This is a genomic window from Cellulophaga sp. BC115SP, assembly GCF_009905545.1.
GTDB classification, from domain to species: domain Bacteria; phylum Bacteroidota; class Bacteroidia; order Cytophagales; family Spirosomataceae; genus Flectobacillus; species Flectobacillus rivi.
The window spans coordinates 1-50,675 of record NZ_JAAALB010000045.1 but is presented as its reverse complement, the minus strand read 5'-3'; the positions used below and the strand labels follow the sequence as shown (position 1 = coordinate 50,675).

Annotated in this window: 36 protein-coding genes; 11 read left to right on the top strand and 25 right to left on the bottom strand. The window is 38.0% G+C overall.

Annotated elements, in window-relative coordinates:
• Positions 1-306: 306 nt before the first annotated feature.
• Complete coding sequence (locus GVN22_RS22510; protein ID WP_166553264.1) at positions 307-1,752, bottom strand: amino acid permease; 1,446 nt, start codon at positions 1,750-1,752, stop codon at positions 307-309.
• A gap of 358 nt (positions 1,753-2,110) precedes the next feature.
• On the opposite strand from GVN22_RS22510, the gene GVN22_RS22505 reads away from it, so the two are divergent.
• The 4 genes from GVN22_RS22505 (at position 2,111) to GVN22_RS22490 (ending at position 12,495) form a co-directional block, all read left to right on the top strand.
• A complete protein-coding gene (locus GVN22_RS22505; protein WP_166553263.1) occupies positions 2,111-5,254 on the top strand; it encodes a glycoside hydrolase family 3 N-terminal domain-containing protein in 3,144 nt (1,047 codons plus the stop codon).
• Between the two features lie 685 nt (positions 5,255-5,939).
• Complete coding sequence (glyA, locus tag GVN22_RS22500; protein WP_166553262.1) at positions 5,940-7,232, top strand: serine hydroxymethyltransferase; 1,293 nt, start codon at positions 5,940-5,942, stop codon at positions 7,230-7,232.
• A gap of 266 nt (positions 7,233-7,498) precedes the next feature.
• Positions 7,499-8,347 (top strand): twin-arginine translocase subunit TatC, encoded by an 849-nt coding sequence (gene tatC / locus GVN22_RS22495; protein WP_166553261.1) that lies wholly within the window; start codon positions 7,499-7,501, stop codon positions 8,345-8,347.
• A 218-nt stretch (positions 8,348-8,565) separates the two neighbouring features.
• Positions 8,566-12,495, top strand: a complete 3,930-nt coding sequence (locus GVN22_RS22490; RefSeq protein ID WP_166553260.1) for a S8 family serine peptidase — start codon at positions 8,566-8,568, stop codon at positions 12,493-12,495.
• 86 nt (positions 12,496-12,581) lie between these two features.
• Here GVN22_RS22490 and GVN22_RS22485 read toward each other — a convergent pair whose 3' ends face one another.
• From GVN22_RS22485 to GVN22_RS22425, 13 genes are all read right to left on the bottom strand, one after another.
• Positions 12,582-14,336: a family 43 glycosylhydrolase gene (locus tag GVN22_RS22485; RefSeq protein ID WP_166553259.1), complete on the bottom strand. Its 1,755-nt coding sequence runs from the start codon at positions 14,334-14,336 to the stop codon at positions 12,582-12,584.
• A 382-nt stretch (positions 14,337-14,718) separates the two neighbouring features.
• Positions 14,719-15,045 (bottom strand): RNA-binding protein, encoded by a 327-nt coding sequence (locus GVN22_RS22480; protein ID WP_166553258.1) that lies wholly within the window; start codon positions 15,043-15,045, stop codon positions 14,719-14,721.
• A 147-nt stretch (positions 15,046-15,192) separates the two neighbouring features.
• Positions 15,193-16,104 (bottom strand): RluA family pseudouridine synthase, encoded by a 912-nt coding sequence (locus GVN22_RS22475; protein ID WP_166553257.1) that lies wholly within the window; start codon positions 16,102-16,104, stop codon positions 15,193-15,195.
• On the bottom strand, positions 16,091-16,342 hold the full coding sequence (locus GVN22_RS22470; RefSeq protein WP_095166280.1) for a VF530 family DNA-binding protein: 252 nt from the start codon (positions 16,340-16,342) through the stop codon (positions 16,091-16,093). The genes GVN22_RS22475 and GVN22_RS22470 overlap by 14 nt, the downstream gene beginning before the upstream one ends.
• A gap of 34 nt (positions 16,343-16,376) precedes the next feature.
• The gene (locus GVN22_RS22465; RefSeq protein WP_166553256.1) at positions 16,377-17,618 is read right to left on the bottom strand and encodes an NRAMP family divalent metal transporter; all 1,242 of its coding nucleotides are present in this window, start codon (positions 17,616-17,618) and stop codon (positions 16,377-16,379) included.
• Positions 17,619-17,778: 160 nt separating this feature from the next.
• Entirely contained in the window at positions 17,779-18,807 is a 1,029-nt protein-coding gene (locus GVN22_RS22460) for a hypothetical protein (protein ID WP_166553255.1), read from the bottom strand.
• A 165-nt stretch (positions 18,808-18,972) separates the two neighbouring features.
• A complete protein-coding gene (gene glpK, locus GVN22_RS22455) occupies positions 18,973-20,466 on the bottom strand; it encodes a glycerol kinase GlpK (RefSeq protein WP_166553254.1) in 1,494 nt (497 codons plus the stop codon).
• A gap of 267 nt (positions 20,467-20,733) precedes the next feature.
• Positions 20,734-21,468, bottom strand: coding sequence for a hypothetical protein (locus GVN22_RS22450; protein ID WP_166553253.1), 735 nt, complete (start codon positions 21,466-21,468; stop codon positions 20,734-20,736).
• Between the two features lie 172 nt (positions 21,469-21,640).
• On the bottom strand, positions 21,641-23,020 hold the full coding sequence (locus tag GVN22_RS22445; RefSeq protein ID WP_166553252.1) for a DEAD/DEAH box helicase: 1,380 nt from the start codon (positions 23,018-23,020) through the stop codon (positions 21,641-21,643).
• A gap of 131 nt (positions 23,021-23,151) precedes the next feature.
• Positions 23,152-24,402 carry a hypothetical protein gene (locus GVN22_RS22440; RefSeq protein ID WP_166553251.1) on the bottom strand — a complete coding sequence of 417 codons (1,251 nt, stop codon included), beginning with the start codon at positions 24,400-24,402 and terminating at the stop codon, positions 23,152-23,154.
• Between the two features lie 22 nt (positions 24,403-24,424).
• Entirely contained in the window at positions 24,425-25,612 is a 1,188-nt protein-coding gene (locus GVN22_RS22435; RefSeq protein ID WP_166553250.1) for an acyltransferase, read from the bottom strand.
• Between the two features lie 176 nt (positions 25,613-25,788).
• Positions 25,789-26,799, bottom strand: coding sequence for a hypothetical protein (locus GVN22_RS22430; RefSeq protein WP_095166266.1), 1,011 nt, complete (start codon positions 26,797-26,799; stop codon positions 25,789-25,791).
• A gap of 77 nt (positions 26,800-26,876) precedes the next feature.
• Complete coding sequence (locus GVN22_RS22425) at positions 26,877-27,560, bottom strand: hypothetical protein (protein ID WP_166553249.1); 684 nt, start codon at positions 27,558-27,560, stop codon at positions 26,877-26,879.
• 609 nt (positions 27,561-28,169) lie between these two features.
• On the opposite strand from GVN22_RS22425, the gene GVN22_RS22420 reads away from it, so the two are divergent.
• Together GVN22_RS22420 and GVN22_RS22415 are read left to right on the top strand one after the other, a co-directional pair.
• A complete protein-coding gene (locus tag GVN22_RS22420) occupies positions 28,170-28,565 on the top strand; it encodes a hypothetical protein (RefSeq protein ID WP_166553248.1) in 396 nt (131 codons plus the stop codon).
• 234 nt (positions 28,566-28,799) lie between these two features.
• Positions 28,800-29,204 carry a hypothetical protein gene (locus tag GVN22_RS22415; protein ID WP_166553247.1) on the top strand — a complete coding sequence of 135 codons (405 nt, stop codon included), beginning with the start codon at positions 28,800-28,802 and terminating at the stop codon, positions 29,202-29,204.
• Between the two features lie 345 nt (positions 29,205-29,549).
• On the opposite strand, the gene GVN22_RS22410 is transcribed toward GVN22_RS22415, so the two are convergent.
• A complete protein-coding gene (locus GVN22_RS22410) occupies positions 29,550-30,239 on the bottom strand; it encodes a TerC family protein (RefSeq protein ID WP_166553246.1) in 690 nt (229 codons plus the stop codon).
• A 213-nt stretch (positions 30,240-30,452) separates the two neighbouring features.
• Between GVN22_RS22410 and GVN22_RS22405 the strand changes: the two genes are divergently transcribed.
• The gene (locus tag GVN22_RS22405) at positions 30,453-30,950 is read left to right on the top strand and encodes a hypothetical protein (protein ID WP_166553245.1); all 498 of its coding nucleotides are present in this window, start codon (positions 30,453-30,455) and stop codon (positions 30,948-30,950) included.
• A gap of 92 nt (positions 30,951-31,042) precedes the next feature.
• Here the strand turns inward: GVN22_RS22405 and GVN22_RS22400 are convergent, their stop codons facing one another.
• Positions 31,043-33,448 carry a penicillin acylase family protein gene (locus GVN22_RS22400; protein WP_166553244.1) on the bottom strand — a complete coding sequence of 802 codons (2,406 nt, stop codon included), beginning with the start codon at positions 33,446-33,448 and terminating at the stop codon, positions 31,043-31,045.
• Positions 33,449-33,771: 323 nt separating this feature from the next.
• Between GVN22_RS22400 and GVN22_RS22395 the strand changes: the two genes are divergently transcribed.
• The gene (locus GVN22_RS22395; RefSeq protein ID WP_166553243.1) at positions 33,772-37,143 is read left to right on the top strand and encodes a ThuA domain-containing protein; all 3,372 of its coding nucleotides are present in this window, start codon (positions 33,772-33,774) and stop codon (positions 37,141-37,143) included.
• Positions 37,144-37,543: 400 nt separating this feature from the next.
• The gene (locus GVN22_RS22390) at positions 37,544-38,398 is read left to right on the top strand and encodes a LytTR family DNA-binding domain-containing protein (protein WP_166553242.1); all 855 of its coding nucleotides are present in this window, start codon (positions 37,544-37,546) and stop codon (positions 38,396-38,398) included.
• A gap of 149 nt (positions 38,399-38,547) precedes the next feature.
• On the opposite strand, the gene GVN22_RS22385 is transcribed toward GVN22_RS22390, so the two are convergent.
• The 8 genes from GVN22_RS22385 to GVN22_RS22350 all read right to left on the bottom strand — a co-directional run bounded on the left by GVN22_RS22385 (position 38,548) and on the right by GVN22_RS22350 (position 46,045).
• Positions 38,548-39,225, bottom strand: a complete 678-nt coding sequence (locus GVN22_RS22385; RefSeq protein ID WP_166553241.1) for a hypothetical protein — start codon at positions 39,223-39,225, stop codon at positions 38,548-38,550.
• A gap of 120 nt (positions 39,226-39,345) precedes the next feature.
• Entirely contained in the window at positions 39,346-40,161 is an 816-nt protein-coding gene (locus tag GVN22_RS22380; protein WP_166553240.1) for an NAD(P)-binding domain-containing protein, read from the bottom strand.
• An 11-nt stretch (positions 40,162-40,172) separates the two neighbouring features.
• Positions 40,173-40,745: a nicotinate (nicotinamide) nucleotide adenylyltransferase gene (nadD, locus tag GVN22_RS22375; RefSeq protein WP_166553239.1), complete on the bottom strand. Its 573-nt coding sequence runs from the start codon at positions 40,743-40,745 to the stop codon at positions 40,173-40,175.
• A 78-nt stretch (positions 40,746-40,823) separates the two neighbouring features.
• Positions 40,824-41,393: a guanylate kinase gene (gene gmk, locus GVN22_RS22370; RefSeq protein WP_166553238.1), complete on the bottom strand. Its 570-nt coding sequence runs from the start codon at positions 41,391-41,393 to the stop codon at positions 40,824-40,826.
• A gap of 895 nt (positions 41,394-42,288) precedes the next feature.
• Complete coding sequence (locus tag GVN22_RS22365) at positions 42,289-42,909, bottom strand: sigma-70 family RNA polymerase sigma factor (protein WP_095166239.1); 621 nt, start codon at positions 42,907-42,909, stop codon at positions 42,289-42,291.
• 294 nt (positions 42,910-43,203) lie between these two features.
• Complete coding sequence (locus GVN22_RS22360; protein WP_205691006.1) at positions 43,204-43,641, bottom strand: hypothetical protein; 438 nt, start codon at positions 43,639-43,641, stop codon at positions 43,204-43,206.
• Positions 43,642-43,757: 116 nt separating this feature from the next.
• Complete coding sequence (gene mreC, locus GVN22_RS22355) at positions 43,758-44,633, bottom strand: rod shape-determining protein MreC (protein ID WP_166553236.1); 876 nt, start codon at positions 44,631-44,633, stop codon at positions 43,758-43,760.
• Between the two features lie 386 nt (positions 44,634-45,019).
• The gene (locus tag GVN22_RS22350; protein ID WP_095166233.1) at positions 45,020-46,045 is read right to left on the bottom strand and encodes a rod shape-determining protein; all 1,026 of its coding nucleotides are present in this window, start codon (positions 46,043-46,045) and stop codon (positions 45,020-45,022) included.
• A 611-nt stretch (positions 46,046-46,656) separates the two neighbouring features.
• Here GVN22_RS22350 and GVN22_RS22345 point away from each other — a divergent pair.
• Positions 46,657-47,817 carry an acyl-CoA dehydrogenase gene (locus GVN22_RS22345; RefSeq protein ID WP_166553235.1) on the top strand — a complete coding sequence of 387 codons (1,161 nt, stop codon included), beginning with the start codon at positions 46,657-46,659 and terminating at the stop codon, positions 47,815-47,817.
• A gap of 437 nt (positions 47,818-48,254) precedes the next feature.
• A complete protein-coding gene (locus tag GVN22_RS22340) occupies positions 48,255-49,181 on the top strand; it encodes an AraC family transcriptional regulator (protein ID WP_095166228.1) in 927 nt (308 codons plus the stop codon).
• 180 nt (positions 49,182-49,361) lie between these two features.
• Here GVN22_RS22340 and GVN22_RS27930 read toward each other — a convergent pair.
• Positions 49,362-50,675: pseudouridine synthase (locus tag GVN22_RS27930; protein ID WP_166553234.1), on the bottom strand; the 1,314-nt coding region annotated here is incomplete at its 5' end.

Below are 50,675 nucleotides of genomic sequence, written 5' to 3'. Positions count from 1 at the left end.
AGCGAAGTTCATTATCATAGCACTCGCAGAGGTAGTAATACAAGCGGATTAAATCTAATTCTCTCATAATCAGTATTATATATGTTTGGCAACACAAATTTACTGACCTATGATTTTACTATCTCTGTTTTTTTAACCCAATATTCGCATTATTATCTAAAATAAGCGTTTTTAGATAAAAGAGGCAAGTGTTTTAAAGAGAAGAGCCAAAGTGTTTTAGTTCTAGAATAGGAAATGAGGTAATGTAAATAAAGAACTCATTTATTTACTTACCTCATTTCCTACTCTAGAACCTATTTACAAATATTAAGATTGTTTATTTCTAATAATACTATTCTTGCGCCCGTAGGTATAATAAATCACCATACCAATAGCCATCCACACAATCAGTCGAATCCACGTATCTAATGGTAAAAATGCCATCATTCCTACACAAGTCAATATCCCCATAATTGGCACAAACGGCACCCAAGGTGTTTTGAATGAGCGTGGAATATCTGGATTCGTTTTTCTTAAAACCAAAATACCGCCACAAACCACTACAAAGGCCAATAAAGTACCAATACTGGTCATTTCACCAACAATATCGATTGGAACAAAAGCTGCAAACAAACCTACAAATACACAGAATAAAATATTCGACTTCCAAGGCGTACGGAATTTGGGATGTACTTCAGAGAAGATTTTAGGCAGAAGTCCGTCTTTGGACATACTAAAAAATACCCGTGACTGTCCCATCAAATCTACCAGAATTACAGAGGTATAACCCACCAAAATAGCTAAAATTACCAATTGGGATAACCAAGCATAAGGCGTTTGTTGAATAGCCACCGCTACAGGTGCAGCATTGTTTTTGAAAGTAGTATAATGTGAAAGACCTGTCATGACATGTGCAAATAGCACAAACAAAACGGTACAAACTAACAAAGAGCCAATAATACCAATAGGCATATTACGCTGTGGATTTTTAGTTTCCTGTGCGGCTGTCGAAATAATATCAAATCCTAAGAATACAAAAAATACTACGCCCGCTCCACGCAAAATCCCTGACCAACCATATTCTCCAAATACACCTGTATTAGCAGGAATATAAGGTTGATAGTTTTGTGGTTGCACATAATTCCATCCCAAAGCAATAAATACCAGTACCACTGCCACTTTGAGCGACACCACAATAGCATTCCATATAGCAGAACCTTTGGTGCCACGCATCAAAATAAAGGACATTAATACCACCACTAAGGTCGCAGGCAAGTTGAACAAACCATGAATCTGCTGTCCATCGGCCAGCGTAACCGTTTCAAATGGCGAGTGAACCAATTGAGGAGGAATATAAAGTTGATAATAAGCCAAAAACTTCACCAAATAGTTTGACCAACTAATCGCTACTGTTGCAGCACCCACAGAGAATTCCAACACTAAATCCCAACCGATAATCCATGCTACTAACTCGCCGAGTGTCGCATACGAATACGTGTAAGCACTACCTGCCACAGGAATCATTGCTGCAAACTCTGCATAACATAAGCCTGCAAAAGCACAGCCAACTGCCGCAACCACAAAAGAAAGCGTCACTGCTGGTCCAGCATTATTGGCTGCCGCCAAACCTGTAAGTGAAAATAAGCCTGCTCCAATAATTACCCCTAAACCGAGCATAATTAATTGAAATGCATTAAGAGAGCGTTTGAGTGTTTTCTCGCCTGACTCCTCCGATTCTTGGATGAGCTGTTCGATGGGTTTGATGTATTTCACTGTTTTTTAGTTTGTTGAATAATATTTTACAAAGTTAGGACAGGATGCTCTTATTTACTAGAGTAATATTATAGATTTTGTATAATTAAGTAAAAGAAGTTAAATAGTTGGGATTTTATCCGCAATAGGCTTACAACCTAATGCGAAAAATTGAAAAGTATCTTTTATAAAATCCGAAATACATTTTTGCCTAATAACTAACACCTATAACCTAAAGTATAAGAATGTAAACTGATTCTACTAATAGATATCAAAATCATGTCGCGATACACTACCCACCTCATTCCCACACAACTCCGTAAGCGTATCCCTCAAAAAATTCTTATCTTGCATATTCAATCAACCTTTGAAACGCTTAATGAAAATAACGCATTACTTCATCAAAACCTTAGCTATCCTAGGTTTGGCAAGTTCGGGGGCTTTGGCTCAATCAGAGCTTTTTCCCAATGCCGATCAAAAATGGGTAGACTCTGTATTTAAAACGCTGACAGTTGACCAAAAGATTGGTCAATTAATGATGCCTCGTGCTAATTACAATGCAACCTACGATACCACACGCCTCAACCAAATCGTAAGAGATTATCATGTAGGTGGATTGGTATTTTTTGCTGGAAATCCTAGTAAGCAAGCGGTATTAGTCAATAAGCTACAAGCCATGGCCAAAGTGCCCATGTTGATAGGAATGGACTTGGAATGGGGCTTAAGCATGCGTCTCGATAGTACAACGCGTTTCCCTTATCAAATGGCGCTTGGTGCAATGCAAGGCAATACCCCGCTACTCGAAGAAATGGGTTATCAAATAGCCCTTCAGTGTAAGCGTATAGGCGTGCATGTGAATTATGCGCCTGTGGTAGATATCAACAATAATCCCAACAACCCTGTTATCAACTTCCGCTCGTTTGGCGAAAACAAATACCAAGTAACGCAAAAGGCCATTGCTTACATGAAAGGCTTGCAACGTGGTGGCGTTATTACTTCTGCGAAGCACTTTCCTGGGCATGGCGATACAGGTACCGATTCTCATTACGATTTGCCTTTGATTAGTCATAATCGTACTCGATTAGATTCTTTGGAGTTGTATCCTTATCGCGAACTTATCAAAAATGGTTTGCAAGGCGTGATGGTAGCTCACTTGAATATCCCATCGTTGGATACTACCAAAAACTTAGCTTCTACGCTGTCAAGAAAAGTCATTACTGATTTGTTACGTAAAGAATTAAATTTCAAAGGTTTGGTATTTACAGATGCCATGGATATGCAAGGTGCAGTGAAATTTTTCCCAGAAGGAACTGCCAACGTAAAAGCCATTCTTGCAGGAAATGATATTCTTGAAACATTTGTAGATGTTCCTGCGGCATTTAATGCCATCAAAAAAGCACTTTTGAGTGGAGAAATTTCTCAATCTGATATAGACGAACGTGTAAAAAGAATTCTTTTGGCTAAATCATGGGCTGGGCTAGATAAGTACAAACCGATTGATACCAAAAACTTGATTGATGATTTGAATCCTCGTTTTTCAGATTTACTCAATCGTCAGTTGGCAGTCAATACAGTTACTTTACTTCGTAACAAAAAAGATATTATTCCTTTACAAAACCTAGATACGTTAAAAATTGCCTCTTTGGTTATTGGAACACCAGCTTTTGGCTCGAAACCTGTAACAGATTTCCAGAAAATGTTGGGCAATTACACGGCTGTAGAACATTTTAACCTAGATGAAAACTCGGCTGATAGTACAATTGCTAAAGTTGAGGAGGCTCTCAAATCGTACAATTTGGTAATTATGGGTGTGAACGGGCAAAATATCCGTCCTGCTAAAAATTATAATATCCTCCCTAAAACTCAGGAGTTGGTTAAGAGATTTAGCAATGCCAAAACCATCATTACGCTTTTCTCAAACCCTTATACATTAGGTAAATTCGAAAACTTAGAAAGTGCCGCTGCCTTGGTTCAAACTTTCCAAGAAACTCCTTATACACAAGAAGCCGCTGCACAAGCCATATTTGGAGCTACTCCTATTACAGGCAAGCTCCCTGTGACGGTAAATACTGCTTTCAAATACAATGATGGTATTTCGACCAAAGCCATTCAACGTTTTGAATATACAGTTCCAGAAGCAGTAGGGATAGATTCAAAATATTTAGGCGCTCGCATTGACTCAATTGTAACCACAGCCATCGACCGTAAAGCAACACCTGGTGCGGTGGTTTTAGTCGCTAAAAATGGTAAAGTGATTTTCCATAAAGCTTATGGAAAACATACGTATGAAGGTAATCAAAAGGTAGCTTTAACTGATTTGTATGACTTGGCTTCGGTTACCAAAATTAGTACTTCGGTAGCAGCGATGATGCGTATGAGCGATGAAGGAAAGTTCTCATTGAGCAGTACCATGGGCGATATGATTCCTGACTGGAAAAACTCCAATAAAGCGGGATTGATTTATAAAGACATTTTGACGCACCAAGCACGCCTAAGAGCATGGATTCCATTCTGGCAAGATTGTATCGACTCTACCAAAATGCTACTGGCAAGCAAAGTGTATCAAGATAAAATTGCTGCGCACGGGTATCCAGAAGGATATAAAATTACGTTTTGGGAAAAATTATTCGGTCGTAAAAAAGCTTATGCTCGTATTGAAAAAGCAATACAGTCTGACAAAAAACTTTGGGCTGAATGTGTGAATATCTCCACACAACCAACCATTTGGAAGCACCATACTTTTGCAACTGAAAAATCTAATGATTATTCTATCCAAGTAGCAGAAAACCTTTGGATTCATAAAGATTACCACAATGTGCTTTACAAGGCAATTGAGGATTCGCCTTTGCGTGAGAAAAAAGAATATGTCTACTCAGATTTGTCATACTATATGTATCCACAAATCATTCCTCGTCTGACTGGTAAAGATTGGGAATCTTTCTTGAAAGATACTTTCTACCAACCATTGGGTGCTACTACGTTGACTTACAATGCTCGTTTGCATTATGATTTAAACAGAATTGTACCAACAGAATATGACTCTCTTTTCCGTAAAACACTCATCCACGGACGAGTACATGATGAAGGTGCTGCTATGCTCAATGGTATCTCAGGACACGCAGGCTTGTTTGGTAATGCCAACGATTTAGCAAAATTGATGCAGATGTATTTGCAAAAAGGATATTATGGAGGTAAGCGTTTTATCAAAGAAAGTACTTTGAACGAATGGACGAGCTATCCGTTTAGTGTTGCAGAAAATAGTCGTCGTGGCATTGGCTTCGATAAGCCCGACCGCAAAAAGCCAGGCATCAGTGCTGCTCCAAGTGCCCCAGCATCGAGCTTTGGACACTCAGGTTTTACAGGAACTTATACTTGGGTTGACCCCGACAATCAACTAGTGTATGTATTCTTAGCCAACCGAGTATATCCTACACGCAACAATTCCAAATTGTCAGACCTCAATGTTAGAACCAATATCAATGAGGTAATCTACGATGCCATCAAAAGAGGTATTAAGAAATAAGATTTGAAAATGAGAGGATTTAAAAATTTGAGGATTTGAAGATTTGAAAATGTCATAAATCTCCATTTTGTTATAGCTGTAAAACATGAGTCATCCCTAATTTAGCGATTGAGTGATTGAGGGGATGAGTGATTATGTTAAAATTTATATTCTCACAGTAGAGACGCAATGATTGCGTCTTATACTGAGTGAAAATCTAGCATGGTAGCATCAAAAAAGCGGTCAGAAAATATTTTCCGACCGCTTTTTTGATGAAAACTTGGAGGATAATCCCAATCTTAAAATTTAGGATGACTCATATTTGATATTATTACCTTTTTAGACACAAAGCACTACGTCTCTATCCCTAAAACTCATTTTTAAAATAATCACTCATCCACTCAATCATGAGCCACTAAATTTAGCAAGTTAGTCTAGTAAAAACACTTAAACTCTTCTTTGCCAGTACTTAATCTTTTTACTTTTTCTAGAAATTAAAACTTTCTACTAATAACCTGAAAAATAAAGGGTTGCGAGACTAAGGCTAATTGAAAAATTGCCTGATAAGCGTAAAAAAATGTTTTCACAATCCATTTTTTAAGAGTATTTTTACTGTGTTAATACAAGAAACGCTTGGTTTTTATCATTATTTAATGATTTGTTAATACAAAACCAACCTCACAATTATTCAATCACAATTTGCGAAATGGCAACAGCAACTTTCACGCTCGAAAGAGATACTGAAATTTTTAACTTGATTAACCAAGAAGCACACCGCCAAGAATTTGGTATCGAATTGATTGCTTCTGAAAACTTCACATCTAAGCAAGTAATGGAAGCACAAGGCTCTGTGCTTACCAACAAATATGCAGAAGGTCTTCCAGGCAAACGTTACTATGGTGGTTGCGAAGTAGTTGACCAAATCGAAAATATCGCTATCGAACGTGCCAAAGCTCTTTTTGGTGCTACTTGGGCTAACGTGCAACCTCACTCTGGTGCACAAGCTAATGCAGCAGTATTTTTGTCTTTCTTGAACCCTGGCGACAAAATCCTAGGTTTCAACCTTGCACACGGAGGTCACCTTTCTCATGGTTCTCCAGTAAACTTTTCAGGTAAATACTTCCAACCATTCTTTTATGGTGTAGAAGAAGAAACAGGTTTGATCGACTGGGACAAAGTAGAAGCTACAGCCTTGAAAGAGCGTCCAAGATTGATTATCTGTGGTGCATCTGCGTATTCTCGTGACTGGGATTATGCTCGTTTGCGTAACATCGCTGACCAAGTAGGTGCTTTGTTGTTGGCAGATATTTCTCACCCTTCTGCTTTGATTGCAAAAGGTTTGTTGAATAACCCAATGCAACATTGCCATATCGTTTCTACAACAACACACAAAACGTTGCGTGGTCCTCGTGGTGGTTTGATTATGATGGGTCAGGATTTTGAAAACCCATTCGGTTTCAAAACATTGAAAGGTGATTTGAAAACAATGTCTGCTTGTTTAGACGGCGCGGTATTCCCAGGAACTCAAGGTGGTCCTTTGGAGCACGTAATCGCTGCTAAAGCTGTTGCTTTTGGCGAGGCTTTGTCTGACGATTTCCAAGTATATGCTGAACAAGTTCAGAAAAATGCTAAAGTTATGGCTCAGGCATTCTTAGACAAAGGTTACAAAATCATTTCGGGTGGTACAGACAACCACTTGATGTTGATTGACCTTCGTCCAAAAGGATTGACTGGTAAATTGGCTGAAAACACTTTGGTAAAAGCTGATATTACGATCAACAAAAACATGGTGCCATTCGATGACAAATCTCCATTTGTAACATCGGGTATGCGTGTAGGTACTGCTGCCATGACAACAAGAGGTATGAAAGAAGCTGAAATGTTGCACATTGTTGACCTTATCGATAGCGTATTGATGAACCATGACAACGAAACTTACATTGCTTCAGTAAAATCAGAAGTAAACAAATGGGTTGAGAACTTCCCACTTTACAGATAATTCTCTGATTTTGTCGATATGAAAAAACCCTGACACCTACAAAGGTTGTCAGGGTTTTTTGCTTTTTTCGTGTAACTTTGCGAATAAGCACTTGATATATTTCGTTGTCAAAAACGAACTTATCTGGCAAGGAGCTTTCAAGATTTAGTTTTGTATAAAAAATACTTTACTCAATTTTTGACTCCATCTTGTTTGTTTTCCTGTAAGTAAAAGACTTTCAGGCATTTGCTCGATACAACATCTCATTTTAATTTTTAAACTGACTAATGGCACTAGACCAAGAATTTGACGAAGAACTAGAAGAAGGTATCGAAGGAAAGGAAATGACCTTCGTAGAGCATTTAGAAGAACTTCGCTGGCATTTATTACGCTCGATTGCGTCTATTTTGATATTTACAATTGTTGCTTGGATTTACAGAGAAGAAATTTTTGGAGGAATCATCATGGGACCTGCCAAATCTGACTTCTGGACCAACCGAATGTTGTGTAAAGTAGCCGATGCTACAGGTATGGAAGGGCTTTGCTTTAAGCAAGCTAGCTTTATTTTGCAAAGTCGTGAGGTGTCAGGTCAATTTATGATGGCACTTACCCAGTCGATTATCGTAGGTTTGATGTTTGCATTCCCTTATTTCTTCTGGGAAATATGGAAATTTATTCGTCCAGGCTTGAAAGACACCGAAAAATCTGCTGCTCGTGGTGCGGTATTTTGGGTATCGCTTTTGTTTTTCATGGGTGTGAGTTTTGGTTACTTTGTGGTTTCGCCAATGGCGATTAACTTCTTGGCTAACTTCAAACTTGATGATAGTATTCAAAACCAGTTTGACATCAACGATTATATTTCGTTGTTGTCGATGATGACATTGGCTTGTGGTCTTACCTTCCAACTCCCAATGATTGCTTATGTACTTTCACGAGTGGGTATTTTGACGCCAACTTTTATGAGAGAGTACCGCCGTCATGCGTTGATTGTAATTTTGATTGTGGCAGCCATTATCACACCATCGCCAGATGTTATTTCTCAGTTGTTGGTAGCAACCCCATTGTTTGGTTTGTATGAAATCAGTATTTGGGTTTCGGCAAGTGTAAATAAGAAAAGAGAAGCTGAAATACTCTAAGTGTAAATGCTGAGTTGTGAATGTAAAAATTACACTTAAAACTCAGTACTCATCCTTAATACTATTAACAAATAAGCCTTAGTACGAGTTGTACTAAGGCTTATTTGTTTTAGTTGGAAAGTGAACGCAACGCTTCCTTCAAAAAAACTGTCATGTTTGTATCGTAAGTATTCAGTAAAATACGTAGTTTTCCCTTTCATTTGTAACCAACCGATTGTATGAAAAAAATACTTTTATTGTATTTACTCTTTCTCACGCATCTCACCTTTAGTCAAGAGAAGAGTCTTTACTCTACTTCACAACAAAGCAAACAACAAACTGTATCTCTAGAAATTAGTAAGCAGGAGGAAAATGAATACCAAAAAGCGTTAGAAACTGCAAAGTCTAAAAGCTGGCCCATTAATGGTGTTTATAAAGATGGAAGGGTTTACTCTCTGAAAGGATTGGACGCTACAGGGCAACCTCTTTACTTAATCACACATAGTAATGCCAAAGCCGCTGCTGCGACAAGAACTACCTCTATGTACACAGGCGGGAGCCTTGGGCTGAGCCTCAGTGGTAGTAGTAGTTATATGAGTGGCAAGCTGGGTATCTGGGATGGAGGACGTGTGTATTCGAGTCACGTTGAACTTACAGGTCGTGTTACCCAACAAGATAATGCTACGACTTTAGACCAACATGCTACCCATACTTCGGGAACGATGATTGCTACAGGTATCTCGGCACAAGCGAAAGGTATGTCGTTTGGTGCCAATCTTCGAGCATGGGATTACAACAGCGATAATACTGAAATAAGTGCAGCTGCTAGTGGCTTGCTTATCTCTAATCACTCTTATGGTTACTTGGCAGGGTGGAATTACGATTCAGACGTAAGCAAATGGCGTTGGATGGGTAACGTTAATATCAACGCTTTTGAAGACTATAAATTTGGATTCTACGATAGCAATACACAAACTTTAGATAAAATTGCCTACAATGCTCCTTATTACCTTATTGTAAAATCAGCAGGAAATAACCGTGGCGAAACAGGACCAGACCCGGGTACGGTTTATTACTTGGGTAGCGGAACGGATACTAGTTCGGTAGCAAGAAGTAAAAATGATAGCTATGATATTTTGCCAACGACGAGTACTGCCAAAAATATTTTGACTGTTGGCGCTGTAAACGCACTTGATGCAGCACCTACAAAATCTTCCGACATTAAAATCTCAGATTTTAGTAGCTGGGGACCCACAGATGATGGTCGTATCAAACCAGATATTGTTGGTGTGGGTGTAAACGTATTCTCTACTTCTACAGGCTCAACTACGAGTTATGCTACCTTGAGTGGGACATCCATGTCGAGTCCGCAGGTGGCGGGTAGTTTATTTTTGCTCCAAGAATTATATGCCAAGCAGAATGACGGGCAATTCATGCGCTCTGCAACCCTGAGGGGGCTCGCCATTCATACCGCCGAAGATGCTGGAAATGTGGGTCCTGACTATATTTATGGTTGGGGTTTACTCAATATGGAAAAAGCAGGAAAAGTAATTTTGAATACTTCAAAATCAAATTTACTTCAAGAAAAAAGCTTAGCTCAAGGTGCGACTTCAACTCAGACAGTTGTTGCTTCTGGTCAAGAACCTTTACGAGTAAGTATTGTTTGGACTGACCCTGAAGGTACCATTACTTCGACATCAGCATCAAACTTAAATAATCGCACGCCTAAATTGGTAAACGATTTAGATGTAAGAGTTTCGGACGGTACTTCTAACTACTTGCCTTTTACCCTAAATCCTGAAAAACCTTCAGATTTGGCTACAACTGGTGACAATATTAGAGATAATATTGAGCAAATTTTAATCAGTAATCCATTGCCTGGGGCTACTTATACCATTACAGTAAGCCATAAAGGAACTTTGACTAATAGTAAACAAGATTTTTCATTGATTGTAAGTGGTGTCGGAGCCGTAACCTATTGTAGCAATGCGGTAAGTTCGGGTAGCGATGTGATTGAATCTGCTAGTTTGAGTGGTGGTAATAATGTTTCAAGTAATCAAGCATTAACCTTAAATGTATCAGTAAAAAATACAAACAACCATATCTTGAAAGCATTTATTGACTGGAATAGCAATGGAAGTTTTGATGATGAGGGTGATCTAGTAGGTACAAGTACAGTAAATGGCACAGGAGCATACGCCCTAAATTTTACTGCACCTCAAGCAATCAATTTTGGAACAACGCTACGTATGCGTGTCATTTGCTCGCAAGCGGCTAGTGCAAGTGCTGTTACAGCTTGTGGTTCGGTTTCTAATGCAGAAGTAATGGATATTCCTTTGGCTGTTACAAGAGCACTTAGCGATGTAGCTGTAACCAACTTGTTGACACCAGAAACGGGTTTATTCTGTAGCAATACTGCTTTGACACAAATAAAGGTTAGTATTACAAACAATGGTTTAAATAGCCTTTCTAATATCCCAGTAAGTGTAACAGTAAGTAATACTTCTGGTGCTAGTGGAACATTCACAGGAACTTATACGGGAACTTTGGCTTCTTTAGCAACAGGAGAAGTGACTTTGACAGGAACGATGAATGTTGTCGCTGGACAGAGTTATAGTTTTGCCACACAAGCAACCTTAGCAAGCGACCAAGATTTAAGAAATAACCAAGTTACCTTTACTCGTACCGTAAGCACAACGGCTGCTCCAACAGCCGAAGCCATTGTATGTGATGGTGCTAGTACTGCCATTATCAAATCGGCAAGCTCTACTTCTGTACAATGGTTTGACCAATCTGCAGGTGGGACACTTATCTACACTGGAGGTACAGGCTCATTTACCTTACCAACAGGAACAAGCAAGTTGTATGTTTCGACAGGCGAAATTTCGGGAAGTATTGGAGCAAAAACTAAATACGAATACAGTGATGGATCTTACTATGAAAACTTTGGTCCAGCGATTGTAATGACTACCCAAGCACCAATCGTAATCAAGACTGCTAGAATTTACGTAGGTACATCAGGTAGCATCACATTTGATGTAATCAATGCAGCAGATGGTGCACCAGTTTCGTCTGTGACAATTCCAGTACAAGCGACTAGAACAACTGCAAATTCGACAAGAAATAATACCCAGTTGATTGATGACAAAACAGACCAAGGTGTCGTAGTTAATCTTAACCTCAAACTACCTGCTGCTGGTACATACTACATCACACAAACATGTGCTGACGGAGCGTCAATTTACAGAAGTAATAAAAACCTTACTTCAACTGCAACAGATCTAGTGGGTTATCCTTTCTCATTAAACAATACCGTGAGTATTACAGGAGCTTATTACAATAGTAGTATTATCAAAACTGGATATTACTATTTGTATGACATTAATATTGGAGCATTAGAATGCCCAAGTACACGTGCTGCTGTAACTATTCAAAGTGTAACTGCTCCTACTGTAAGTGTTACCCCAGCAAGCACTATTAGCTTCTGCCCAGATGGCGCTGGTACGTTAACCGCTACCTTGGGTAATGGTTATACTTATCAATGGTATCGTAACGGAGCAACTTTAAATGGCGCTACAAGCAATACTTTAAATGTAAGCATTGCAGGTACGTACACAGTGAAGGTCTCAAATGGTGGAGCTTGTTCTACTACCACTTCGGGTGTGACAGCAACAGCTTACACTCCAATTGCTCCTACTGTAAACTGGACAAATGGAGTACTTGCAGTACTATCAGGAACAAACCCAACATGGACTCTCAATGGAATTGAGTACCCTGCGGCAAAAGGTCTAGCAAGTTTCACCCCAATTCAATCTGGTTTTTATAACGCTAAAGTTACTGATGCTAATGGTTGTAGTGCTTACTCTCCGGGCGTAACCGTAACGATTACAGCCATTGAAGAAGATTTGTTGTCAGATGGGCAATCAAAAGTTTATCCTAATCCAACTTCTGGAGTTGTTACGGTAAAAGTTCCTGATAATAACTACAAGGCTGTTACAGCAGAAGTAATTTCTTTAGTAGGAAATACCCTAACTCAAAAATCGATGGAACGTATCGGAAATGATTTCTGGACAAGCCTAGATTTAAGCCAATATACCTCAGGTCAATATTTCATCCGAGTATATACAGATGCAGGTACAAGAGTCTTGAAAGTAGCTTTACAAAAGTAATTTCAATGATTTGAGTTTTTGAATCAGCAAAAAGCCCGATAAGAAAGTAACTCTTATCGGGCTTTTGATTTTATGAAAATAAAGAATTATTCTCCAACTACACCACTAAGAGCAGATACACCATTTTCATTAAATGCCTCAATCGCATAGTAGTATTTCTGTCCCAAATTCAACGCTCTGATTTGTAAAGATGTTGGCTGATCGCCATATACTTGATAGGTTTGATACAACTTGTCTTTTTCTATTCCCCAACGGATATTATACCCTACGACATTGGGTACTTTTTCCCAAGAAATATCCACATTTCGTTCATCTTTTTGACGTTTGGCTACCAATTTTTGAGGTGTAACAGGTGCTTGTCCCAAGCCATTACCAAATACTCGGATTTCGCCAATGGCAAGGTTTTGTGCTTTGACATATACATGCTCATATTTGATAAAACGACCTTTGTAAGGTTTTTCTAGTTCGATATAAGCACATGGTCTATCTCGTTTAGGTTCTTTGGTAAGGTCACGCAATAGTTCCCATTTTTTCCCATCTTTTGAACCCCAAATTTTGAATAAAGTATAAACACTCGAATCGGAATCGAAAACATTATTCTTATAATCTATATAGTTTACCTGCAATGCTCTTACTTCCGATTCTCTTCCCAAATCGATGCTTGCCCATTCGCCTGCTTTGTTTTGTTTGGCTACCCAAAAGCTTTGACGTCCTTCGTCTGTTAAGTTTTTCGCCACGTGAATCGTATCTTGCTGAGACGAAACAGTCACAGGTTTTTTATAAGAAAGAAGCATCCAACCTGTAAACAACGCATCGCGATTATCCCATTTACCTGTTGGCAAATAATGAGGCCAGTCACCAAAACGGGTATTTGAGTACATTTGTCCCTCTTTGTCAAAACCCGCAGGGAACATTGAAATACGTCGTTCCATTGGCCAGTTTACCGCCAACCACGGCGTACCTGTATTCCAATAATTTCCATACACATCCTGAAAGGTATTGCCATGTCCCGCACCAGTCATATACCCACCAGGACGATAAGAAATGGGATTATAAGGTGCATAGGTAAATGGTCCAAGTGGGTTGTCACCAACATAAGTACCATTACCATAAACATTGTATTCTGTTCCTGGTCCTGCATACTGAAGATAATACTTACCATTATGCTTGGTCATCCAAGCGCCTTCAATAAATGGCTTAATCATATCGGCATGATCTGGACCAAAGCGTTCCCAACCATGTTGGTATTGGTCCAAAAATATCAATGGTTTATAATCTGTTTTGTCTTTGTAAGTCAAATTACGGCTTTTATCTAGCTCTGCTCCAAATATTGGATATACATTAGAAGAGCCCCAATACATATACCATTTATCGGTATCGGGGTCATGAAAAAGCGCTGGATCCCAAGGACCAATATCCTTAGGTAGCTGTGGCAACCAACGATTAAGGAATTTGAGTTTTCCTTTTTCAGGTTCAGTAGAATAAAAAATAGGGCGTTGCTGAAAAGTCGACTGGAACAAATACAAGGTATCTCGCACCGAAACTGCTGCTGGTGCGCACATATCTTCCATAGGCCATTTGTCAGGAACAACATAGTTCCAATTGACTAAATCTTTAGAATGCCACCAGCCTCCCGAAATAGTTACGAACAAATAATATTCGTTTTTGTGGGTCACAATAACGGGGTCTGCTCCTGAGCGGTAAGAGATACCTTCGTTCATTTGCTCGAAGTTGTAGCGATAGCCAATGTCGATAGGATTACAGTACGTAGCCTGCTTATTTTGAGCCAATAAGGCTATTGATAAACAAGACAGTAAGAAGCTTAGAAGGGATTTTTTCATATATTCAATTTGAGTTTATAAAAATTCAAATCAAATGTAGGACTTTTTTAGGTAAAAATATTTTAGCTCAAGATTCGGGGCAGGACAAATGCCTCCAGTGGAATGAACTTAACTATAAAACGAAAGAGCACTCATTCAAGGCATTACCCTTAAACGAGTGCTCTTACTATATTGGCACATTTCAGTAATACGCTTTATGCAGTAAGCAGTAGGCAAAATAAAGTTTAAGATTGTGCTTAGGCTTTCAGGTATCGGCTTTCGGTGGTGGGCTTTGGGAAAAATGCATGTCCGTGGTCGTTAAAACATTTTAACACTCTTTGCCTTGTGCCTGTTGCCTAGTGCCTAAACACATAACTTAAATCTTATTTTGCCCGCTAACTTATTATTTCTTTCTGTAGCTTTTACCAATACCTTTAAAGTATGCACTTGAAGTTTTCTTTGATTTAGAATCCTTCACGCTCGATTGAAACTTTTGTTGAGATTCGCTGACAATCAAAATTCTTCCATCAAGTTCACTTCCATGAAGCGCAGCGATAGCAGCTTTAGCTTCCTCTTCGTTGGGCATTGTTACAAACCCAAAACCTTTACTTTGACGAGTGATTTTGTCGATAATAATTTTTACAGATTCTACCTCTCCGTGAGTTTCAAAAAGGGCTTTTAAACCCGCTTCCTTCAACTTAAAAGGAAGACTGCTTACATATATATCCATTTTTTTTGAATGATTTTACGTTAAAAAATAAGTATTAAGTGGTGTGCTATAAGCTGTAGGCATTAGGCAGAAAACCTTCTTTTTTGCCGTGTATCCATAGCTGACTGCCAAAAACCCAATAAATTAATTTTGTCCGCCTTAAGCATATTAAAATAATGCCTTAAACTTTCCTGGTAGTGGTGTTTGAAAATTAAAAACTTCTTTTGTTACAGGATGGATAAAATTCAACTCCCAAGCGTGCAATCCCAATCGCTTGATTGGGTTTACTTTTGAGCCGTATTTTGCATCGCCAATCACTGGGTGACCAAGGTCTTGCATGTGAACTCTTACTTGGTTTTTACGACCTGTTTCCAACTTCACTTTCACAAGTGAATAATTGCTATTGGACTTAATGGTTTCGTAATGTGTAATGGCCTTTTGCCCATTATTAGGATTTTGTGACGAATACACAATATAGGCTTTACTTTCTACCAAATACGATTCTATTGTTCCATAGGGGTATTTCAACTGCCCTTCTACTACCGCGGCATAAACACGCTCCTTGGTTTCGTGCCACGATTCTTGCAAAAGTTTTTGAATCTTTTCGCTTTTGGCATAAATCATTACCCCAGAAGTCTCGCGATCGAGGCGGTGAACAATGAATATGCGATTGTTAGGATTCTCTTTTTTGACGTGATTACTCAAAATTGAGTACGCCGTTTGTTCCTTTTCACGATCAGTTGCAATAGACAACAAACCTGCTTCTTTGTTGATAACAATCAAATATTGGTCTTCAAATATAACATTAAGTCCTTTGTAAGGTTTTTCTTGATGTGATTTCAAAGCCTTAATTTGAACTTCTTGCCCTGCCACCAAAGGGTGGTTAAATTGAGAAGTGGCTTTACCATCAACTAATACTTGTTTGTCACGAAGAAGACTCTTGATATTGATTCTACTTTTATGTGGCATCTTGGCAATCAGGAATACCATCAATTCGGTATTTTCGGTTACCTGAAATTTTGCCTCCGAAGATTTTGAAGGAGCACCCTCAGGTTTGGGACTCCATTTATTTGGTTTCATGGACATTACTTTTACGCTCAATCTCTCTGACTGTTTTGATGTATAACTCCTCGACTTTTTGTCTAGCCCAAGGCGTTTTACGCAAAAACTTCAAACTCGATTTTACACTTGGTTCAAAATTAAAACAGCGTATTTCAATGAGTTGCCCCAATTGACTCCAGCCATAATAAGCTACCAAATGATTAATGATCATTTCGAGCGTGATGCCATGTAAGGGATTATTTACTTGCTGATTCATAAGTACAAAGGTATGAATATTTTAGCGAATCGCCTTACAACAATACTAATGCGATAGCTGCCAATGTCATAACCAACATCGTCAAAGCACCCATAAAGTTGTCTAATCGCGTATTGGCAAATCGTCCCATAATCGTTTTATTGTTACTGATATGCATAATAATGGCAATCAAGATCGGCGCAATCATTCCATATAAGACAGCAGTATAAATCAATGCTTTGATAGGACTTATGCCAATAATATTTACAAAGAGCCCAACAACCATCGATACAATCAGGGTTATATAAAATCCTTTTGCTTCATGAAATTTTTTATCCAGCCCTTCTTGCCAATCAAAAGCCTCCGCAATCATATAGCTCAGAGCGCCCGAAAGCACAGGCACAGCCAACAATCCTGTACCAATTACACCAACCGCAAATAACAAATAGGCATTATCACCTGCCAAGGGTTGTAAGGCACGGGCGGCTTCTTCCACGGTATCTACATGAAAAATACCTGCTTGAAACAATACTACACCTGTTGTAAGGATGATAAAGAAAAAAACTACATTGGTCAATAGCATTCCCCAACGAACATCGCTTTGCATGGAATGAATTACCCGTTTGTCTACAATCAAATGGTGTTGTTGGATTTCTTCGACTTCCATGGAGGCTTGCCAAAAGAATAAATAGGGAGAAATTGTAGTCCCCAAAATACCTACCAAGGCCACAAAATAGTCGGATGAATATTCAATTTTTGGAATAAAGGTATCATGCAAAACAGCTAACCAATTGATTTTTAACATAAAAGGAATTGCAATATAACTAAACAGCACTATACAGAGCCATTTGAGAATCATAGCAATACGACGATAAGATAAAAAGACAATGCCAAGTATAAGTAAGGTCGTAAAACTAATCGAGCAAATAAAAACGGGTATTTCAGGAAAAATCAAATGCCCGACCGCTCCCATTCCCGCAATATCTGCCCCAATATTAAGAATGATAGAAGGAATACTGACCAGCAAAATTAGATATAGAATGTACGGAGGATAATACTTTTTGATCGTTCCCATGAGCCCATGTCCTGATACCAAACCAATTCTGGCACACATTTCCTGAATAGATACCATCAGAGGATAGGTTACAATGGCAGTCCACAGCAACTTGGTGCCAAATTGTGCCCCTGCTTGTGAGTACGTTGCAATACCAGAAGGATCATCATCGCTAGCACCTGTAATTAAACCTGGGCCTAGAACTTTCCAAAATGAGATTATTTTTTTCTTAAAGGTCGTCATTGGGTTTTGTATTAAATGTCTCAGACAGTACGGTAATTTATAAAATATCTATGGGAGAAAGCTTCTTTTGTCATGATTTTAAATAAAACAAAAAGGTCGACTGATTTAGTCGACCTTAATATTAGAAGTAAAAATTGTCAAAGGCTTAAAGAATGTTGAATTATGGCAAATTCAACAAGAAACCGATGGTAAAGTTGGCATCCCAGTCAAACACAAACTTTTTACAGCCCGTTGTTTCGGCAACAGCTTTGTAGATATTCAACCCAGCTTTTGACTTAGCATTATCTAGTTTATAAGCCGAAGGAGCGTCCAATACAGTATAACGTTCGGTTCCTTTGCGAACGGCTTTAGCCAATTCGAATGGTACACCACCAATGATAAAACACGTTTCACGGTTTGCAGAAGGAATTTGCTTTGACTTAGCAGAGATTTCTTTGGCTACAGTTTCATCATCAATACTATTTTGAAAATACTTCGCGCCATACGATTCTAAAGAACGAATAGCAGAGCCTTCATGCCAAGATATCTTGGTATTGCCAGAACCAATATCAACAACAAATGAATTATCAGCAAATTCTTTAGGTTGTACAACTTTCAATCCAAGTACCCCTTCTTGCTCTGGAGTTACAGTATTTACGTAATAGTTAAGAGACTTAAGTGCTTTGATAATTTTTTGGGTTACCTCGGCCTTTATTGCTCCAGAACTAACGACAAAATGAATTTCTTTGCCTCCAACACCGTAATCTAGCATATTTCCAATGTACTTTTTCAAACCAGTTCGTACATCTTCATCGGTAGCCATATTCTCAGTTACAAGGCTATTACCAAATTCGGCTTTTTCAAGCTTCCAGTTTTTATCTTTATCGATACGAACGATAAATGAGTTAAAACCACTTGCTCCCAACTCTACCACACCTTTGAGCTTACCAGCAATCGGAACAGGTGCTGTATAGTCAAAAGAGGCTTTGGCAGTTGAAGTAGCCTCATCGTTACTGTTGCTACTTGCTTCGCTCGAACTTTGTTCTTCGGCAGGCAAAGTGCTAGAAGTTGTCGATGCTGTTTGAGTCGAATCTGTTGTTTTAAATTTTTTGAGTAACTCCTGTCCTCCCAACTTAGAGAATCCAAAATAAAAAGCCGCTACTACAAGGGCTGTGATAATCAATCTACCAGCTACTGTAAGACGTTGCATAGGAATAAGGTTTTGATTTTGAAAAATATGAGCTTGTTGCCCAGTATTGTTTTACAATACTACAAGATACATAATCGTTTGGCAAAGCTTTTAGTTTTTTCGGTTAAAAATAAAGATAGTTGGCCAAATGGTAGGCTGAATCCTTTTTTAAACCCACTCCTTATTTTACTCTTCCCACTCAAAACTACGGGTAACCGCTTTTTTCCAATAATGATATAATTTTTCACGCTGCTCAGCTGGCATATCTGGCTTCCAAGTGTGAGCTATGCCCCAGTTTTGCTTCAAATCATTCAAATCTTGCCAATATCCAACTGCCAAACCTGCCGCATAGGCAGCACCCAAAGCAGTGGTTTCGATCATAGCAGGACACACAACGGGTACATCTAGCATATCTGACTGAAACTGCATTAGCATTTCGTTTACGACCATTCCTCCATCAACACGTAATGATGATATTTCGATTTTGGCATCTTTTTCCATGGATTCCAATACCTCCAATGTTTGAAATGCTGTAGCTTCCAATGCAGCACGGGCAATATGTCCTTTGTTGACATAGCGTGTCAAACCTGCGATAATACCACGAGCGTCAGCTTTCCAATAAGGGGCATATAAACCCGAAAACGCTGGAACAAAGTAACATCCGCCGTTATCTTCTACTGATTTAGCGAGGTCTTCTATATCTGAGCTTTTTTCAATAATTCCTAGATTATCTCTTAACCATTGTACCAAAGCTCCCGTAATCGCCACGGAACCTTCCAAGGCATAATGTACAGGTTCTTTGCCAAATTGATAAGCTACTGTCGTCAATAATCCATGAGTTGAAGGCGTAGGCGTAGTTCCTGTATTGAGTAACATAAAACACCCTGTACCATAAGTATTTTTGGCTTCGCCAGCAGCAAAACAGGTTTGTCCAACTAAGGCAGCTTGCTGGTCGCCCAAATCACCTGCTACAGGCACACCCACCAATAAGCCTTTGGCCTCAGCATATACCTCGCTACTTGAGCGAATTTCTGGTAATATTTGCTTGGGAATATCTAAAATCGCTAATATTTCATCATCCCATTGCATAGTATGGAGATTCATCAATTGGGTACGGCTGGCATTGGTTACGTCTGTAACGTGGATACCGCCATCGGGTCCACCTGTCAAATTCCAGATTACATAAGTGTCCATATTACCAAAAATGGCTTCTCCATTTTGTGCAGCTTCACGAAGTCCCTCTACATTATCCAACAACCATTTGATTTTCAGACCACTAAAATAGGTAGCTAGAGGTAATCCTGTTTTTTCTCTAAAACAGTTTGCTCCTCTCGATGCTTCCAATTCTGCTACGGTATTTCCAACGCGCGTATCCTGCCAAACTAGGGCATTATAATAAGGTTCGCCAGTATGTTTATTCCAAATAACAGTAGTTTCACGTTGGTTTGTAATACCTACAGCAGCTAAATCATGTGGCGATAAATTAACCTTGCCCAATGCCAAACCAATGACTTCTTGTGTATTTTGCCAAATTTCGGTTGCATCGTGCTCTACCCATCCTGCTTGTGGATAAATCTGTGCATGTTCTTTTTGACCAACCGAAATCATATTACCTTGTTTGTCAAAAATAATAAATCGCGTACTTGTTGTACCTTGGTCAATTGATCCTATGTATTGCATAGTTATTGTTAGGATTTAGGGCAACATTGTAACGTAGTCTATTGATACAATTCTCAAAAGCTATTTTTACGAATATCTTTTCACTTTATACCAAAGTCCTCAAAACAATCTTGCATTATTGATTATAATATATGGGAGATAGTTTGCTTATTTTTTCACAAAATAGTCATATTAAATCTTGCACACAATCAATTTCAAGGAATTAAAGCACACAAAAAAGCCTAGCTACTCATTGTAACTAGGCTTTTTTGTGGTGTTTTGTTGATATTATTTAAAAAAGCCCACAGGGTCTTCTTTTTTGGCCATTAATTCTTGCACATAATTCAAATCAACAAAGCTTAAATCTAGCACTCGGCATTTGTGGAGATAATCCCAAGCCTTGTCATAATGTTCTAACTGAAACTCTGCAATAGAATATTTGAGCCAAGCATTGGCATTAGTCGAATCTAGTTTTACTGATTTTTCTAACAAAGCCAAAGCATCGTCAATATCATTGCAATCTTTCTTTTCTTTGAAACAAGCAATCTGAACCGTTGCCACGTCTACCATCAATACGGTATTATCGGGCGAAAGCGATAAGCCTTTCCTCAAAAATGCAGCTGATTGTTCAAAATTGTTGCGTTGATAACTAATCGAACCTAAGCCCCAATACACATCCATATTGTTGGGATTGAGCAAATAAGCTAGATTAAATCGATAAGTAGCAGTATCCAATAGTCCTTCACTCAGATACTCCCAACCACGTTCGGCAAAAAACTTACTAGCTTCTTCTTTAGTCGAAAAATTCGTAACACATTGCTCTACAAAGTCTGCATTCTTAACGAGTTGCTTTTGTAAGGTCTCTCTACTTCCAAAAAGGGGTAAATAACGGACATCCTGACTGTCGAGATTTGCAGTTTCTTTCTTAGTAATCTGCCTCGAGCTAGCTAATTGAGCTACTTCTGTTTGGGCGAAAGCCTGAACGGTCGAACTCAAAATGAAAAAATAAAGTAACTTTCTCATAAGTGGTGGTAAACGCACTCTCTATCAAAAAAATAAAATTTCGAGCTTTCTAATTTAGCCTTTTAGATGAAATGTAATTAGGTCTCTGCTGAGATTTTATTCCAAATTACAAAAAAATAAGGAACTACACTAGTGTGTCGCTCCTTATTTTAACGCATAGAATACCAGTTTATTATCTACGCTTTGTATTTCTTCTTGAAGAACTCCCTCCTGCCTTTGCACCAAAGCTACCATTTTTCGGGCCTTTACCTCCTGCTACAATCTTTTTCTTTTGGCGTTCCTGCTTCTCTTTACTTTTTACTTTAATATCTTTTTTCTCATGAAAAGCTCCTTTAAAAGTAGGGTCTTCCTTCTTACGTTGAGCGTCTATTTCACGAAGCATTTCTTGATTTTCGATAAATGGCGTCTGCTCTATAGTTAAGCCTTCTGGTAGCTCATAGCGAGGAATCTGCATTTTGATGATTTTCTCAATCTTCTTAACGTGATATTCTTCGGCAATGGTCATGAAAGTAATAGCCTCACCTGTTTGGTTGGCACGACCCGTACGACCAATTCGATGCACATAATCTTCATAAATGATAGGAACATCAAAATTAATTACGTGACTCACCATCTGAATATCAATCCCTCTTGCTGCTACGTCGGTGGCTACCAATACCTGAATATTTCCTTCACGGAAATCATCCATTGAATTGATACGGGTATTTTGCCCCTTATTGGCATGTATTACTCGGATTCTATCTTCAGGAACGACTTTTCTAGCCAAGAATTTAAAGATATTATCTGCGACTTCTTTACTTCTACAAAATACAATCACACGGTTGAAACGCTCCGAATCGGTCATCAATAACCCTAAAAGATTGATTTTGGTTTTGAAGTTGGGTAGTTCGTACAATATCTGATTAACCATTTCAGCTGTAGTAGCCTGGGGGCTTACTTCAACTTTTTTGGGAAACTCCAAAAACTCATGCGATAGGTTTTCTACACGTGGTGGGAATGTAGCAGAAAACAATAGATTTTGGCGTTTCTTAGAAGGAATTACCTCCAAAATACTACGAATTTGTGGCATAAAGCCCATATCCATCATTTTGTCGGCTTCGTCAAGTACGAGCGTTTTAAGCTCTTTTACTCCCAACTCTCCCTTAAGGTAAATATCCATAAAGCGCCCTGGTGTGGCCACCAAAATGTCAACGCCTGCTTTGATAGTCTCAATTTGCGTCTTCGGACCTAACCCTCCATAAATTGCCACGTGACGAATATCCGTGTAAGTGGCTAATTGAGTAATAGTCGCGTCTATTTGCATCACCAATTCACGAGTAGGTGCCAATATCAATACGCGTGGGTGCATACCTTGTGCGTATTTGATTTTCATCAAAATTGGCAACAAATACGCTGCTGTTTTGCCTGTACCCGTTTGTGCGATTCCTAATACATCATGCCCTGACATTACCAATGGAATAGCCTGTTCCTGAATCGGACTTGGGGTCTCGTATCCAGCATCGGCAATGGCATTGAGTAATTGTCTATTTAAATCAAATTCTTCGAAAGTCATAACTTGTAACTTACTGATTCGCAAGCTGTTTTTCTTTTGTCGCTCGCCTCAGCCAATTTTTTTGTGAACTGCAAAGTTACGGAAAAGTCTTGCCATCACCCAGTTTTTTCAGAAACTATCTGATTAATCGTCTATTTCTGAGCAACTTCTGGCAAAGCTTTTAGGCGTAAATAACACACTTGCAACACATAGATAAGGGTTATTACAAATGCCCATTGCAGAAGATATTCTAAGGCATAACCCGCATTCGATAATTTTGCAAAACTATCAAAAACTGGATTGTTGTGATACACATATACAAATGGTTCGACAATCAGAAGGAAGTTGAGCAACAATAAAACAAACAAGAATTTACCATCTTTATGTTGCCACAACTCAAATACAATGATGACTAAATAAATAAACATATAATACGCCATCGCACTTGGCAAAAACAACTGCATCAAACCATAAGTTAGGATAAATAACAAGGGAAATGCTTGTACGAAAGACTTATTTCTAACGCTAAAACCAATCCATGTGGCTAGTGGCAAAAATAGCCCAAGCCCTAGCCAGTTCATTTTGGTGATATTGACGCTAACACCAATCAAAGGACGTAAAACTGAAAATAAGTTGGGAGAATATGGGTCTTCGGTATGTTTAATCAACATCAAAAAATCCCAACCAACTAAGTAATAGAGCAAAGCCAAACTTGGAATGCCAACTACAGCCATACTCAGGATAAACTTAAATTTATCTTTAATCAAGAAAAATAGCGGGAATAAGAAAAACGCTACCGTTACTTTTAAACAAAGTAATGACAAAGCAAACATCAAACCCATACGAAAATCGCTATTAGATTTTTTCCAAATCATTAAGGCTCCTAAAGCAAAACCCCACAACCAAATATCCTCTTGACCACCCAACAAACATATAATGATTGGGGCTGGTAACAGCAAATAGTGAAGCAGTTTGGCATAAGCCTCCGATGATACAGTTTGATAATGTTTATAAGTCAACCACACACAAATTAACTCTCCCACCATCATCAAGGCGACAATCGAACTAGCATGATCTACAATCAATAGAGGCAGAGCAATAATATAAGAAAAAATAGGGGCATGAAATGACCAAAAGTCACGATAGACCAAATCGAGATGCACTGCGTGAGAGGCTTTGTAATAAAAAAAGGGAACATCGCCTCGTGGTTCTTCTTTGAGAATCACAAAAACTAAAATAAATGGAATAATACGTGTTAAAACTACCAAAGCACTAACTACTCCTATTTGATTTTGAGTGAGCCATGTTTGAAAGCTTGCATATTTTTTCCATAAAATATATTGGGCAACAAACGCCAAACTCATTGCTATGAGCTTGGCAATAAATACTTCGATAATTGGCATACGATATGATTTGCTCTAAGGACTAGTGACCAAACTTTACCTTTAAAGCTAATAGTTTTTGTTCTAAAAAGTGGAAAGATAAACTTGCTACAGCAACCGTCAAACCAATGGTTAGCCCATACATAACCAAGTTATACACACCCAACGACCAAGTATGTTGATAAGGCTGCAAAAGGTTCATGATAGCAACGTTGATAGCAATATGATAGATGTAAAGTCCATAGGAAATCTTACCCAAATAAGATACCACAGATTGCTCAAGATTTATAATCGACTGAGGATTTACGGCAACATTAACGATAAAATAGCAGAAGAAAACACTTAACAATTCAAGATTTATTCCCTTAAACTCGTAGCCAGAAATAATAATTATTAATAAAATACCATAAACTACAAATTGTACTTTTCTCTGAAATAGAAATGCTAAAATTGAGTGCTTGGTAAATACTAAATAAGCTCCTACTCCACCCATAACCATCATCATAATTCGAAATTGGCTGAAGAAGAAAAAGACATACCTAGGCAATTCGTCGATGGTATTATTGGTAAAAAAGAAAAAGTAAATCAAGAAGATAGAGGCTGTCCCTAGTATAAAAATAGCAATAATACCGAATCTTGCCTTCCAAGAATTAGCACGAATCAACCAAGGCCAGAGGTAATAAAATTGCTCTTCGACACCAATAGACCATGTTTGTGAACACAGATAGGGTAACTCGTAAAAAATGAAGCTAAGGTTCGGCAAAATCATCATCAACAACGACAAGCGAGGCCAAAATGCTTCTGCATTACTTAATACCTCCGCAGCAGATTGCCAATAAAAGAGCTTGAAATGTGGTAAAACTAAGGTTCCTAAAAGTACAATGATGTAATAAATAGGCCATATACGAAGCACACGACGAACATAGAAGTTCTTGATATTGATAGTGTTATTTTTACTTTTTTCACTAAGCAATAAATAAGTAATCAAAAAACCGCTAAGCACAAAAAACAAACCTACTCCCTGCTTTCCTGCATGCTTAACAATATGATTTGAATATAAATTAGGCAAACCAAAAGCAGCTTTTGCTTGCTCGATATGATGTATCAACACACTGAAAGCCGCAATAAACCGTACTCCGTTAAGATTAGGGAAATATACTGATTTGGATTTTTCCGTGTTAGGTACTGATGTCGATGCCGAAACTGTTTCTGATAAGCGATTTTTAGCCATGAAGTTGTAATTTTTGCAACTTTAAAGTCAACTACTTAGCCGACCTTTTGCCTTTGGATAAGGTTTGCAAAATTATAGCTTCTCTAGCTAATCACAAACGAAGGATTGAATTATTTAGGGAAGAGCTTTTTCCATAAAAAAGCGAGAGACAAGTTACTGTCTCTCGCTTGGGTAATTTATTCTAACAAACCTTTATATCCTGAATCCTTCGCAGGAGGAATATGTGGTGTTGAAGAACCAGTGCTTGGTGACGAATCCAGACTAATCAATTTGAACTCACCGCTATTGTAAGCTTCAAGCATGGCTTGACCTTTGTCGGTCAAAATACCATTTTGAATATCTACACCATTGATAAAGTCCATTGACAAATCCATCGCGCGCTTCATTTCTCCTAGTTTCTTACTCATATCGTCTTGGATATATTCCATCGACTCATCGAAGTAGAATTTTTTATCAGGATTTCCTTTAAAAATACTGATAGCTGTTTTCAAGGCATTTGAGCTACTTTTTACGATTTCGTATTCAGCCTCTTTCAATTTTACCTTGATTTCGGTTTCCTTGATAATATAATCTGCCGATGATTGTACCTTTTCCATAAAGCTCAACACAGTCTTCATGTTACGTTGTAAAGGCAACAACTTCTCATTCATTTCTTGCAAACCAGCCCCTTCAATCGTTGCCAACGAGGCAGCTTCTCTCATGCCTGGCTTATCAATCATGGTATTTGCCTTATTAGCCTCAGCAAATTTTTGCTTGATTTGGTCATTGTTTTCATTGATTTTCTTATTCAATTTAACCAACTGACCTGCCAAAATATCGATTTGACCAGACATTTTTTGACGCTTTTCTTTCAAATCTTCGATATAGATTTTCATGATTGCAATAGGGTCTAGCTGAATCACCAAACCTGCAATTTTGCGCATCGTAGTTTTGAACAAGAAAAATGCCGCTGTGCGTACATCTTTACTTGTTATCAAAAACACAAACAAACCTAATACCGCCAACAAGGCGCCCAGATAAAGCGTATTTTCAGTTACTTTAATCAAAAACTCAACAATCTTGTTGAAGTAATACAAGCCCACCGCTCCTGCTGCGCCTAAGAACAACAATGAGGTGACACCTTCGGGTTTACTCCAAAATGATTTCTGGGGAGCATCACCTCCTCCTATTTGTGATAAATCTGCCATTAGTTTAATTGGTTTTGGTTAATTTCTATTCGTACACAGTCACACTGAGGCACGAGTCATTTAAAAGTTTAGAAGCCTTATTTCAATAAATGTTCTTGTATCTTGAAAATATCAGACTTGATTTGGTCTACAAAGAAATCGTGTGTAACCTGATACCCTGCTTTGTTATTATTGATTTTAGCACTTTGTTCTTCAATATCTCCCGATACTTTCTCTATAGTACTATTATTTTGTTCTATTTTCTTTTGTAAAGCAATAATCTGCTCGGCCATTTGCTTGTTTTCATCTTGCATTTGTTTTACCTGATTTTGCAGATTGCCTACACGCTCTTTAATAGCTGCGTCGGCATCTTTCAGAAAGGCAGCTTTATCATTTTCAAGTATTTGGACATATTGATTGGCAGTATTGACCAATATATTAATATCCGAAACTCCGCCCATGGTTCTAAAACTTGCCCAAGCAGCCTGAAACTGCTTTTCCTCTGATAAGCCTAAGCCAGACAAACTTTTCATGGTTTGCATAAACTCAAAATAGTCGGCACCCGGAAGATTGGCTTTTTCGAGTAGTTGCACAAAATGGTCAACAAACTTCTTATCCGTACTAGCATTCGTCTCTGATGGTCGTACTACATTCTGACTAACAGGTGTAGCTTGAGGCTCAGGTGTTACGCTTTGGCTGGGCGTAGCGGGCGATGATCCGGGTACATCTTGAATAAAGAAACTCAGAATTTTCTTCCCGATGCTTTTTTCTTCTGTTGACATAGTTTTGATTTTGAGGATAAAGTATAATGTAGATTTGTAAAGAATGAAATTTACAAAATCTTCTCGAATTACTTGATACAATATTATACAGTCGAGGGCTGTCCTGTAAGAAAGATTGTAAGAATGGTATGCGGACTTTAAGAATGGCTACAGGATTTGATGGACATTGTGTAATTTGAAAATTTGACGATTTAAAAATAGAAAGGACTCATTTCCCTTTGTGCCTTTGCTCCTACAACCCTCTGCTACTTTTTGAAAAAAATATTTTTTTTTCAATCTTCATGCAACATCTATGCTTTTGCCTGCATCTTATGGATAGAATTCGTAAAGAAAAGCCCTGCCTTAACCGTTAATCCATATATCCTACCAGTTTAGTCAATATCTCAGCAATTTGTACCGAGATTTTTACCATTCAACCGACTAGACGACCGATTATGGTATTTTGTATTGCAAGGTACTGGTTAAAACACATAACTTTGATTCAAGAATTCAGCACAACAAGTACATAAAGATTCAAAAACAGTTTTAAAATTAACTCTCAATCAAAACTTTTCTTCTTGACACGTAATCAAGCATTAAGGTTTAACTTTCTAAACATTTATAAAAGTCATGAAAACGTTCGCTCAACTCTTCTCAATCTCTGCATTAACAGTTTTATCTGTAGTTAGTTTCGCAAACAACGACAACAGCAACGCAAATAAGACGAAGACGTTTGAAGTTGGCATGTTCAAAAGCAAAAATTCATTGAATATGAATTTGATGCTTGAAAAAGTAACCGATAAAAAGGTAAAGATTATCTTGAAAGACCCTTCGGGAAAAGTATTACACCAAGAGTATGTTGCGAAAAATACCCCTTCGTATTACGGTAAGTTTGACATGAGCCAGTTGGAAGACGGAGTTTATACTTTCGAAATCACTGACGGAACCGAGAAAATTGTTAAGACTGTAAATCTTCAGTCTCCTGAAACGCAAGAAACAACAAGAAACCTGACAGTTAATAAATAGTCCAGTTCGAGCGCCCGACGAACGCTAGAGAATGGACACTCGGCGGTCGAGTATTGGTAAATACGAATAACCGACCGCCGATCATTCAAAGATTACAAGTCATCAAAACCTCTTTTTTGAATATATAAATTGCTGAAAGCCACGAGGCGACAGCGCAGTAAAATTCCTCTTTAATCTAATATGCTGAATGTCTGAAAAGACTGTAGGCCTCATTTAAACTTCTCATTCAATAATATGAAAACGCTCTTTAAACCTGTAGTATTAATTTTAATGGCTTTGACTTCATTTGTCTCATTAGCCGACAATAACGACAATAGCAGTAATTACACTGCCAAAGCCAAAACATTCAGAATTGGCATGTATCAAACCAAAGGTGCCGCCAAAATGAATATCATGCTTGAAAAAATTATTGGAAAATCGGTAACGATTACCTTGAAAAACGAAGATGGCGAAATCCTAAATACCTCCACAGTTCGTAAAAATACAGAGTCGTATCATGGTAAATTTGATATGTCTGAACTTGGTGATGGAAAATATACTTTCGAAATCAGCGATGGACATGAAACGATTCGTAAAACTGTAGTGCTAGATACCTCTAAACCCACTACGTTGACAAGAACAATGGATGTGAATAAGTAAGTGAGTATGAGTGCTGAATTGTGAGTGATGAGTTTTGAGTGTAAATTTTTGATTACTAATATTTTACCTCATTCATTAGAATTAATTCTGCACGATTACTTAATTTTTGGGAAAGTAATGAATAAACATGAACCATTCTGAAACTAGGATGATTCTCTCAATTTCATCAAAAAAGCGGTCGAAAAAACAATTTTCGACCGCTTTTTTGCTACCTGACTCAGCTTAAGATACAAAGCATTACGTCTCTACAGCTAGCTTATAAATTTCAACATAAATCACTCATGCACTCAATCACAAATCACTCAATACTTGAGCGGCATTGCGTCTCTACAACTAGCCTGCAAATTATTTGCTCGTTTTTCTAATCTGTATCATATTCACAAAGAATGAAAATGCCATTGAGAAATAGATATATTGTTTAGGAATATGAAAATCTAATCCTTCGGCAATTAGCGTCACCCCAATCATCATTAGAAAACATAGAGCCAAAATCTTTAAAGAAGGATGCTTACTAATAAAGCTACTGATTGCCCCTGCCACCGCTAGCATAATCGATATAGACACAATTACGGCGGCATACATCACCCACAATTCATCTACCAAACCCACTGCCGTAATAATACTGTCAATCGAAAAGACTAAATCTAGCAATAAAATCTGCCCAATGATTTTGACAAATGATTTGGGTACTGGTGTCGAACTAGCATGCTCTCCCTCTTCAGTTTTTTCAAAAATCTCTTTGTTACTTTTATACAGTAAGAAAAAGCCCCCTGCAATAAGAATTAAGTCTTTTCCCGAAAAATCTATTCCCGAAACCGTCATTAAGGTTTTATCGAGCTTCATGATCCAGCTAATACCTGCCAATAAGATTAGACGCAAAACTAGCGCAAGACTCAAACCTACCAATCTTGCTTTTTTACGATTTTCGGGAGGGAGTTTGTCAGAAAGAATAGAAATAAAAATAATGTTGTCGATACCCAAAACGATTTCAAGTACAATCAGGGTAAGCAGTGAAATAAGAATTTCAGTTGTCATTGTTTATTTGTCTGTTTGAAAGGAGTTAACGTCTCAAAACATTGGACATTTCCTTTGCTATTTGAACATGCAAGTTATACCAAAAGTTAGCGCTTCTGGATTAGATTTCGGTTAGATTTTGGTTTAACAAATCATTAACACATAGGGTCAAAATATGCAGATTCTTACACCCGTTTTATAGTCAAATTCTCAATCAAAAATCAATTAAGTGCTATGAAACGTAACATATTTCTTTCCACTATTGCTATCTTGAGCCTAGGGCTTGTATTGGTTGCAAGCTCTACTTTTGCTCAAGGATATGACCGTCGCGATGACTATAACAGAAATAATCCTTACAATGACAATCGCTATGATGACTATTCGAGAAATGCACCTAGCCGTGAGTTTCCATTAGATCCTCGTAACCCTTATGATGAACGTAGTAGAGTTTTTGATACACGAAATCCTTACGACCCTCGTCCAGTCTATGACAATCATTCGCATGGTCGTTACAATGATTATGATTACCGTTGTAATTGCGATACCTATAGTTATTGCTCACATCGCCAACAATGGGCTAATCGTTATTTTCCTGTAGATCCACGTAATCCATACGATATTCGCAACAACCCTAGAAGATTTGATTCATATTCATATAACAATCGCCGTGGACGTGACCGTGTCGTAATTGTTGTGCCAGAAAGAGGTCATCATCATCGCCGTGATTGGTAAGAGTTTTGGAGTGAACAGTAGCAAAGGCACAGAGGCACAAAGTGTTCTAAATAAATCACTTTGTGCCTCTGTGCTTTGTCACTTAACACCTTTTATTGATTTGGCTTCAACACCTGCTTACCTGATTTAACTTTTTCTACGTCTTCTTTTCGAATAAGTTCTCCTCTAAATTTTCCGTCTACATACATACGAGCCTGATCATCGTAATGTTTGCTCATAAAATAGCCAGATTGTCCCGTTGGATTAATGCTTTGACCTTCAAAAGGTTTTGAGAAATCTATCACACGACGCAAAGCTGGGCCATAACTAACCTTGTAATATCCCGAAGAATCTAGTGGAAAATCAAGATTATTGATTACCTCCTTACCTGCCATAGCTGGTAAAGGTCCTACATTAAAGAGTTTGTTCAAAGGCTTTTGTCTACCTACAGGATGTACGTGTTCGAGCGAGTGAACTTTTTGCCAATACCACGCCTTTTTATCTGCTCCAAGTTGTGCTGTCAAATCGGTATAAGCCTGATTCAAAGCCGATTGAATAATTTGTGTACGAGTTTCTATATTCTTTGTATCCTTATTATCCCACCATTTAGAAGTATCATTAACGATAAAGTTTTGTAAAGAACGTTTCATGGTTTGAGAATTGATAAATGCTTTGAACCCTTCAGCACCTAGCTCGTCTTTGAAAGTAGCCTCGTACATACGATACAAAAATCTATAATAAATCGTTGGTTCGATATCTTCCAAATCGTGTGTACCATCCCAAGTCAGGAGTTCAGTATGCCCTGTTGATTTAATAATTGGAGCAATACTTTGAATCACAGTTGGCGCCATGGCGCTTTTATGCTCAGTAATCATTTTGTGCATATCTTCTACCGTCCAATCATTTTTTGAAGTATTCAATAGTTGCTTAATACGAGTTGCACGGTCTGGCGCAACATAGTAACCTGCTACCAATCCTGTACCCATATCTTCAGGTTGGTTATTGGCAGAATATACAAACCCACTAGCAGGATTTACAGCATGCGGATTTTGAGAAAAATCTAACCAGCCCTCTATCTCATCTTTGCCACTAGCACCATCCAGAATCATGTAGGGCTTTACATGAGCAGGACGCTTAGGGAGTTTTGCCGATGCCCACCAAGCAATATTGCCTTTGGCGTCGCCATACATCACATTCAGACCAGGGAAATGAATCATCGAAGCAGCAGCTTCCGCTTGTTTAACATCGGTAGCATGTGCCAAATCATAAAAGACTTTTAGAGAACGGTCAGGAAATTGTGTTAATACCCACCACAAGGCAACAGGTGATTTTTCATGAGCAAACTTTTTATCAAACTCATTAATCAAAACACCATGTCTCGACGAGCGATATTGCACAGCTACATCTGGTTTTCCTTTTACTTTTATGACTTCTTTTCTAATCGTCAAATCTTCCCAATGGTCTTTAAACCAAACCTGATTGGCATTAGCAGGATTTATTTTTTCTCTATAAAAATCAACATCATCATTTTCAAACATCGTTAAGCCCCAGCCAGCTTTATCGTTATGCCCAATCACAGCCATAGGAATACCAGCGATGAAGTTTCCATAAAAGTTTTGATTAGGATAAACCAAATTAGCCTCAAAAAATACCGAAGGTTGAGAAAAAGCAATATGGGTATCATTACTAAAAATCACACCTTTACTTTTTGTTTTACTTCCAGCCACAACCCATGAGTTTGAACCATGAAACGTAGGAAAAGGCGCTGCTTTTTGTAATTCAAGCACTTGGTTGCCCAATGCCAACAGATTTTGTACGGATTCGGCACCTTTGCGAAGCGCTATTTCTTTTTCATTGCCTTTTGTAACAGGGATTTTCTCCGCATTGGTTGCCCAAGTTGTTACCAAATCCTTGGTATATTCTTCGCCAAGACTTTGTTGGATATAGGTCATCAACGGATCTGTGCGAAAAGCATCCGCAAAAGAAAAACCCATATAGCCTTGAATAATATGTAAATCTAGATTTGAAAAAGGTGTTTTCGGAATTTTCAAAAGTTCAAATTCTACAGGCGTATCTCCATTTTCGATAAAAGCATTGACGCCATTCACATACGCAGAAGCAGCTTTGACATAGCCTTCATTTTTAGGATACTGAGCGATGGTTTGTTCTGCATATTTTCTAAAACCAAGACTTCTGAAAAACTTATCACTTTCCAATGCCATATCGCCAAATACCTCCGAGAGGCGTCCATCTGCCAAGCGACGAAGGGCTTCCATCTGGAAAAGTCTTTCTTGTGCATGCACATAGCCCAACGCGAAATAGGCGTCTTCTTCCGTTTGAGCATAAATATGAGGGATTCCAAAATCATCCCATAGAACCTCCACGGGTTGTGAGAGTCCTTGTAGATTTATTTCTTGGTCATGATTTGCCACTTTAGACTTGAGCCAGACAAATACTCCTAGCCCCAATAGCACGACTACGATAAGTAGCCCCATTAAAATTCGTTTGATAAGACGCATAGTTTTTACAAGGTTTTAGTACAAAACATAAAGCTGTAAGCTATTTGTGTGACTTGCTTTTTTGTACCTTTTTTAAAGTTATTTAAGTGAATTAAAGTTAAAGTGCTTGCATATAGGTACTCATACAAATTTAGTCTTTTCTGTCACAACTCAACTACCCTCGTAGTGTCTAAAAACTATCCTAATTCAACTTTTTTTATTTATATTCAACCACAATTACAGAACAGTATAGAACACAAGTTGTTTTTTGGTTAATTTTGGTATTATTCAAAAACGTATTTATCTATATTGGTTTCTTTCAAACTATCCAATTACAATTTATTATGAAAAAATTAAGGCTCGCCTTAATGGCTCTCTTCTCTTTAGCCATTCTCTCTCTAAAGGCACAGACCTCCAATCCTTTGCAGGGCAAAAAAGTGCTAGTGTTTTCTAAAACTGCTGGCTTTCGACATAGCTCAATTCCTTATGGTATTAAGGGCATGCAAGACCTAGGTCAGAAATACGGCTTTGGGGTAGACACTACCGAAAATGCTACAAAATTCACAGAGGATAACCTCAAGAAATATGCTGTAGTGATATTCATGAGTACTACAGGCGATGTACTCAATCCTGCACAACAAATAGCTTTTGAGCGCTATATCCAATCGGGAGGCGGTTTTATGGGTGTGCATGCAGCATCAGATACTGAATATGACTGGCCTTGGTACGGCAAGCTGGTTGGAGGCTACTTTAATGGTCACCCTGGCAAAAATGTATCGAATGTTCAGATGGGTAAATTTACAGTAACTGACAAAAACCATATTTCGACAAGTACTTTGCCTACGACTTTTGAAAGAAAAGATGAATTCTATGACTTCAAAGAGTTTAACAAAGACGTTAAAGTATTGATTACTCTTGACGAAAAATCTTACCAAGAAGGTAAAATGGGCGATTTCCACCCTATGTCTTGGTATCACGAATACGATGGCGGTCGTGCATTTTACACTAACTGGGGACATACACATGAGACTTTCTCAGACGAAATTCCAATGAGTCATATTTGGGGAGGCTTGCAATGGGTAGCTTCTGGCTCGGCATTAGATTACTCAAAAGCTCGTAGCGAATATGCGCCAGAAGAAAACCGTTTTACTAAAATTGTATTAGATAAAAACCTTGATGAGCCAACCGAATTGGCAGTTTTGGATAATGGTAAAGTATTATTTACAGAAAGAAAAGGTTTATTAAAGGTATATAACCCTGTTACGAAAAAAACCAAAGTAGCAGCCGATTTGCGCGTATATTCAAAATTTGAGTACGGTTTGATGGGTTTGAATATTGACCCAAAATACAACCAAAACAAATGGATTTACTTATTTTACAGTCCATCGTATGAAGTTGCTGGTGCAGATACCGCCAACCGACTTTCAAGATTTGTTTATGATGACGTAAAAGATACATTGGTATTTTCTTCCGAAAAAACGTTATTGAGAGTTCCTGTAAAACGTACTGACTGTTGTCACACTGGTGGCTCAATCGAATGGGATAGCCAAGGAAACTTGTACCTTTCAGCAGGAGATGACACCAATCCATTTGCTTCAGAGGGCTTTGCTCCGATCGATAATCGTGCGGGTCGTGCGGGTTGGGATGCTCGTGCTACGTCATCAAATACCAATGATTTGAGAGGAAAAATTTTAAGAATTAAACCTACTGACGACGGTTCTTACACGATTCCAGAAGGCAACCTTTTCCCTGTGGGTACTGAAAAAACTCGTCCTGAAATTTATGTAATGGGTAACCGTAACCCATATCGTATTTCGGTAGATAAACACACTGGTTATTTGTATTGGGGAGAAGTTGGTCCAGATGCAGGTGAAAACTCAGACAAATATGGTCCTCGTGGTCATGATGAAGTAAACCAAGCTCGTAAAGCTGGTTATTTTGGTTGGCCATTATTTGTTGCCGACAACCGTGCTTATAATCAGCGCAATTTCGAAGACAATTCAGTTGGTATCAAATTTGACCCATCGAAGCCTATCAACGATTCTCCACATAATACGGGTTTGAGAGAATTGCCTCCAGCACAAAAAGCCTTTATTTATTACCCTTATGCAGACTCACCAGAGTTTGGTCCTATTGTTGGCAAAGGCGGACGTAATGCTATGGGCGGTCCTGTGTATTATATCAATGACTATCAAAACTCGAATGTAAAGTTTCCTAAATATTTTGATGGAAAATTCTTTGCTTATGACTGGGCACGTGACTTTATCAATATCGTTACGATGAAACCAAATGGTGATTTTGTTTCGATGGAGCGCTTTATGCCAAATACGGTATTTAGTCACCCAATGGATATGCAATTTGCTAAGGATGGAGCTTTATATGTGTTGGAGTATGGTCAAAACTGGTTTGCTCAAAATGAAGATGCACGTTTGTCACGTATCGAGTTTAATGCTGGCAACCGTAAGCCTGTAGTCCAAATTAGTGCTGATAAGATAGCTGGTGCTGTACCACTCAAAGTAAGTTTCTCTTCTGAGGGTACAAAAGATTACGATGGCGATGTGCTTAGCTACGAGTGGTCGTTTGCAAAAGGCGCACCAAAAAGTAAGCTGAACAATCCTAGTTTTACTTTTACAAAACCAGGTATTTATCAGGCTACGCTCAAAGTAAAAGATGTGGCTGGTAATGTATCAGAAGCTTCTGTAGAAATCAAAGTAGGCAATGATATTCCGAAAGTAGCCTTGACTATTAAAGGCAACAAGTCATTCTATTGGAATGATGAGAAAGTAGCTTACGAAGTAAAAGTTGCTGACAAGGAAGATGGTTCTTTAGATAACAAAAAAATCAAAGCGGAAGATGTACAAGTAAATATCGACTATCTTGAAGGATTTGATAAAACCATCATTGCACAAGGTCACCAACAGAATATGAGCGTATTGTCAGGAAAACGCTTGATTGAATTGTCTGACTGTAAAGCTTGTCACTCACTAGACAAAAAATCTATCGGACCAGCTTATAAAGAAGTAGCCAAGAAATACAAAGGTGCTTTCCAAATCGAAGGTAAACTTTCTGACAAAATCATCAAAGGTGGTGGTGGCGTTTGGGGCGAACAAGCTATGGCTGCCCACCCACAAGTAAGCAAAGCAGATGCTACTGAAATGGTAAAATACATCTTATCATTAGCAGATGACAGCAAAGCAAGCAAGCCTGTAAAAGGTGAATACTTGACGAAAGATACTGGTAAAGCTGGTACTTATATTTTCTCAGCTAGTTATACCGATAAAGGCGCTGGAAGTTTAGGCTCTCAGAATGCTACTAAAACGGTCACCTTGAGAAGTGCCAAATTTAGAGCAACAAGCTATGATGTTCAAAAAGAAACCCAAAAGCTAAAAATTGATGGTTTGGGCGAAATTGTAGCGGCTACTAAAAACCAAGGATATATCGGCTTCGAAAACATTGACCTTACAGGCTTAAAGGCTTTTGATGTGGCAGCTTTTGCTTCTGATGAACGTACAGTAGGAGGTAAAATCGAGTTGCATATTGGCTCCCCAACAGGTAAAGTATTAAGTTCGGTAGAGGTAGGTAAAGGCAATACACAGCCTGTAAAATTAGGTTTAGCAGATGCTACAGGTACACAAAACCTATATTTTGTTTTTGTAAATCCTGAAGCAAAAGACAAAGCACTTTTTGCTGTTTCAGATATTACTGCGGTAAGATAAGTAAATGTATTTGGTGATTATTTTCTAAATGTGTTGCACTTGTAGAGACGCAATGCTTTGCGTCTAAATAGGTGTCATTCTGAAATACAGTATCAAAAAAGGCGGTCGAAATGAGTTTTTCGACCGCCTTTTTATATGCTGGAGGATTCTCCTTTTTAGACGCAAAGCATTGCGTTTATTCCACTAGAATATAGATTCTTAAAATAATCACTCATCCACTCAATCATCATTCACTAAATTGTTTTACTCTTCCATATTTCAATAAATCTTGTGCTTTCTCTATTTTTGCTTGAGGTTGAATCTCTGTTCTGGTAATTTACCCTAAGTCGTAAAGCATTACGTCCCTACACAAAAATATTCAACCATTTATTCAGCATTCATTCAATTAATCAAAAAGCCAATGTTTAAAATACTCTCTCAGCCTTATCCACATAACGCAACGCCTCGAAAGAGTATAGTTTTATCTATTGCAACAGGTTTGTTTATCGCCTCTTTTTTGAATTATTTCCAACCCTTCGGCTCAGCCAATTGGCACGACCCAAGCAAACCTTGGATATTATCAGGTTTTGGATTGGTGAGTACCTTCATGATGTTGTTCAACTATTTTGTAGTGCCTCGTATCTTTTCGATCAGCTTTGCAAGCGAAAATTGGACGGTAGGGAAAGAAATGCTCTATGTTGCATTTAATCTATTCTCGATCGCTTGTGGCAATATCGCCTACAGTGCCATTACGCATTTGGTAGATGTTCAAGTAGGAGGTTATATTGCGATGTTGACATATACCTTGGTTTTAGGCATATTCCCTGCCACCATGATTATTCTTATCAATTATATCTATCACTTAAAAAAGTATGCCCTAGCTCCTACCAATATCGTTACGCCAACTACTACTCAAACAGAAGAGGAACTACTCTTAAGCTTGGTAGCCGAAAACGAAAAAGATAAAATAGCCATTCCTGCCCCTCATCTTCTTTATATCGAATCGAGTGATAACTATTGCACAGTGTATTTTCTAGAAAATGAAACTTTGTGCAAAACCATACTTCGTAGTAGTCTTACAAGATTGGAAGGGCAAATCCCCGAAAACACCAATATCCTCAGATGTCATCGCTCATTCATTGTCAATCTTTCTCAGGTAGAAAAAATATCAGGAAATGCGCAAGGCTACCGTTTACATTTATTGAATCAAAACGGACAAGTGCCTGTAGCAAGGAAATATGCGTATCTGGTGGATCAGATTAGAGTTGGGCTTTAATTTAGTGATTTGTGAATGAGTGATTATATTAAAAATCTATATTCTAATATTAGAGACTCAAAGCATTGCATCTTTACAAGTAATAATCACTCATACACTCAATCACAAATCACCAAATTTAGGATGAGTAGTTTATCTCAAAACCCAAATTATTCTATCACAGCTATTCGAATTTCGGTAGGTTGCTGAATATATCTAAGACCTTTGAGTTTGAATTGTTGTGTGAGAGACGCAATTGGATTCAATTTAATATCCATACTATATTTTTGGTCTATCTGATCATAAATATGATTTTCAATAGGAGTTTTAATCAAATCTTCGATAGCAGCTATTATTTCAGGAATACTCATATTGACTACCGATAATTCCGAACCATTGAACGACTTACTCTGAACCATCCCAGGTATCAGATTTTGGGTCACAAATGTTGCTAACTTCTTTGCATCATCTACCGAAAGTACCCATCTATCTTCTACCTTATTTTTATATCGTACTTTTTGGTTATATTTTTTTAATAGGGAATCCATCAGCATAATTTTTCCATCTTCAAATAATAGCGAATCGGTGCGCAAGATTACATTGACATTTTCGGTCTTTACGATTACATCTGTAGGCTTTTCCAATGAAATTTTCTGCTCTGCCAACAGCATACGATAGACTTCAAATAAGTTGTAGTTTTTGAATTGTAAAAAACCACTACCATTGGCAATACCAGAGGATAATTCAGGATTGCCTTTGCTGATACTAATTGAGATACTTTGCCCATACGCTTGATTACCTAAGAGCCAACAACAAATGAAGAGAGAGATACCAATGTGTAGTTTCATGAATTTTAAATTAAGGTGAAATTTTATATAAATACTTTCTACCCTAATTTACCAATCCTTTGCTTCATTCTCTACTTTTCATCGCTGTTTCGTAAATAGACTTATTTTACGCAAATCCCATTAACAAACAACGTCTCGATACTTATAATCCACAGGATTGGCATAACGAAACTCGTATCCAGTCTTGTTGAGCAACTTTGTAGCATCTATCACTTTATAAGGAATCGTTGTTTCGGGCTCTATAAAAATAGGTTCTGTGAAACCTAGCTCGGCACAGTTTTTCAAATACACTTCTTTTCTAACAGGATGCTCTGGAGATACAACATTGAAGGTTTCTCCAAATATTCCCTTTTCAAGAATGGTAGTCACCACACCAACCGCATCTTCTTGATGCACATAATTGACGGGAATAGCACCTGTATTGATTGTTTTTCCAGCAAAATATTTCGCAGGAATACGCTCTGCTCCCATCAAGCCTCCACAACGTAAAATGGTTACATTATCTCCCAAAGCATTTTTCAAGAGGTTTTCGACCTGAATCAAACTATGAGTGGAGATTACTTCGTTATCTTCTGTGGCAACTTGTCCCAAATCAGGATATACGGAGGTCGATGAAATATAAACTACTTTTTGAATTGTTGACTTCTGAAGCGTGGGCAATATCCCTTCAATTTGTTCTACGTGAAAAGAGTCACCATATTTACCTGCTCTTGGAGGAATAGCGATTACTAGCACCTCTGCTTGTAGTAATGTTGTTAGTGCCTGTTCATCAGCCTCTGGATTGAGTTGTAATACCACAGGGCTGATTCCTGCCTCAGACAATAGGATAGTTTTGGCTTCGGAAGTTACCGAACCTATGACCTGATGCCCCTTGGCTACCAGATTCTTTCCTAGTGGAAAACCCAACCATCCGCATCCTAAAATTGCTATTTTCATCGTTGTGATATTTATAGATAAAACTTCTTTCTCTGGATATACTCTTCTACTTCTTCGGGTACCATGTATCTTATTGGTTGACCGTTTTTGATACAATCTCGAATAAATGTTGCCGAAATATCCAATGAGGGAGCTTTTACCAATTGTACATTAGGATGTTTTTCTAATTCACTTGGCTCGGAGTTTGGTCGTGGATAAACATATAGACCAAAATATTCTAAAATCTTATCTGCGTTTTTCCAGTTAGGAAACTGTGCCAAATTATCACCTCCAATAATTAATTTAAACTCATAATTAGGATGTTTCTCCTGCAAACGAATTAGGGTATCGATGGTATAGGAAGGTTTTGGCATCGAAAATTCAATATTCGAAACACGAAAAAGAGGATTATCCTGAATAGCTTTTTCGACCATATCCAAACGGTCGAACTCATGTAAAAGCGATTTATTTTTCTTGAAAGGATTTTGTGGCGAAACGATAAACCATACTTGGTCGAGATCGGTAGTTGTTGCCATCACATTGGCAACAATCAAGTGCCCTACGTGAATGGGATTGAATGAGCCAAAAAACAAGCCTATTTTCATTGCGAATAGATATCAAAACAAAAGGGTTGTTAGTAAATCAAATTTTTGACCTACCAACAACCCTTTTGTAAGTTATAATTATTTTGTAAAATCGTCGAAAAGCTTTTGTGCTTTTGCTACGGCTTCATCCAAATTGTCGTTCAACAATACTACGTCAAATTGGTCTTGGAAAGACATTTCGAAGTTCATTTTAAAAACTCTTTTCGAGATAGAGTCTTCCGAATCAGTACCGCGCTCACGAAGTCTTTTTTCTAGTTCTTCTACGCTAGGTACTTTTACAAAAATTGATAATGCACGCTCCTTGTAATACTCTTTCAATTTAACGCCACCACGTACATCTACATCAAAAATTACATGCTTGCCTTCTGACCACAATCTTTCGATTTCTGATTTGAGTGTACCATAATAAGCGCCTGGATATACCTCTTCCCATTCCACGAATTCTTGTTGTACAATTTTTTGTTTGAATTCGTCTGGCGTCATAAAGTAATAATCCTTGCCGTTTTCTTCGTTACGACCACGTTTGTCGCGCGTACATGCCGAAATAGAAAAACCCAAATTAGAGTTAGTAGCCAAAAGGTGCTTTACGATAGTAGTTTTACCTGAACCAGATGGAGCCGAAAAAATAATAAGTTTGCCGTTTTCCAATGCTTAAAAATTTTAGGGAATAAAAGATTGGTATTGTGATTTTATAAAACGCTTCTTAGAGTATGATTAAATTTTATAAGTCATTAAAAATAAAAAAATTGTATTTATTTTTATGAAATCCTGTTGTTTGAGCCGCAGGCGAGTTTAGGATTTCTTGACTTTCTTTTGTTACTTTTCTTGTGTCAAGACAAGAAAAGTAAGGTGTGGCGAAGGGAAATTTTGTTTTTCCGATAAAAGCCAAATAAAATTTTCAAACATACTCTTACTAAAGAGAAAAGTTGTATTTCACACACCAATTATTTTTCAAAAATACTCATTATTTATTGATATGACAAAGCGAGCCGAGTGCCTCAAAAGCAAAAGGTTATTAAGTCGTATCCAATACAAGGACAACTTAATAACCTTTCAAAAGTTCTTCTTGGCGTTTGTTATTTTACAAGCCGCTTATTTTTTTCTTGATACAATCAAGTAAAGAAGACGGGACACATTTCTTTTCCAATCTTAGTTGCATTGCGTCTTTTATACATTTTTCTAATTCATAGCCCTTTTCGCATGGCAAACACTTATCCATGTTACTTTTAAATTGAGCTATTTGCTCCTCAGTCGCCTGTCCATCTACAATGAGTTGAACAAGTTTCATACATTCGCCCTCATGTTCGCAATGAGTCTTCTTTTGTTGGGGAGTCCCTTGCACCTTCTCAGCCTCGGAAATCATGTCTTTATAGAATTAAGCAGTTAACTTGGTTATTTTCTAATGAATCTATTTGTCAAAGCAAACGATAAACTTTTTGTATTTTGATATAAATCAAGTAGTTATTGAACAGAGTGACCAAAAAAAAAATTCCAGTTTTGTAAAAAAGTTTTTAATTTCTGATTTATGTCACCTATCGGATAGCTAATTTTCTGCCAAAGTGTCAGCATTGACATCATATCCTAAATTTTTGGCATAACTTTTCAGTTTCTCTTTGAGGAGCATACGAGCACGGTGTAAGCGTGAGCGTACTGTACCAATAGGAATATCTAGGATTTTGGCCATCTCTTCATACGTAAATCCTTCGATGTCGCAGAGGATAATCACTGTTCTAAAATCTACAGGAAGTGAGTTGAGCGCATTGGCTATTTCGTCTCCAATCAAATCTTGGACAGTTTCGGCACGTAAATCTACCGTTTGAGTAGTTTCAGCATCTTCCTCCGAGTTGTAGGTTGTTTCTACATCTTGGTAATCTACTTTTGAAGGTTCTTTCGATTTCTTTCTGAAATCGTTGATAAAGCTATTCTTCAGGATTCTGAACAACCAAGCTTTGGCATTAGTTCCTTCTTCAAAAGAATTGATAAAGCGAAAGGCTTTTAAGTAGGTATCTTGCACAAGATCATTGGCATCGTCCTCATCGTTGGTAAGGCGAAACGCAAAGTTGTACATAGAATCTATATGGGGCATAAACTCCTTTTCGAAAACTCTATGTTTTTCGGTTTCCGAATAGGTTTGGAGAGTTGGGATTTCTTCTTGCTCTGACATAGCTGATGATGAGTCTCTTTTTTAAAAACACATTATCCAATCGTTCGACAGAGTACAGCTCTACTACTATCACTATCTCGTTGACTCTGTCTCTAAATTCTCAAACGCTTGAATACTATTATGTACAAACAATCTGCCAAGAATGATTTTTGTCAATTTTATGACAAAAAGGCATACTAGACATTCTTCATTGTAAAGCTCTCCAATCAATACAGCAGGAGTAATATTGAAAGTGTTAAGCTCTACCGACGACTCGCGAAATCCAAACAAACAACTGTTTTTCAAGATATTCCTTTATTCTTTTCTGAAAAATTGCAGAATAATAATAACAGTGTTAGTGAAAATAATACTAGCTAAGACTTTGAGTATCACCTGAAAGAACAAGCCCCAATCAGATGCCTCTAACATGAACAAAACAAAGTGGTGAATCAGTGTAAGAATACCTAAGTAAGAAATAAACCAACCAAAGCCCATCGAACGCAAAGTGAGTACTTGACGCTCGTCATATCCCCTTTGTGGCGTTAGCAACGTAATAATTGACGGACGCAAGTACGCAATCAAAGTGGTTGCTGCCGCATTGGCTCCTGCGGTATTATAAAATATATCTACAAATAAACCTGCTACAAAACCTAAAAGCACCAATTGCAAACGACTTGTTTCAAATGGTAACAATAAAACAGCTGCTACGTAAGAAAAGCAAAATGCGTAATCAAAGAAAACAAGCTGTCGCACAAAAAACACTTGTAACAACAAGTAGAATATAAAAGTTAAAACTTCTGGGATTATATTTCGAAGAGTCATTTACTTGGTTCTTAATTTTCGATTAGAGTGGATGGCTCCTTTTCTACTTATGGTTTAGTTGTTTGTGGCGCTTTTGAAGTCTGAGGAGTTTTATTCTCAGGCGTTTCCTCTAATTGCTTCACTTCTTTCTCTAATCTGTTTTTGATTACGTAAACATACGAGAGTGTGTTGAAATTAGTTGCCACTTTCAACTGAATATCATGAAAAGTCATATCTTTCTTTACACCAACTTTTGTTACATACCCAATCGCAATATCTGCTGGGAATACGTAATTGTAATCGGAAGTCACGATGGTATCTCGTTGTTTAACTGATTTGTAGCGAGAAACATCTGTCATTTCCAAAAGCTCAGGATTTTTTCCATCCCACTTTACCGAACCAATTTCGTTATTTCGTCTAATCTTGGCAGACATCGTATATTCGGAGTGTAATACCGAAATTACGCGTGACATGTGCTCAGAACAGGATTTGATTTTACCAACTACACCCGTTGAAGAAATTACCCCCATACCAGGTGCCAAGCCATCGGCAGTACCTTTATCGATGGTGATATAATTATTGAACTGATTGGTTGTCAACTCCGTTACCTTAGCAACGATTGGCTGAAAACGAGCGGCAACGATAGAGTCTGCTTTATAATTTACCTTAGGCTGTACCAACTGTTGAGCTTGTAACTTCAACACCATTTCACGCAATTGCTTGTTTTCCGTCGCCAAATCCTGATTGACATTGCGAAGGTTATAATACACGGCAATAGAATTGGATGTTTCGAGAGCTTTGGCTGCGTAGTAATTAGTTGTATTGAAAAAAACAGCGTTGGGGTAATTATTATATGAATAAAACATCCACAAACTCAGTACTTCCAAAAGTACGAACACAATGAAAGCTCGTTGCTTTGAAATGAACTGAAATAGTCTATACATTTCTTTTTGAAGAGTAAGGTTTTTGACAAATTGAAAAATTGAAGCTTTAGACCGTAGGCTCTAAGCGCTAGGCATGCTACAACTGAATGTACTTTTCAAATAACAAGAGGGAATAAGTATGACTGCTGAACTATGAGCATAAAATATAGATTACCAATATTTTACCTCTTCAACTCATCAAACTTAATTTTGCACTATTACTCAATTTAGTAGGAAAAGTTAAATTGATTTTACCTACAGTTGACACTAAACTTTATGCCATAAGTGAAAAGTATAAAAATACTTCTTGTCTAGGGCTTATAGCCTAACGCTTGAATCATAACAAAAAAGTGAATGAGAAATTGAGCTAAGCTATTTCCCATTCACTTTATCCTAAATCGTTATTATTACGAAATTAGAATCGGCTTGTAGTGGTCGAGGTGTTTCAGCACTTCGCCTGTACCTCTTACAACCGCTCTTAATGGGTCATCTGCAATATGAATAGGAAGCTTAGTCTTATTAGCAATACGTTTGTCCAAACCATGCAACAAGGCACCACCACCTGTCAAATGAATACCGTTATGGTAAATATCTGCCGAAAGCTCAGGAGGAGATACTTCTAGGGCTTTCATTACTGCTTCTTCAATTTTGGAAATAGATTTATCCAAAGAATAAGCAATCTCAGAATACGTTACTTTAATTTCTTTTGGAATACCTGTCATCAAGTCACGACCGCGGATTTCGTAATCTGCTGGAGGGTTTTCTAATTCTGGCAATGCCGAACCAACTTCAATTTTGATTAACTCAGCTGAACGCTCACCAATCAATAAGTTGTGCTCACGACGCATGTAATCTACAATATCACGTGTAAATACGTCGCCCGCAATACGAACAGAAGCCTCACAAACGATACCCGAAAGAGCAATAACTGCAATTTCAGTAGTACCACCACCGATATCAACAATCATTGAACCGTTTGGCTGCTCAATATCAATACCGATACCGATTGCCGCTGCGATAGGCTCATGTACCATATACACCTCTTTAGCACCTGCATGCTCACAAGAGTCTTTTACAGCACGTTTTTCTACCTCGGTAATACCCGATGGAATACAAACAACCATACGATGAGAAGGTGTGAAAAAACGACTACCAGTATCAATCATCTTGATCATACCACGAATCATCAATTCGGCAGCCGTAAAGTCTGCAATTACACCATCCTTCAAAGGACGAATTGTTTTAATATTTTCATTGGTTTTTTCGTGCATCTGCATCGCTTTGTTACCAATCGCTAATACTTTGTTGGTAGCTTTGTCTAAAGCGATGATTGAAGGCTCGTCAACCACAATTTTATCTTTATGAATGATAAGGGTATTAGCCGTACCCAAGTCAATAGCAATGTCGGATGTAAGGAAACTAAATAATCCCATTTTATTAGTTCTTCTTGGCTTGTTTTAAAATCTTTAAACTCTACTATACTTTTAAAATCAATTAGTGGTAATACACTTAGGTTTATAGCTTGGTATAATACACCCGATTTGTCTCTATTACAAATTCACTCACGCAATGTCGCTGTATCGAGTAATTACTCCCTCGCTCCTTTCCTAGTGTCTTATAGCTCGATTTTCTTGCCTGTATTGATAACGTACTTGGATTTGTTATCAATACCAGAATGTCATATCGCCACAAAATCCTCAATAACTACTCGTTTTTCTGCAAGTTATCGAAAAGTTTAGACTATCACAAACTCTCTTATACGACCATTTTCTTGTAAAAGTGCAAAATTAGAGAGAAAGTTGGAGATTTTACCCTTCTCTTTCAAAAAAATCTATCGGAAATTTTTTTTTCGAAAAAATAGTATGCACGCATACCTTTTACTATATTTGAATCATTATATATAAGGTATTTAAAATACCAAATACCTATCAATAGCTACACACTTATGTAACAGATTCTCAAGCTATAATAACAAACGATAGGTTGAGTCTTGATTGTATTACCGTTCAATCAATTGATCATCAATTAAACTTTATTTTAAACTATGACAACAGCATTAAATGGACTAAATTTTCAGTTTACAGAAGAACATTTAGCCGTACAACAAGCCGCTAGAGACTTTGCTCAAACAGAGCTCCTATCTGGTGTAATTGAACGTGATGAAAAGGAGTTTTTTCCAGAGGAATTGGTCAGAAAAATGGGCGAAATGGGTTTCCTCGGAATGATGGTTTCGCCAGAGTATGGCGGTGGTGGTATGGATACGGTTTCGTACGTGCTGGCAATGGAAGAATTATCCAAAATTGATGCTTCCGCCTCGGTAATGGTATCGGTCAATAATTCCCTAGTTTGCTATGGGCTGGAAGCTTTTGGCACAGAAGAACAAAAACAAAAATATTTGGTTCCACTTGCCTCAGGACAGCATATTGGAGCTTTTGCCCTATCCGAACCCGAAGCTGGTTCGGATGCAACCTCCCAGCATACTACTGCCGAAGACATGGGCGATTATTATTTGCTCAACGGTACAAAAAACTGGATTACTAATGGCGGTCGTGCCAATACCTATCTGGTCATAGCACAAACGCATCCCGAAAAAGGACATAGAGGTATCAACTGCCTCATTGTGGAAAGAGGAATGGAAGGTTTTCAGATTGGAAAGAAAGAAAACAAATTGGGAATCCGTGGGTCAGACACACACTCGTTAATGTTTACCGATGTAAAGGTTCCTAAAGAAAACCGCATTGGACCCGATGGCTTTGGATTTAAGTTTGCGATGTCTACGCTCAATGGAGGTCGTATTGGTATTGCAGCGCAAGCATTAGGGATAGCTTCGGGAGCGTATGAATTGGCTTTACAATATTCTAAGGAGCGTAAAACATTTGGTAAACCTATTGCCGAGCACCAAGCTATTCAATTTAAGCTTGCTGAAATGGCAACCCAAATCGACGCCGCAAGATTTTTATGTTTAAGAGCAGCTTTGGAGAAAGACAATCACCAAGACTATGTTAAGTCGGCGGCGATGGCCAAACTGTTTGCTTCACAAGTAGCAATGGACACGACCGTAGAGGCGGTACAGATACATGGAGGTTACGGATTTGTGAAGGAGTTTCATGTTGAGCGACTCATGCGTGATGCCAAAATCACACAGATTTATGAAGGTACTTCCGAAATTCAGAAAATTGTGATTGCCAGAGAATTATTAAAGTAACATATTACAGGTTTATTAAAGTTGTTAAAAAAAATTTTGAGTCAAATTTTAAAGCCGTTGGGTCACTTCGTCAGAACCCAGCGGCTTTTTTTGTACTTTTTTTATAAAGATTACATTAATCTCATGCCTCAAATTGCTTTTAGCGTAAATACACCTCTTTTTGGTATTTTTTGGCTCAAAATCTTTACTTTTCTTGCCGATTATCTTGAAAAAACACAAAAACTATGAAATATTCAAATATTTAACACAGTCAATTTCCCCCTTAAAAAAGCCTCTTCTTAGGATATTACAATAATAATCAGCCCAGTATGAGAAATTTACGCAAAAAAAATCCTGATACTTTTTTTATTTATATTTTGGAATTTTAATGCGATTTATTAGTTTTGTCCTAAATTTATCTATCATTGTTTTCAATTTATAGAAAATAAGCCGCAGAAATGGAAGATTATAATAAAATCATAGAGTCCCTTGGTGTTAAGTTCATCAAGTCTCGTAACATTAGAATATTACAACCAATCAGAATCAAGAACTTTTACGACGTAGAAAACACACTCTTGATTTTGTACAACGGTGAGGTATCATTTGGTGAAGAAGCTGTTCATGCAGAGGTTGGCGATATGCTCTTTATCCCAGGTGGAAAGATGCTATCATTAACTTATGGTAACGCAGACAAACCTAAGATTGTATCTAACGAAGAGTTCATGACTCATCGTGAGTTGTACTTTGAGCCAAATCTTGAACCAGCTAGAATTGGTCAAGTTGAAAACTCTTTTGGCTTAGTAGCTTTCGAAGCAAAAGTATTTGATTCGGTAAACTTCTTTACTTCATTAGACATTCCTCCTTTCTTGATCAAGAGAGACGATAAGTTGGCTCACATGATCAACGAAATCTTGAAAGAAGATATGTGTGATGTATTGGGTAAAGGACGTGTAATCAAGATAAAGACAGAAGAAATCGTTATCGAGATTATTCGTTATATCATCAAAAACCGTTTGTTTGTTGAGCAATTAGCCACTAACAGTACTTACTTCAAAGATCCACGTTTGATAGACATCTTTGCTTATATCAAAGACAATATCGGTGGCGACTTGTCAAACAAAGTATTGGCAAACGTAGCGAACGTATCAGAGGATTACGTAGGACAGTATTTCAAAATGTTGACGGGTATCAACCCTCAAGATTATATCGAATACCAACGTATGGAAGCCGCTGTAGGTTTGTTGCGTACCTCTAAAAAGTCGATTCGTGCTATTGGCGCTGAGGTAGGTTATAAAGATACTGCTTACTTCTGTCGTCGTTTCAAGATGATGTTTGGTATTCCAGCAGGAAAGATGCGTCGTCGCGAATCATTAATGAACTTGTAATTTCAAGTTTTGTCGGCTTATACGGTACAAGATTTCACTTTCAAAATTATATAAGAGCCTCTGATTTTATCAGGGGCTTTTTCTTTGTGATAAATATGCCTTTAAGGTATTACAAAAGTAAAAAGGCGGTATCGAAGTAAATCGATACCGCCTTTTCAATAGATATAATCTCAAACGAAACTACACAAAATATTTCAACTTGATTACTTCCTGTTCTGTCAAGAATCTCCAAGTACCTCTTGGCAAGTCTTTTTTGCTTAAGGTTGCAAAGGTGGTACGGTCAAGTTTCAATACTTCATAGCCCAATGATTCGAAAATTCTTCTTACAATACGGTTACGACCTGAGTGAATTTGAATACCTACTACCATGTTATCTGGTGTTACAATTGCTAATTCATCAGCTTTGATTTCACCATCTTCCAAAGTAACACCTTTCAAAATCGCATCAAAATGTTCGGTAGTAAGTGGCTTATCCAACTCAACTTGATACACTTTTGTAATTTCATTTGATGGGTGAGTCAATTTGTCAGCCAATTCACCATCGTTTGTCAACAACAACAAACCTGTAGTGTTTCTATCCAAACGACCTACTGGGTAAATACGCTCTTGGCAAGCATTAGATACCAAATCCATCACTGTTTTACGTTCATTTGGGTCTTCGGTAGTTGTGATAAAGTCTTTCGGTTTATTCAACAACAGATATACCATTTTCTCACGGCTCAACTTACGGTTACCATATTTTACAATATCACCGTGTTTTACCTGATAACCCATTTCTGTTACAACCTTTCCGTTGATTTTGATTTCGCCAGCTTTGATCAAATCATCAGCTTCACGTCTTGAGCATACACCTGCGTTAGCAATGTAACGGTTCAAACGAACTAAAGATGAAGAGCTTTCACTTTTCTCAATTTGCTTTTGAACTTTCTTTGGTGCTGTTTCTTTGTATTTATCTAAACGGTAGGTTGGCGTCCATTTATCTGATTCTTCTTGTGGGCGGTGTGCTTTGAAGAGGTTTTTTTTTCCTCCAAAGTTTGCTTTTGCCGAACCATAAGTTTTTTCAGATCTCTCCGTTCTTGGTTTTCTTTCCGAACCTTCTTCTCTGCGCTCGTTACGTGGAGCATCTTTGTCAAATCTTGGACGGAATTCACGTTTCTCACCATCAAATCCTCCTTCACGACGTGGGCCACGTGAGTCTTCGCGGTTGAAGTCACGTTTTTCAAAGCCACGACCTTTATCTTCAAATCTTGGACGAAATTCACGTTTCTCGCCATCGAATCCTCCTTCACGACGTGGACGTGAGTCTTCACGGTTGAAGTCACGTTTTTCAAAGCCACGACCTTTATCTTCAAATCTTGGACGGAATTCACGTTTCTCGCCATCGAATCCTCCTTCACGACGTGGACGAGAGTCTTCGCGGTTGAAGTCACGCTTTTCAAAGCCACGACCTTTATCTTCAAATTTTGGACGGAATTCACGCTTTTCGCCATTGAA

Coding starts and splice junctions, on each gene's coding strand:
- GVN22_RS22435 (WP_166553250.1), bottom strand. CDS start 25,612: ATGGCTAAAAATCGCTTATCAGAAACAGTTTCGGCATCGACATCAGTA.
- GVN22_RS22390 (WP_166553242.1), top strand. CDS start 37,544: ATGTTTAAAATACTCTCTCAGCCTTATCCACATAACGCAACGCCTCGA.
- GVN22_RS22445 (WP_166553252.1), bottom strand. CDS start 23,020: ATGACTTTCGAAGAATTTGATTTAAATAGACAATTACTCAATGCCATT.
- GVN22_RS22340 (WP_095166228.1), top strand. CDS start 48,255: ATGGAAGATTATAATAAAATCATAGAGTCCCTTGGTGTTAAGTTCATC.
- GVN22_RS22430 (WP_095166266.1), bottom strand. CDS start 26,799: ATGGCAGATTTATCACAAATAGGAGGAGGTGATGCTCCCCAGAAATCA.
- GVN22_RS22400 (WP_166553244.1), bottom strand. CDS start 33,448: ATGCGTCTTATCAAACGAATTTTAATGGGGCTACTTATCGTAGTCGTG.
- glpK (WP_166553254.1), bottom strand. CDS start 20,466: ATGCAATACATAGGATCAATTGACCAAGGTACAACAAGTACGCGATTT.
- GVN22_RS22415 (WP_166553247.1), top strand. CDS start 28,800: ATGAAAACGCTCTTTAAACCTGTAGTATTAATTTTAATGGCTTTGACT.
- GVN22_RS22475 (WP_166553257.1), bottom strand. CDS start 16,104: ATGAAACCAAATAAATGGAGTCCCAAACCTGAGGGTGCTCCTTCAAAA.
- GVN22_RS22410 (WP_166553246.1), bottom strand. CDS start 30,239: ATGACAACTGAAATTCTTATTTCACTGCTTACCCTGATTGTACTTGAA.
- GVN22_RS22450 (WP_166553253.1), bottom strand. CDS start 21,468: ATGAGAAAGTTACTTTATTTTTTCATTTTGAGTTCGACCGTTCAGGCT.
- GVN22_RS22485 (WP_166553259.1), bottom strand. CDS start 14,336: ATGAAAAAATCCCTTCTAAGCTTCTTACTGTCTTGTTTATCAATAGCC.
- GVN22_RS22460 (WP_166553255.1), bottom strand. CDS start 18,807: ATGCAACGTCTTACAGTAGCTGGTAGATTGATTATCACAGCCCTTGTA.
- GVN22_RS22505 (WP_166553263.1), top strand. CDS start 2,111: ATGAAAATAACGCATTACTTCATCAAAACCTTAGCTATCCTAGGTTTG.
- GVN22_RS22440 (WP_166553251.1), bottom strand. CDS start 24,402: ATGCCAATTATCGAAGTATTTATTGCCAAGCTCATAGCAATGAGTTTG.
- GVN22_RS22465 (WP_166553256.1), bottom strand. CDS start 17,618: ATGACGACCTTTAAGAAAAAAATAATCTCATTTTGGAAAGTTCTAGGC.
- GVN22_RS22345 (WP_166553235.1), top strand. CDS start 46,657: ATGACAACAGCATTAAATGGACTAAATTTTCAGTTTACAGAAGAACAT.
- glyA (WP_166553262.1), top strand. CDS start 5,940: ATGGCAACAGCAACTTTCACGCTCGAAAGAGATACTGAAATTTTTAAC.
- GVN22_RS22470 (WP_095166280.1), bottom strand. CDS start 16,342: ATGAATCAGCAAGTAAATAATCCCTTACATGGCATCACGCTCGAAATG.
- GVN22_RS22365 (WP_095166239.1), bottom strand. CDS start 42,909: ATGTCAGAGCAAGAAGAAATCCCAACTCTCCAAACCTATTCGGAAACC.
- GVN22_RS22420 (WP_166553248.1), top strand. CDS start 28,170: ATGAAAACGTTCGCTCAACTCTTCTCAATCTCTGCATTAACAGTTTTA.
- GVN22_RS22425 (WP_166553249.1), bottom strand. CDS start 27,560: ATGTCAACAGAAGAAAAAAGCATCGGGAAGAAAATTCTGAGTTTCTTT.
- GVN22_RS22380 (WP_166553240.1), bottom strand. CDS start 40,161: ATGAAAATAGCAATTTTAGGATGCGGATGGTTGGGTTTTCCACTAGGA.
- GVN22_RS22385 (WP_166553241.1), bottom strand. CDS start 39,225: ATGAAACTACACATTGGTATCTCTCTCTTCATTTGTTGTTGGCTCTTA.
- GVN22_RS22480 (WP_166553258.1), bottom strand. CDS start 15,045: ATGGATATATATGTAAGCAGTCTTCCTTTTAAGTTGAAGGAAGCGGGT.
- mreC (WP_166553236.1), bottom strand. CDS start 44,633: ATGTATAGACTATTTCAGTTCATTTCAAAGCAACGAGCTTTCATTGTG.
- tatC (WP_166553261.1), top strand. CDS start 7,499: ATGGCACTAGACCAAGAATTTGACGAAGAACTAGAAGAAGGTATCGAA.
- GVN22_RS22405 (WP_166553245.1), top strand. CDS start 30,453: ATGAAACGTAACATATTTCTTTCCACTATTGCTATCTTGAGCCTAGGG.
- GVN22_RS22350 (WP_095166233.1), bottom strand. CDS start 46,045: ATGGGATTATTTAGTTTCCTTACATCCGACATTGCTATTGACTTGGGT.
- nadD (WP_166553239.1), bottom strand. CDS start 40,745: ATGAAAATAGGCTTGTTTTTTGGCTCATTCAATCCCATTCACGTAGGG.
- GVN22_RS22490 (WP_166553260.1), top strand. CDS start 8,566: ATGAAAAAAATACTTTTATTGTATTTACTCTTTCTCACGCATCTCACC.
- GVN22_RS22395 (WP_166553243.1), top strand. CDS start 33,772: ATGAAAAAATTAAGGCTCGCCTTAATGGCTCTCTTCTCTTTAGCCATT.